The sequence below is a fragment of the Mameliella sp. AT18 genome, from assembly GCF_028807275.1.
In the GTDB taxonomy this organism is placed as follows: Bacteria; Pseudomonadota; Alphaproteobacteria; order Rhodobacterales; family Rhodobacteraceae; genus Antarctobacter; species Antarctobacter albus.
In genome coordinates this window covers 1-55,132 of sequence record NZ_JARAMO010000316.1, presented here as the reverse complement: position 1 = coordinate 55,132, position 55,132 = coordinate 1, and the positions used below count along the sequence as shown (strand labels likewise).

Below are 55,132 nucleotides of genomic sequence, written 5' to 3'. Positions count from 1 at the left end.
AAGCTGGATGATCGCCGGATAGCCCTTCTTTACGAGGCATGGCGCCACGGCTCCATGCGCGCGGCGGCCGACGTGCTGGACCTGGCCCCGTCTTCCATCGGTCGCCAGATCGCGCGCCTGGAAGAGGAAACCGGTGCCAGCCTGATCGAACATGGCCGCCGCGAGATCCGTCTGACGGAGTCGGTCACGCGGTGATCGACTATTTTCGGGCGCGGCGGGCCGGTGTCGAAGAGCTCGAAGGCCGCCTTCAGGACCTGTCTTCCGGCCGGTCAGGCCATGTCCATCTGGCGCTAGGCGAAGGGTTCCTGGGACCGGCTCTCTACGACACGCTTGACAGTTTCATGGACGGGTTTCCCGGCATGACACTCTCTGTCAGTGTGACCGACACCACGCAGATGGTGCGCCTGCTTCTCGAAGGCGAGGTGCATTTCGGACTTGGCTTTCATTCCCTGTCCCATCCGCAGATCGTGTCGCGCTATCGCGCGCCGGTTCCGTTGATGGCGATCATGCGGGCGGATCACCCCTTGGCCCGCTGCGAGAGTATCGGTTTTGACGCGCTGTGCCGCGAACCGTTGGCCTTGATGGGGCAGTCATTCCGGATCCGCCAGATGCTTGACGCCGCTGCCCTGGACAGCGGGCACAGCATCGCGCCCGGGTTCACCAGCAATTCCATCGCACTGCTGACCCGGACGGCCGTCGCGGGCCGCGCGCTGACGGTGCTGCCGGCTTTCAGCGTCAGCGCGGAAATCGCAGCCGGCACTTTGGCAAGCGTGGCCATCGAAGCGCCGCAACTCCAGGCTGTCTACGTTCACCTGCTGGCCCGGCGAAACCGGGTGTTTCCCCCGCATCTCGGCAGCCTGATCGAGCAGATCCGGACCCGGTTGCTGCCATCGGCCCTCAAGGCGTAGGCAGCCAGGGCTGGCGGGCAAAATGCCCGCATCGGTTTGGCAACATGCTGTTTGCCCTATGGTGCTTGATACCTTCGCGGACCCGTCCATGTCGCGTTGTGGGGCACGCAGTGGCCTGACGACGGCGTAATACCCGCCACCAGGATCGGATCGCCAAGTGCTCTTGCCGCCCTTTGTGACGACCGCGCAGCGTGTCATCCGGTCGGTCGGCGGCTTGCCGGCCCTGAAACCTTGTCGGAGACATACTGCCACCAAAATTCTCCTGTCGAAGTCCCGGGACAGGAGGTTTCGGATGTGTTCGATAGGACGGGCCAGCCTGCCGCGGGCGTGGATTCCGGCAAGAACGGCGAAACGCGTGCCGTGCTGGATCCGGAGGGATTGCGGTTCTATCGCAAGATGCCCGAAACCGTCAGGCGCAGGGCGGATGGTTTGCCGATGGGTGAACGTGCGGCCTTCGTCGGTTTGTGGGGCCGGGCCGAAGCGCGGCACTGTCCACACGGGTCTGAACGGCTCATGGAACCGGGCCGGCACTACGGGTTCCGGGTCCGCACCACGAAAGACTGGAAAGCCCTGCGCAACTGGGCTTTGGAGGCCGTCCTCGACCAGTGAAGGGGCCCTCGCTGCCCCGCCCTGCACGAAATCTGCACAACTTGCGCGCAAGCCCTGCACGCAGCCAGGTCCATCCTGATCCCATTCCAAAACACGGGAGAGTGGGACATGGACAGGCAATTGAGTATTCCCGGGCTGCCACACGCATTGGCAAGAGACGGCTGGTGGCTTGACGAGGGCGCAGCCCCGCCAGCGCAGGGCGACGGTGGGTCCGGCCCTGCCGGGGTGCGGTTTCCCCGACGCCTCGCGGCGGTCTTGACGCTGGTGGCGCTGGCGGACTTTCTGTTCTGGGGCAGGGCGCCGGGCCTTTCGGTGGTGATCTTTGCCGCGGCGATCCTGGCATGGGGTCTGCAGGGGGCCGGGGCATGGCGGCGCCCGGCGGGGCTGTTCCTGGTCGCGGCCCTGCCGGCGGTCGATCATCTGCAGCCGCTCTCGCTGGCCTTCCTGCTGGTCGGGCTGGGAGGCGCGCTGACCTGGGCGCATCACCCGGCGGCGCCGATTGCGGCGCTGTCGTCCGCCACGGGCGCCTTTCTGGGGCGGTTGCCTGTGGCCTGGCTGGCACAGCTTGACCCGCGCCGCCTGTTTGCCTTGCCCGCAGCCCTGGCGGAGGCGCCGGTTCCGTTGGTGCGCAAGGTCTTGCGCGACTGGGCCTTGCCGCTGGGCGGCGCATTGGTGCTCGTGGCGCTCTTGATGCAGGCGAACCCTGTGCTGGCGCAGCTTGTGCAGATCGACCTGGATCTCTGGCAATTGGCACAGCGCCTTGTCTTCTGGGGCGGGATCGCGGTGCTGGTCGGTCCGTTCCTGGCGCCGGTGCCGCCATGCGACCGGGTAACCCGCGGCCTTGTGATACCGTCGATTGCGCCGGGATGGCTCAACCCCGGATCCGTCCTGCGCGGCCTGGCGGTCTTCAACCTGCTGATCGCGGTACAAAGCCTCACCGATGTCTCGATCCTGCTCGGGGGCGCCGATCTGCCCGAGGGCATGACCCTGGCCGAATACGCGCATCGCGGCGCCTATCCGCTGTTGGCTGCGGCGGTGCTGGCCGGCGCATTCGCCCTGGCGGCGCGGCCTTTCCTGGGCGAACACCGCCTGATCAGACCGCTGCTGCTGCTTTGGCTGATGCAGAACATGGTGTTGTGCGGGGCGGCGGCGCTGCGTCTGGACCTCTACATCGAGACCTTCGGGCTGACCTACCTGCGGCTGCACGCGCTGATCTGGATGGCGCTGGTGGCGGCGGGGATGGGACTGGCGCTGTGGCAGGTGCTGCGGGCGCGGTCGAATCGCTGGTTGCTGGTGCGGGGCGGTGTTCTGGGGCTGGCGACGCTGTACCTCTGCGCGATGGTGAATTTCGCCCAGGTGATCGCGGCACAGAACGTGACCCGGGCAGAGCCGGACCTGCGGTATCTCTGCGGTCTGGGTCCGATGGCCGCAGGGCCGATCGTCGAAAGCGGCCTGGGCCGGGTCATCGGGCGTTCGGTCCAGCTGGGGCCGTGCTGGATCACTCGTCCCGAGGTCGAGGACTGGCGGGGTTGGGGCTTTCGCAGCTGGCGCGCAAGCCGCTATGTTCAAGGCGTGATGGTGGAGCGGCCTGATGAAGATCCTGATCGTGGACGACGATCCCCGCCTACGTGACCTGGTGCGGCTGGCGCTGGAACGGGCGGGCCATGCGGTCATCACTGCCGGCGACGGGCAGCAGGCGCTGACCCATGCCGCGCGCGAGGCGCCGGACCTCGTGGTGCTGGACGTGGGTCTGCCCGAGATGGACGGGTTCGAGACCTGCCGCCGCATCCGCGCGCGATCCGAGGTCCCGATCCTCTTTCTGACCGCGCGGGATGACGAGATCGACCGCATTCTTGGCCTGGAACTGGGGGCCGACGACTATGTGACAAAACCCTTCAGCCCGCGCGAACTGGTCGCGCGGGTGGGCGCGATCCTGAAGCGCACCGCGCGCGGGACCGTTCCGGCACGGCTGGAACGGGGGCGCTTGTCGCTCGATTGCCATGCGCGGCTCTGCCGCTTTGGTCCCGCCGAGATCGCTCTGACCGCAACCGAATTCGGCCTCCTCGCGCGGCTGATGCAGGAGCCCGCGCGCCTGACGCCGCGCGCCGACCTTGTCGCCGCGCTTTGGGGGGCGCAAAGCGCGGTGTCGGACCGGACGCTGGACAGCCACCTGCGCAACCTGCGCCGCAAGCTGGCCGAGGCCGGCTGCGCCGAGGCGGTCGAGACGGTGCACGGGCAGGGGATGCGGATGGGGCCGTGTCGATGACCGGGCATTGGCGGCCCTCGCTCGGCTTTGTCCTTGGCGGGGCGCTGGGCGGGACGCTGGTGGTGTCTTTCGCCGGGCTGGTGGCGCTGCGTTACCTGGGGCCGGTGATCGGGTTCCGCAACGCGGCGATCCTGCTGGCCCTGTCGATCACACTGGTGACGGCGGTGCTGGGCTGGCTGCTGGTGCGCCTGCTGCTGCGTCCCATTCACGCGCTAGAGGCCTATGCCGAGGCGCAGGAAAGGGGCGACACCCCGGCGCCGCCGCGCCATTTCGGCACCCATGAACTGCATGCCACCGCCCGCCGGGTGATCGCGATGGCCGAGACGCTGCGCGACCGAGAGGCGACGATCCGCGCCTTTACCGACCAGGTCACGCATGAGTTGCGTACCCCCGTCACCGCGATCCGCGCCGCCAGTGAACTGTTGGAGGATGGCGGGGCGCTGGGCCGTGACGACGCGGCGCTGGTGGCGCAGGTCGACGGCGCCTGCACCCAGATCGAGCGCCAGCTTGCCGCGCTGCGCGAGGTCGCCCGCGCGCGGGAGACGCGCTACCTCGGAACGTCCAGGCTGGACGATCTGCTGCCGGGCCTGCGCGAGGACCACGCGAAGCTGGTCTTGCAGGTCGAGGGCGGCAGCGTGCCCTTGCCGATCGCCGGGGCGGGCATGAAGATCGTCCTAGGCCAGCTGTTGCGCAATGCGGGCGAACATGGCGCAGGCCGCGTTCTGTTGCACGCAGGGACAGGGAACGGCGCGGCCTTCCTGGAGGTGCAGGATGACGGGGCAGGGATTTCGCCGGGCAATGCCGGGCGCGTCTTCGACCCGTTTTTCACCACGCGACGCGGCGCAGGGGGCACCGGCATGGGACTGGCCATCGTCCGCAGCCTGCTGAGCGCCCATGGCGCCGCCATCCGGCTGCTGCCGGCGGAACGGGGCACGCGGCTGCGGATCGTATTCGCACCCAGCGTGCGTTAGCCGTCCGGGCCTAGGCAGGGGCGGGCAGGGGCGTGACCTGCGACAACCGCTGTTCATAGGCGGCATCGTTGCGGTCGAGGACCGGACGGTAGGACGGGGCATAAGGCGCGCCTTCGGCAATCGCCTCTGTCGGGTCGTAGTCCTCGAACATCCGCAGGTCGCCCTGACCCGGTTTGGGCAGCAGGCCCAGGCGGGTCTTGATGCGTTTCTTGGCGACCTCCAGGAACTGCCCGAGGCGAGTCAGCATGATACGGAAAAAGGCCAGGGGCGTCTCGATCATCGCCTTGCCCAGGATCGCACCAGCATCACGCAGGTGCAGGCCGCGCGACAGCCGGATCACCGCGTTGCTGTAGGTCGTGGCCAGGGCCAGCTTGCGGATTTCCCGGCTGATCCTGGGATCTGCCATGAACTTCTCGACCACGGCATTGCCGCCAAGCGACATCGCGTAACGGTTCGAGGACATGTTGCCCGCGTAGATGCGATAGCCGACAAGATACTCGCGCACGACTTCCATCTTGTAGCGCCGCAACAGCCGCAACTGGAAATCCCGGTCCTCGCAGCCGCCGATGCCGTTCTGGGCGTAGGAGGGATCGAAACCGCCGACCTCCAGCGCTGCCTCGCGCCGGACAAGCAGGCTGCTGCCGTTGCCGACGTGGTTGACGACCAGGTGACTGGGAAAGATCGCGCCGCGCGCGTCATGCACCAGCCCGTCCCCGCGCACCTCACCGTGGGTGTTGATGGTGCGGAAGAGGGCGTAGCAGGCGGCCCAGTCGGGATCGCCTTTGTGCCGTTCCAGCGCGGCGACCTGCCGGGCGATCTTGGTGGGGTGCCACAGGTCGTCCGCGTCGAGATAGGCGACATAGTCGGCGGCAGAGGCGCGGGTGCCGACATTCCGGGCATTGGCGACACCACCGTTGGGAATCGTAATCACGCGCAGGTTGTTCATCCTGGAAGTCAACTCGCGCAGGATGTCGGGCGTGGCATCCGTCGATCCATCATCAACTACAATTATTTCAAGGTTTTCATGCGTTTGCCGTGAGGCCGACAAGATGGTAAGTTCAACGAAAGCAGCGCCGTTGTAGACCGGGATGATCACGCTGACCGAAGGGGTATCCGCTTGCGACATTTCCGTGTCCGTGCTTTCTTGACAAGCTACCATTGATGGCAGAATTCACTGTGGTTTACGCCGGTATGGCGGCTTGGGTCCGGGGCGACAAGCCCATGCGCAGGATTTGGTTTCTCGGTTGATTGAAGTGAGATTTGACAGATGAAAAGACACTCTTCCCCTTCCCGGGGCGCCAGAGTGCTTGTTTCCGGGGGGTGTGGTTTCATCGGCTCCCATTTGTGCGATGCATTGCTGGCGCGGGATGATCTGTCCGCCCTTGTCTGCGTCGACAACCTGTGGACCGGGACGGTCGACAACATCGCGCATGTTCGCGACAGCCGCTTTTCATTTGTCGAATGCGATGTGGAAAAGTTCACCTCGGACAGCCTGTTCGACGAGGTGTATCACCTGGCGTCGCCCGCCTCGCCGCAATGGTACATGAGCGATCCGCAACGCACGATTTCGGCCAATATCGTCGGGGCGATCAACCTGCTGCGCTACCTGAAGGAGGACGGGCGGTTCTGCTATACCTCCACCTCCGAGGTCTACGGCGATCCGGTGGTGACGCCGCAGCCCGAAACCTATCTTGGCGCGGTCAGCTGTACCGGCCCGCGATCCTCCTACGACGAAAGCAAGCGCGTGACCGAGTCCCTGCTGTTCGAGATGCGCCGGACGCGGGGTCTGGATATCCGGGTCGCGCGGCTGTTCAACGTCTATGGCCCGCGCACCCGCGTCGACGATGGGCGGGCGGTGTCCAATTTCATCAGCCAGGCGCTGTCCGGGGCGCCGATGACCATTTACGGCGATGGCACACAGACCCGCAGCTGGGGCTACATCGACGATATCGTCGAGGGGCTGGCGCGGTTCTTTTGGCGGGATGCGATCGACTATCCCGGCCCGCTGAACATCGGCAACAACCGCGAGATCTCGGTGGGCGGCGTCGCGCGCTATATCGGCGACCTGACAGGCCAACCCGAGATCGTGCACATGCCCAGCCCGCCGGACGATCCGACCAACCGTTGCCCGGACCTGACGCTGGCCAACAGGATCCTGCCCGGCTGGAAATGCGAAGTCCCCTACGAAGACGGCGTGCGGCGCACGATGCAGTGGTTCCGGGACGTGATGAAACCCTCGCCGGACGTGCGGCGCGCGAAATAGGGCGGCTTCGCGGATGAAGGCTCTGTTGCGCGACAGGATGCAAACCGCAGAATGGCGGCGGTTCGGGCGCGTGCTCGGTCTGCTCAGGGCCAGCCGGGGGTCGGTTTTCGTGGTTGTCGCACTGGGCCTTGTCTCGTCGCTCTTCGAGGGGATCAGCCTTTATCTCTTTCTGCCGATCCTTGCGCATCTGCCGGGCCAGTCGGGGGCAGAGGGCACGCTGCCGGCGCTGCTGGGCTGGGTCGACGACTGGTTTCCGCCGGACTGGGTCTTTACCGGGCTGCTGACAATGGCGGTGCTTGGCATCGTGCTCAAGAACGCGGTCAACTACCTGAACGTGGCGGTCTTTGCCTTTGTGAACTGCCGTGCGGGCCACCTTTTGCGCAGCAAGCTGAACGGCCAGATCCTCATGGCCAGCAGCAGCCATATCAACCAGACCCAGACCGGTGAGATCGCCAATGCCATGATCTCGGAAACCTGGCGCTCGGTCGAGGTTCTGGGCGACCTGTTCCGCATCCTGGTCAATGCCTGCGCGCTGGTGGTGCTGCTGGGAGTGCTGGCCATCGTGTCCTGGCAGGCGACACTGCTGGCGATGGGGGTCGGCGGGCTGTTCATGCTGGTGTCGCGGGTGATGACCGATGCCACCAACCGCGCCAGCGCCGAGGCGGTGGCCTCGAACACGGATTTCATCGGCCGGTTCTGGGAAACGATGGAAGGTCTGCCGGCCATCCGCCAATACGACCAGGCCGCCGCCGAGGGCGCGCGCTTTGATGCATTGTCGCGCCGGGTGGAAAAGGTCTACCTGCGAATGCAGCTGATCCAGAACGTGATCGGCCCCAGTTTCGAGGTGCTGGTCGCGATCTTCGTCGCGGTATTGCTGTCGCTGATGTTCCATTTCGGCATCGGCGGCCCCAGCGTGGCGGTGTTCCTGCTGATCCTGTTCCGCGCTGCACGGTCGTTGCGCGGGGTCATGGTGGGGGTCAACAAGATGCGCCAGCTGTCCTATGCCGTCGAAGAAGTGGGCCGCGTGGGCGAGGCCTGCGCCGCCTCGGCACTGCCCAACGGAGACCGTCCCTTTTCCGGCCTGGCGCAGGGCATCCGCCTGCGCGACGTCAGCTATCGCTATCCCGGTCGCTCAGAGCTCAGCCTTGACGGCATCGACATCGAGATCCCCGCCGGAGGGTCCGTGGCCTTCGTGGGTCATTCCGGGTCCGGCAAGACGACGGTTGCCCGGCTGCTGGGGCGGGAATTCGATCCGACGCAGGGACATGTGGAGGTCGACGGCATGGACCTGCGCGAGATCGAACTGGGGACCTGGCGGCGGCGGGTGGCGATCGTGCCGCAGGTGACGCATATCTTTGACGGCACCGTCGCCGAGAACATCGCCTACGGCGCCCAGGATGCCAGCGAGGCGCAGATCCGCCAGGTTGCCCACCAGGCCCAGTGCGATACATTCGTCCAGGCCCTGCCCAAAGGGTTCGACACGCGCATCGGGGCCAAGGGGGTGTTGCTCTCCGGCGGCCAGCGCCAGCGGATCGCCTTTGCCCGCGCCCTGTTGACGCGGCCGGATGTGCTGATCCTGGATGAGGCCACCAACGAGCTGGACACCCGCACAGAGACCGCGATCATGGAGAACCTGCGCCGGTCCCAGGCGGGCAAAACGCTGGTCATCATCGCGCACAGGCTGTCGACCGTGACCTGGTGCGACAGTATCGTGGTTCTTTCCGAAGGCAGGCTGGTTGAAACCGGTGCCCCGGCAGAGCTGATGGGCCGGGCCGGTGGCGCCTTTGCCGGGCTGATCCGCAACCAGCACTAGCCGCGGGCTTCCCGTTTGGCCGCATCCGCGCTAGGAATGAGAGAAGGTTGATATAGCAACAACCTTGCCGGAGGTGGTAATCATGGCCAAGCCCAGGAACATCCTGTTCATCATGTTCGACCAGCTGCGCTGGGACTACCTGGGCTGCTACGGTCACAGGACGCTGAAAACCCCCAATATCGACCGTCTGGCCGCGCGCGGGGTGCGCTTCGACCGGGCCTATATCCAGTCACCGATCTGCGGGTCTTCCCGGATGTCCACCTATACCGGGCGCTACGTCCACAGCCACGGGGCCAGCTGGAACGGCATTCCGCTCAAGGTTGGCGAGATGACCCTGGGCGATCACCTGCGCAAGCTGGGCATGTCCTGCAACCTTGTGGGCAAGACCCACATGCGCGCCGATGCCGAGGGCATGGCCCGGCTGGGTCTTGAACCCGACAGCCTGATCGGGGCGCGGGTGGCAGAATGCGGTTTCGACGTCTTCGAACGGGATGACGGCATGCTGCCGGAGGGGCCGGATGGGTCCTATGATCCGGACGGGGCCAGGGAGTACAACAAGTACCTGCGCGCCAGGGGCTACGAGAGCGACAACCCCTGGCATGACTTTGCCAATTCGGGGCTGGATGACGCCGGCAACGTCCTGTCGGGCTGGTTCCTGAAGAACGCCCGCGAGGCTGCCAACATCGCCGAGGAGGACAGCGAAACCCCCTACCTGACCGGGCGTGGCATGGCCTTCATGGAGCAGGCGACGGCGCCGTGGTGCTGTCACCTCAGCTTTATCAAGACGCACTGGCCCTACATCGTGCCCGAACCCTATGCCAGCATGTACGGCCCCGACGACGTGCAGGAGGTCATCCGGTCTGACGGGGAACGGCAGGACACGCACCCGGTGCTGCGCGCCTTCATGGACACCCGCGTGGGCGAGGCGTTCTCGCGCGCAGAGGTGCGAGAGGCGGTCATTCCGGCCTACATGGGGCTTATCAAGCAGGCCGACGACCAGATGGGGCGGCTGTTCGACTGGATGGAGCGCACCGGGCGGATGGAGGACACGCTGATCGTGCTGACCTCGGACCACGGTGATTTCCTGGGCGACCACTGGATGGGGGAAAAGACCTTCTTCCACGACACCTCGACCCGGGTGCCGCTGATCGTCTACGACCCTTCGCCAGAGGCCGACGCCACGCGCGGCACGGTCTGCGACGCGCTGGTGGAAAGCATCGACCTTGCGCCCACCTTCGTCGAGGTCGCGGGCGGTGAGCCGCCCGCGCATATCCTGGAGGGCGAAAGCCTTGTGCCGATCCTGCATGGCGAATGGACCGGCACGCTGCGCGACTACGCGATCTGCGAATACGACTATTCCGGTTCGCCCGTGGCGGCGAAGATGCGGGCGCCGGTGCGCGATGCGGTCATGTTCTGCGTGATCGACAGGCGGTACAAGCTGATCCATTGCGAAGGCGGCTATCGGCCCTTGCTCTTCGACCTGCAGGAGGACCCGCAGGAACTGGTCGACCTGGGCGCCAGTGCCGAGCACGCCGGGGTGATCGAGGACATGTACGACAAGCTGTTCGCCTGGACGCGGCGTCCCTCGCAGCGCACCACGCGGTCAGAGGCGCAGTTGATGGAGATGCGGCAGAAATCCGGGCGGCGCGGCGTCGTCCTGGGGGTCTACGACGAGAACGACGTCCCGCTGGAACTGACGGTGCGCTACCGGGGCCGCAAGGCACCGGACATGAAGCGCGGGCCGAAAGGGGGGTAAGGCCGGGCTACCCGGCCATACCTGTCCCGCGGCGACCGGAGATGTCGTTGCCGCGATACAATGCCGTGACCTGGCGGGCGGACGGGTGTCGTGACCGAGACCGCTGGGGAAGTTTGGCCGGTGAACCATTGCGTGCAAGAGGAGGGAAAGCCGTCAGGGAAGGGGGCCGTCATCCGCGCCGGCGACCGCGCCGAGGCTCTGCCCGGGGCAAGGACATGAGGCTGGCCCTCGCCCAGGCACCGGGAGAGCTTTCCACGGTCGTGGCGCGGCTGGACTGGCTGCGCGCGGCGCTGCCCGGAATCGCCGCTGACGGGGCCGATCTTGTGCTGCTGCCTGAACTCTTCGCCTGCGGATACAATATCGGGGATGCAGTGCACGAGCGTGCGGAACCGGCCAATGGCAGGATCTTTGGCGCAATGCGGGACCTTTCCCGCGAGGCCGGCGTGGCGATCCACTACGGCTTTGCCGAGGCGGCAGACGGGGGGGCCACAACTCGGCGCTTTGTGTCTCTCCGCAAGGAGCGGTGCTGACCCGCCAACGCAAACTGGCGATCCCGCCGGGGTTCGAGAGGCGCTACTACACGCCGGGACAGGGATGCCAGTTTTCCGCTGGAGGGGTGTCACCTGCGCGACGCTGATCTGCTACGACGCCGAGTTTCCCGAAACCCTGCGTCATGTCGCGGCAGAGGGAGCGCAACTGGTGCTTGTGCCCACGGCGCTGGGTGCGCAATGGCTTGTGGTGGCCCAGAACCTGATCCCCACACGCGCTTTTGAAAACGGGGTCTACGTGGCCTATGCCAACAGCGCGGGGATAGGGAACGGCCTGGCGTTCCTCGGGGCAAGCTGCATCGTCGCTCCGGATGGCACCGCCGCCGCACGGGCCGGCGCGGCGGCAGAGATCCTGATGGCCGATCTCGACATCGGCCGGGTGCATGCCGCGCAATCGCGGCTGCCCGACCTGGACGACCGGCGGTCATTGCGGGTGGGCGGGGATCAGTCGGACTCGATCCGGGGGCGGACGACAAGGGATTGCAACGTGTAGACGAGGATCGCCAGCCCGATCGCCCCGGCCACGGCGATCCCCAGCAACAGGATCACGTCCACCGGCCCGCCGATGTTGGACAGGTGCGAATGGGTCATGCGCAGCACGAACCAGACGGCTGCCACCGCGCCCAGGGGCATCGACAACTGCGCCAGCAGGAATTTGCGCCAGCTGATGCTACGGTCGCGGATCAGGACGTAGAGATAGGCCAGCGTCACCAGCACGGCCACCACGACCATGCCCCAGAACAGCCCCTTGCCAAAGATCTCTTCGAAGACGGCGAGGATGGTGCCGAATGTCAGGTCTTTCATGGGCCTCTCTCCTCAGGCCCGGCCACGCAGCATGGCGTTGTAGGTGGCCTTGAGGGCGACCTCCTTCATCAGCCAGCTGATCCAGAGCTCTTCCAGCGGCGCGATCACGCCGGGGAAGGAGGGCATCAGGTTGTTGTTGTAGTCGAACTCGACCAGCATGGCGCGGCCGACGCGGGTGATCATCGGGCAGGAGGTGTAACCGTTGTAAGCCTCAACCGTCTCGCGGCCCTCGATGGCGGCGATCAGCCCGTCCTCGACCACTGGCACCTGCCATTTGACGCTGGCGGCCGTCTTGCCCTTGGGCACGCCGGCGACGTCGCCAAGTGCCCAGATGTTGTCGAAGCGCAGGTGCCGCAGGCTGGCCATGTCGCACTCGACCCAGCCCTGATCCGTCCACTTGTCGGCCCATGACAGGCCCGACTGGCGGATCACCTCCGGCGCGCGCTGCGGCGGGATGACGTGGATATAGTCGTATTCCATCTGCACATCGGCGCCCGTGGCATCGGCAAAGGTGGCCCGCTTTGCGCCGGGATCAATGGATTTCAATGTGTGCTGCATCGCCGTGTCGATGCCCCGGTCGCCGAACAGCATCCGCACCTTTTCCGCCACGATGGGCACGCCGAACAGCGATCCCTGCGGTGCGGCATAGAGGAACTGTGCCTTGCCGCGCGTGCCACTAGTGCGGGCGATGTCATCGATCAGGAAAGTGTGTTTGAGCGGTGCCCCGGCGCATTTCATCTCTGTTGCCGGGCGGGTGAAGATCCCCAGGCCGCCGGTTTCGGTGAACCGTTGCGCGGCCTTCCAGGTGGCGGCGGCATATTGCGGCCCGGCATATAGCGCGCCGATGCCGTTTTCGCCCACCATGTCCAGCGAGAACCCCTCGATGGCGCCATGATCCAGGACCAACCCGGGCGCCACGACCAGATAGTCATAGGACAGCGAGGTGCCGCCCGTCGTGGTCACGGTGCGGGTCTCGGGATCGATTCCGGCGGCGGCCTCGGGAACCAGCGTCACGCCGCGCGGCAGCCAGTCGACCGTCTTCGAGACGACGTAGCCCGAGGGTTTGAGACCGGCGGCCACAAGCGACAGGCCGGGCTGGTACAGGTGGTCGGCGCGCGGGTCGACAAGGGTGATCCGGGCACCGTCCAGCCGCCGCACCAGGCGGTTGGCCAAGGCCGTGCCGCCGGCGCCCGCGCCGATGATGACGATCTTTGCTTTGGTGGCGGACTGGGCCTGCGCCCGCTCGGCGGTGCCCGCCGCGGCCAAGGCACCCGCCCCGGCGGCCAGGGTGAGGAACCCCCGGCGCGAGGGCTTGAAAGGTGATTCTGTCATGTAGCTCCTCCGAGACATGTGCGGGATTTTGAATACAACGGCATGCCGTGACATTGACCCAGGTCAAGAAAGTTGAATGTGTGAGGCTGGTTTTCGCGGGCAATCCGGTCATGAAAACGGGTCCGAACGGCAGGGTCCGGACCCGACCAGTGCAGGGCGCGGGCTCAGTAGCTGGCCACGCGGGCATTGGGCGCCATGATCGCGGCGGCCATCGTGCCGGGGTCGGCCACGGTCACGCCGTCCAGCAGAACCTCGGCGGTTGCGCCCTTGCCGGGCAGGTAGATGGCGCAGACTTCGACCTTGGTGTTCGGCTTGGACATGATCATCTGCATCAGCCCCTGGGGCGACATGCCCTTGGGCGGCTGTGCTGCGGTGGCGCTGTCGGGTGCGTCCTTCAGCGCGATGTCCGCGGCCGGACCGCAGAGCAGGACATGGGCGGATTTGCCCTGGCCCAGGGCCTGCATGGTCAGCACCATCGCCATCAGCTGGGTCTGGGGTTCCGGCGCGGTCAGCACGGTGACCAGCGTATCGGGCGCCTCCTGGGCGGCAGCAGGCAAGCCGAGGGTGGCAACGGCCAGCATGGCCGCAGTGAAAAGGGTCTTCATGAGACCTCCTGTCGGGTTTGGTAGAGTGGGGACCGGGGCAGGCCGGGTTGACCCGCCCCGGTGGGGAAATCCGCCGCCGGGACGATTGACGGCGGATGTCTGGATCAGTGGTCGTGGTCACCCACGGGACAGTCGCCCTCTTCGGTGAAACAGGCGTCGGTACGCAATTCCAGCCACATCGCGTTCAACACGGCAAAGGCGGCGGCCAAAGGCAGGCCGAGAAGCCAGGCGAAATACCACATGTGTTTTCTCCTTCAGTAGACGGTGTCGGAATTGCCGGTGACGTCATCCTCGGTGACCTTGCCCCAGAGCACCCTGTAGACCCAGGCGGTGTACATGAGGATCAGCGGCATGAAGATCGCGGTGACCACCAGCATGATGAACAGCGTCTGGTGCGAGCTGGAGGCATCCCAGACCGTCAGCGAACTGTTCGGGTCCACGGTCGAGGGCAGGATGAAGGGGAACATGGTCAGCCCGACAGAGGCGATGATCCCGGTGATCCCCAGCTTGGACCAGAGCAGAGTCGTGACCTCGCGGCCCGACACCAGCCCGCGCAGGGTCAGGGCGATGCCGAGAAAGCCCATGAGTGGGGCAACCGCGATCCAGGGGCGTTCGGCATAGGCGGACAACCAACTGCCGCCATGCGTGACCTCTGAATAGAGCGGGTTGGACGGACCGTTGGGCGTGACCTCGTTCACAAAGGAAAACCCGTCGATCCCCAGGGCCAGCCAGAGCCCCGCCAGCGCATAGCCCCCGGCGGCCACCATTCCGGCGATCACGCCGAACCGGCGCGCGCGGGCGGCCACCAGCCCCTCGGTCTTGAGGTTCAGCCAGGCCGCGCCATGCATGAGCAGCATCGAGATCGAGACCACACCCGCCAGCAGTGCGAAGGGGCGCAAGAGGCCCAGGAACTTGACCGCGAAATTGCCGTCATACATCGGCATCAGGTCCTCGGTCAGGTGAAAGGGCACACCCAAGAGCACGTTGCCCACAGCCACGCCGAACAGCAGGGCCGGGACCGCTCCGCCCGCGAAGAGCGCCCAGTCCCAGCGCGCGCGCCAGGCCGCACCGTCGCGCTTGGAGCGGTACTTGAAGGCCACGGGCCGGACGATCAGCGCCGCCAGCACGACGAACATCGCCAGGTAGAAGCCCGAGAAGGAGACCGCGTAGAGCGGCGGCCAGGCGGCAAAGATCGCGCCGCCGCCCAGGATGAACCAGACCTGGTTGCCTTCCCAGACCGGACCCACGGTGTTGATAACGACGCGCCGCTCCACATCGGTTTTCGCCACGAAGGGCAAGAGCGCGCCCACCCCCATGTCGAAGCCGTCGGTCAGGGCAAAGCCGATCAGCAATATGCCCAGCAGCGCCCACCAGATCACGCGCAGCGTGTCGAAGTCGATCATCTCGAACAGGATCATGTCTTTCACTCCGCCGGATTTGCAAAGGGACCCTGGCCGTCATGCGTGCGCAGACGGTGGATATGACGTTCCTGCCAGGCCTCGGTTTCGGCCACGTCCTGGAACGGACCCTTGCGGATGTATTTCACCATCAGGCTCATCTCGATCACGAAGAGCACCGTGTAGAAGATCACGAAGCCCGCGAGCGAGATCAGCAGGTCGGCCACGCTCAGGTGACTGACCGAGAGCGCCGTCGGCAGCACCCCGTCCACGGTCCAGGGCTGACGGCCGAACTCGGCCACGAACCAGCCCAGCTCTGCCGCGATCCAGGGTGTCGGGATGATGGCGACCGCGGCATAAAGCGACCAGCGCGGGAACTGCATCCGCCGGAAAGAGGCCCGGTAGAAGAAATACAGCATCACCGCGATAAAGCTGAAGCCAAGCGCCACCATGATCCGGAAGGCCCAGAACAGGGGGCCAACGCCCGGGACCGTGTCATTTGCGGCCTGCTTGATCTGCGCCTCCGTCGCCTCGCGGGGATCGTCGACATAGCGTTTCAGGAGCAGGGCAAAGCCCAGGTTCTCGGAATGCGCCTCGAAGGTCTCGCGCAGCTCTGGCGAGGTCGCGTCGCGTTCCGCGCGGATGGTCATCAGCGCGTCATAGGCGATCAGGCCGTCGCGGATGCGGTCTTCGGCCTCGTCCACCAGGTCGTTGATGCCGGGGATCTCCTGCGTCAGGCTGCGGGTGCCGATCAGGCCCATGACCCAGGGGATTTCCACCGCGTAATGGGTCTCGCGCGCCTCCTTGTCGGGCAATCCGATGGCGGTGAAGGGGGCGGGCGCCTCATGCGTCTCCCACATCGCCTCGATGGCGGCGAGCTTCATCTTTTGCGTGTGACTGGCCGAGTAGCCGGATTCGTCCCCCAGCACGACGACAGACAGCGCCGAGGCAAGGCCAAAGGCCGAGGCCACGGCGATCGACCGGCGGGCGAGGTCCTTGTGCCTCTCCTGCAGCAGGTAGAGCGCCGAGACGCCCAGCACGAAGACGCTGGCCGTGACATAGCCCGCGCTGACGGTGTGGACGAACTTGGCCTGTGCCACCTCGTTGAAGACCACGTCGAAGAAGGAGGTCATCTCCATCCGCATGGTCTCGGGGTTGAAGGCGGCACCGACCGGGTTCTGCATCCAACCGTTGGCGATCAGGATCCAGAGCGCGGAGAAATTCGAACCGATGGCCACCAGCCAGGCGACAACCATGTGCTGCACCTTGCTGAGCTTGTCCCAGCCGAAGAAGAACAGCCCGACGAATGTCGCCTCCAGGAAGAAGGCCATGAGCCCCTCGATCGCCAGCGGCGCGCCGAAGATGTCGCCGACGTAGTGGCTGTAGTAGCTCCAGTTCATGCCGAACTGGAATTCCATCGTGATGCCGGTTGCGACGCCGAGGGCAAAGTTGATCCCGAACAGCATGCCCCAGAATTTCGTCATCTGCCGCCAGATGGGGCGGTTCGTCATGACGTAGACGGTCTCCATGATCGCGACGAGGATCGACAGGCCCAGCGTCAGCGGTACGAAGAGAAAGTGATACATGGCCGTCATCGCAAATTGCAGGCGCGACAGCTCGACCAGTCCGATCTCCATGATTGGGCTCCCTTGAGCTTTGCAGGTAATTCCGCATCCATGACGCGGATTATCGGCAGTTATATTCCTGATGTGCTATGTGTTGTTGATCTGGATCAAAAGTCGTATCACAAAAGCGGAATAAATTCGAGGGAGCGCCGAGTACAAGAAACTGCCTCAGGTTGTTGCGGTCAGCGGCACAAGGCGGTCTGCCTGATCGGTTTCTTCCGGGCGGTGTGCGGCCATCAGGATCGCCGTCCGGGGCAGGGCCCTGCGCAGGCCGGTCAGGACGGCGTGTGCCGTGGCACTGTCCAGCCCCTCGGTCGGTTCATCCAGCAGCAAAAGGGCGGGGCGCCGCAACGGCGCGCGGGCCAGGACCAGCCGTCGGGCCTCGCCCCCGGACATGCCGGCGCCACGAAAGCCCAGCCTTGTTTCCAGCCCGGCCCGGTCGGCCAGGGTCCGGTCCAGGTGGACCGCCTTCAGGGCCTGCCAAAGCGCATCCTCCGTTGCCTCTGGTGCGGCAAGACGCAGGTTCTCTGCCACCGTGCCCGCGATCAGCGCATGGCGCTGTGGCACCATCGCGATATGTTGGTGCAGGATCTCGTCGGGCAGGTCGATGACGGGATGCCCGCCAAATGTCACGCGGCCCATGTCGGGGGTCAGTTGCCCGGCGGCCATCAGCAGAAGGGTGCTCTTGCCACCGCCGCTGGGGCCGGTCAGGGCCAGTGTCTCTCCGGGGCCAAGCAGCAGGTCGAGGGGGGCAAACAGCGGGGCGCCGTCGCCGCGCCGATAGGTAACCTGTTCCAGGCGCAGGATCGGGGTGTCGGGCGTGGCGCGGCGCCTGTCCGCTGGCGGCGCGGCCAGCGCCGGGGCGACGCGGCGGGCGGCGGGGATCATGCGCCCGATCTCTGTCAGGGCGCGGCGCACCGGGGCGACGGTTTCCCCAAGCGCCAGCGCGACGAAGATGCCGATGGCGGCCTCGGCGGGGGTGATGGTTCCGGCCTGAGCCAGCGAGGCGCCCATCCCCAGTGCCAGCGCAGTGATGCCCGCGCCGGTCAGGTCCAGCCCCAGACCCATGCGCCGTTCCAGCCCGTCCAGCCTGTCCTGTGCCGTGGCATGGCGGGAGATGGCCTCGGCCACATGAGCGCGCGCGGTCTGAAGCTGGCCAAAGACGGTTAGGTCCTCGCGCGCGGTGACAAGGTCGATCATCCGGCTGCGCGTGGCCTGCATCGCGGCCTCGGCCCGGCGTGAGGACCTGCGCGCAAGCCTTTGCCCCAAAAGGAAAACCAGGTTGGGCAGGATAGCATAACCCAACCCGACCACCAGCGCGACCGCAGGATGCACCAGGACCCACAGTGCCAGCGCGGCCAGCGCGATGACCGCCATGCCTGCCAGCCCCGGCAGCAGCAGGCGCAGCGCCACGCCGTCCAGCGCGTCGATATCCGCCGTCACCCGGTTGAGAAAGGCATTGGCGCGCAACCGTTCCAGCGCGCGATAGGGGCTGGTCAGCAATCCCTGCAACAGACGGACCCGCAGGCGGGACAGCGCGCGCAGGGTGGCATCATGGGTCGCCAGCCGCTCGCCATAGCGCGCCGCCGTCCGCCCCAGCGCCAGGAAACGCACCATCGCCGAGGGGCCGAAGACGTTGAACACCGCACCGATCCCGGCAAGACCTGCCGCCGCCGCGGCGGTGATGAACCAGCCCGAGAGGCCCAGAAGGGCCACCCCCATCAAGAGCACCGTCACCGCCAGCGCAAAGCCGCGCAGGAAAGCGCGGCGCTCGCCTTGCAGCAGCAGGCGGGTGATGCGGAAGAGTGCCGTCATGTCCCGGCCTCCAGCACCAGGTTGCGCGCCATGCGCGAGGAGAGGCGCGGGTCATGGGTGGCCACGATCAGCGTGCCGCCCCGCGCGACAAAACCCATCAACCCCTCGATCACGTCCCCGGCGGTTTCTGCGTCGAGATCGGCGGTGGGTTCGTCGGCCAGCAGCACGTCCGGCGCCCCGTGCAGCGCCCGGGCCAGCATGACGCGCCGCGCCTCTCCGCCCGAAAGGCCCGCGCCGCGTTCGCCCAGGGGCGTCAGCGTGCCTCGGGGCAGGGTAGCGAGGACGGTGCCCAGCCGGGCACGGTCCAGCGCGTCCGGGTCCAGCGGGGCGCCGAAGGCGATGTTGTGGCGCAGTGAGCGGTTGAGGAAATGCGGGGCCTGCGGCATCCAGCCGATGCGCGACCGCCAAGCATCGGCGGTATAGTCCGTCAGCGCGCTCTCGCCAAGGTGGATCGCCCCTGTGTCCGGAACCTCCAACCCGGCGAGCAGACGCAAAAGCGTGGTCTTGCCCACGCCGCTGGGGCCGGTGATGGCGACGCTCTCGCCCGGACCTATGGCCATGTCGGGCCAGGACAACACGCGGCCTTCGCGGGTCAGGGACAGGCCTTGCCAGCGCAGCCCGGCGAACCGGGGGGCCGTGTCATGCGCCCCGCGCCCCAGCCTCTGCGGGCGGGTTTCCTCGCGCCAGTGGACCAGCTCATCCTTGACGGCATCGGCGGCGGCCTTGTCGTGCCATGCGGCGGCAAGATCCCGCAAGGGTTGGAAAAACTCGGGCGCCAGCAGCAGCAGGTAGATCCCCGCGAAAGGCGCCAGAGGGGCGCCCCAGGTGCCCCAGGACAGCTCTCCCAGCAGGGAAAATCCGACCCAGACCGCGATCATTGCGACGCCGAGGGCCGAAAACAGTTCCAGCACGGTAGAGGACAGGAAGGCGATCCGCAGCACCGCCATCGTCCGATGGCGCAGCTCCTCCGAGGCCTCGGCGAACCCATCTACCACGGCGTCGCCCGCTCCGATCAGGCGCAGGTCGGAGAGGGCGGCCAGCCGGTCGGCCAGAAGGTCGCTCAGGGCGCCGATCTCTCCCATCTGGCGGGCGCTGGCCTCTTTCGCGGCCCAGCCGACCAGTGCCATGAAAAGGGGGATCAGCGGACCCGCCATCAGCAACACAAGTGCCACGGCCCAACTGTGCCAGGCGGCGATGCCCAGGATCAGCAGCGGCACGACGGTCGCGCGCAGGCGGGCAGGGCGATAGCGCAAGGCATAGGGGCGCAGTGCCTCCAGCTTTTCGGTGAGCAGGGCGGCAATGGCCCCGGCGCCGCCGCTGCGCGACGGCGCGGCAGCAGCGGTTTCGACCGTCAGGATCTCTGTCCTCAGGGCGTCAATCTGGGCCGAAGCCGCGCCTGACAACATGCCCTGCGCTGCCATGTCCAGTAACCCGCGCAGGCCCGCCAGGGCCAGGAATGCCAGTGCGGCCCAGAGCGGCGACAGCCCATCCGACCCGGTCAGCAGGTCGGCGAGCACGCGGGCGATCAGCACGGCCTGAACCGGCCAGACCAGCGCCGCGCCCAGCGAAAGCGCTGCGCCGATGCGGCTGGACCGCTCGGCCCTTGTCCTGGAATCCTGAGTCATGCGCACGCATTTCGTACCGTTTCAGCCCGCCCTAGCGCATCAAAGAGGTGGAAGACCTGATCTGGATCAAGGAAATCCACATCACGGGTACGGAATAATGGGAAGGTAAGGACGAGAGACAAGATGCGCCTGACCATACGAACCAATCTTGCCGCGCGCGTGCTGATGTATTGCGCCGTCAACGCCAGCGAGCTGGTGCGGACCTCGGATATTGCGCGTGACTGCAACGCCTCTCTCAACCACGTGGCGCGGGTGGTGCAGCAATTGCAGGCCGAGGGCTTCATCGAGACGCTGCGCGGGCGCGCGGGCGGGCTGCGACTGGCGAAACCGGCGGACCGGATTTCGATCGGGGCGGTGTTCCGCCTGTTTGAGACCGACATCCCCTTTGCCGAGTGTTTCGATCCGGACAACAACACCTGTCCGCTGACCGGCGTCTGCCGGTTGCGCAACTATGTCATCCGCGCGCTCGAGGCGTTCTACCATGAACTGGACATGGTGACGCTGGATGACCTGGTGCGTGGAAACTGTGGGCTTGTCGACCTGCTGTCGGCGGGGCCGCAGCTGCCGGACAATTGTTCCCGGGCCGGCAGGGCCTGAGGGGGACCGGATCAGGGCCGGGCGTGTAATCGGCCCTCAGTGATCCAGCGTGCGCTTGAGCTCTCCGGTGTCGAGAACGGGCGAGGCGTCGAGATCCTCGGCGTCCAGCATTGCGGCAACCCGTTCCAGGCTGGAAACCAGCATGGATTGCTCCCAGTCCTCCATTGCGTCGAACTTGCGTACGAAGCGCTGTTGCAGTGGGTCGGGCGCCTCGTCGAGTGTCTGGCGGCCCTTGGGGGTGATGTGAATGTTGGTCTGGCGTCGATCCTGTTCGGATTTCTCACGGACGACCATGCCCTGGCGCACCAGCTTGTCCACCAGCGAGGTCACGGTGGCCTGCGACACGCGCATCCGGACAGAGATTTCCTTGGCGGTCGCGTGGCTGCGTTCAGAGATGATCTGAAGGACCCGGAACTGCACCGCCGTGATGCCGGATGTCTGTTTCAACTCGCGCCCGTAAAGCTCGGTCGCGCGCAGGATTCGGCGGATTGCGATCAGGCAGGTATCGACGCGGTCCATCAGTGTTCCATTGATTAGCATGACTAACGATATAGGTCTCTTACGGGGTATTCAAGGCAATAGTGCTTTGCCATCCTAAGCTAAATAAGGCCAGATCGGGCGGGCATGAGGCCATATTTGGCGGAAATTGGATAAAAATTGCTTTGCCAGTTGAAATGTCAGTGGCGGCACGCTATTTCGACATCCAAAGCAAACGAGGAGACTTCATCCTATGCAACATCCGCGCGATATCGCCCGTTCGTCCCTGCCCAGCCTGCGTGTACCCACCGCAGAAGACGGGGCGGCGATCTGGGAGCTGGTACGCTCGTGCAAGCCGCTCGACGAAAATTCGATGTACTGCAACCTGTTGCAGTGCGATCACTTCGCCGACACCTGCGTCGTTGCCGAACTGGATGGGGAGATCGTGGGCTGGGTTTCGGCCTACGTCCTGCCCAACGAGCCGGACACGCTGTTCGTCTGGCAGGTCGCCGTGTCCGACAAGGCGCGCGGCATGGGTCTTGGCGGGCTGATGCTTCAGACGATCCTGAACCGCGACGTCTGCGAGGACGTGACCCGCATGCAGACCACGATCACGGGTGACAATGACGCCTCCTGGGCGCTGTTCCGCAAGTTCGCGCGCCGCATGGGCCGCGGCCTGGACGTACAGCCCTACTACACGCAGTCGCTGCACTTCAACAAACGGCACAAGACCGAGAACCTCGTGACCATCAAGGTGGCCGAAGAGATGGCGCAGGCGGCCTGAGCCCCGCGCCCTTCGCCCACATTCCTCACACAGAACGAGAGCACATAATGTCTTCCCAGACCTTTCACCCGACGATCTTCAAACGACGGGAGTCGGAGGCGCGCAGCTATTGCCGCAGCTTCGACACCGTCTTCACCACTGCGCTCGGCTCGGAAATGACCGACGCCGCTGGCCGGACCTACATCGACTTCCTGGCCGGCTGTTCCTCGCTGAACTACGGTCACAACGATCCCGACATGAAATGCGCGCTGATGAACCATCTGTCGCAGAATGGGATTGCGCATGGCCTGGACATGCACACCGGCGAGAAGGCGCGTTTCCTTGAGACCTTCGAGGAACTGATCCTCAAGCCGCGCGGCATGGACCACAAGGTCATGATGACCGGCCCGACCGGCACGAACGCGGTCGAGGCCGCGATCAAGCTGGCGCGCAAGGTGACCGGCCGGACCAACGTCATCGCCTTTACCAACGGGTTCCACGGCATGACGATGGGCGCTCTGGCCGCGACCGGCAATGCCGGCAAGCGGAACGGCGGCGGCACGCCGCTGTCGGGCACCACGCATATGCCGTTCGAAGGCGCCTTTGGCGATGATGTCGACAGCCTCGACATCATCGAGCAGATGCTGGGCAACCCGTCTTCGGGCGTCGATGCACCGGCGGCCTTCATCATCGAACCCGTGCAGGGCGAGGGCGGCCTGAACGCCGCGTCGAAGGAGTTCATGCAGGGCATTGCACGCCTGGCCAAGGAACACGGCGCGCTGCTGATCGCCGATGACATCCAGGCGGGCTGTGGCCGGACCGGCACCTTCTTCTCCTTCGAGGAGATGGGCATCGAGCCGGACCTGATCCCGCTGGCCAAGTCGCTGAGCGGGATGGGCCTGCCCTTTGCCGCTCTGCTGATCAAGCCCGAGCTGGACATCTGGAAGCCCGCCGAACACAACGGCACCTTCCGCGGCAACACCCATGCCTTCGTGACTGCCCGCGTGGCTCTTGAAAAATTCTGGAGCGACGATGAATTCCAGAAGGACATCAAGCGCCGTGCCCAGACCGTGGAACACGGGCTGGAAACCATCGCCTCGATGATCCCGGACGCCAAGCTGAAGGGCCGCGGCATGATGCGCGGCGTGGACGTGGGGTCGGGTGACCTGGCGGCGGCGATCTGTGCCGAAGCCTTTGAAAACGGGCTGATCATCGAAACCTCGGGTGCCGAGGACGAGGTGGTCAAGGTCTTGGCCCCGCTGACCACACCGGACGAAACCCTCAAGGATGGTTTGAACATCCTGATCGACGCGGCGCGTTCCGTGCTGTCGACCCAGAAGATTGCAGCGGAGTAACAGTCATGATCGTCAGAGATTTCGAAGAGATCAGCAAGAACGAACCCGGGCGCGTCGTCTCCGATGCACAATGGACCAGCGTGCGCATGCTGCTGGCCGATGACGGCATGGGCTTTTCGTTCCATGTCACCATCCTCGAAGCCGGTTCGGAGCATACGTTCCACTACAAGAACCACTTCGAGAGCGTGTATTGCATGCAGGGCAAGGGGTCGATCACCGACCTCAAGACCGGCGAGACCCACCAGATCAAGCCGGGCACCATGTATGCGCTGAACGAGCACGACAAGCACACGCTGCGGGCCGAGGAAGAACTCTGGATGGCCTGCTGCTTCAATCCGCCGGTGACCGGCAAGGAAGTGCACCGCGAAGATGGATCCTATGCCGCCCCCGAGGAGGTGGAGGCCTAAACACATGACCCACACTGTTGAAAAGATCGGCGGGACAAGCATGTCCCGCCTCGCTGACCTGCGCGACACGCTGTTCCTCAAGGACGGTGAAGCGCGCTATGGTCGTGTCTTTGTTGTTTCGGCCTTTGGTGGCATCACCAACCTGCTGCTGGAACACAAGAAAACCGGCGAGGACGGCGTCTATGCGCGGTTCGCGAACGCCGAGGACGATCATGGCTGGCACGAGGCGCTGAGCCGCGTGAGCGACGCCATGATCGAGGCGCACGAGGCGGTGCTTGACCACCCCGGCGACATCGAGCAGGCGACCAACTTTGTTCAGGAACGGATTGAGGGGGCACGCAACTGCCTGATCGACCTGCAGCGCCTATGTTCCTACGGCCATTTCCGCCTGAACGCGCATCTGTTGCACATCCGCGAGCTGCTGTCCGGCCTCGGTGAGGCGCATTCGGCACATGTGGCGGTTCTGCTCCTGCAACGTGCCGGCGTGAACGCACGGCTGGTCGACCTGACCGGCTGGCGCGACGATGGCGAGGTGACGCTGCAGGAACGGCTGGACCGTGGCATGGAAGGGATCGACCCCGAGACCGAGATGCCCATCGTGACCGGCTACGCACAGTGCCGCGAAGGCCTGATGCGAGAGTTCGACCGCGGCTATTCCGAGGTGACCTTTTCCGAGCTTGCTGCCCAGACCGGCGCGCGCGAGGCGATCATCCACAAGGAATTTCACCTGTCGTCCGCCGATCCCAAGATCGTCGGCGAGGACAAGGTGCGCAAGCTGGGTCGGACCAACTACGACGTGGCTGACCAGATGGCGAACCTCGGGATGGAGGCGATCCACCCCTCGGCGGCCAAGACGCTGCGCCAGGCGAATGTGCCGCTGCGCGTCACCAATGCCTTCGATCCGGGCGATCCGGGCACGCTGATCGACGACCAGCCGGCAGAGACGCCGGGGGTCGAGATCGTGACCGGCCTCGACGTGATCGCGCTGGAGGTGTTCGAACAGGACATGGTGGGGGTGAAGGGCTATGACGCCTCGATCCTCGACGCGCTGACCCGCCACAATGTTCGCATCGTGTCGAAGGTTTCGAACGCCAACACGGTGACGCACTATGTCGACACCTCGTTGAAGTCGCTGCGCCGGGTCGAAGCCGACCTGGCCGAGCGGTATCCGCATGCCGAGATCAAAACGCGCAAGCTGTCGCTGGTCTCGGTCGTGGGCCGCGACCTCAGCGGTCTGTCGGTGCTGCAGCGCGGGCTGGAAAGCTTTGCCCAGGCGGGCATCTACTCGGTCGGTGCAAGCCAGGGGCCGCGCAACGTGGACACCCAGTACATCCTGGAACGGGACGATATGGCCAAGGCCATCAAGAGCCTGCACGACGCTTTTTTCGATGAGGAGAAAGCGGCGGGTGATAAGGCGAAGGTCGCGCTGGTCGCCTGAGGCACCAGACCGACCGACAATAGCGGCTGCGGACACGCGGCCCGACTGAAACAAAGGCCCGCCCTGCAAGGGGCGGGCTTTTTTGCTGGCCGTCGCCGAGGGCGGGTTACTCGCCCTGCCAGCCGGGGCGGGTCATGCCGATGAACGCCAGCGTCTCCGGCGCCTCGACGTTGCGCGCGATGATGTCGCGCAGCGATCCGCAGGCTCCGATCTGTTCCCAGCCGTAGCGGGTGAATGTGGGGTGTTCCATCTCCGGGTCACCGTCGAACCCGGGCGGCGGTGGAAAGACATGTTCCGACAACAACGGGTTGGGCAGGGCCTGCGAAAAGGCATCCAGCGCGACGAAGGACAGGATGGTGCGGGGCAGCGGCGATCCGGGCACCCGGTCTTCGCAGAAGATCCCGGTGAAGAAATCGACCTCGTCGACCGAGCGGTAGGCGCGCGCCAACTGGGCGGCGACCGCGGGATCGCTGCTGATCTCGTCGAACGTCTTTGCCGGGGCCTGCCCGAGGTAGCCGCGGTAACGGTTGTACGAGGCCAGTTCGCAGATCCGTCCCTGTCGGATCGAATCCCACTCGATGTTCAACAGGTTGTCGTTGGTATTGCGCGGGCCAAGGCGGGCGGCGGGCTGGGCGCTCACGTCCTCGAACCCGCGTTTCAGCCCGGTCTGGATCAGCGGCAGGTTGTTCATGAAATAGCTGCGGCCCACCGGATGTTCCGTCCCGCCCCAAGTGATCGCATCGGGGATCAGCGCGTGCCAGCGATAGAGCAGGCTGAACTCCGTCGTGATCCAGTTGGCCTTGTTCCAAGGCGCGTGCCAGCAGACCGAGGGATCCGCCATGAGGTGCAGCGCGAAGGGCGCGATATGGTTGATGTAATCCTCGACCACGATCTTGATGAACTGCACGACGACCACGTTGCGCGCCGTCTCGAACACGCGGGTGTCGTCCCAGTCCGGGTGCCGGGCGCCGATCTCGTGCGCCAGGCGGTTGTGTTCGCGCAGGAAAAGCGTGTTCATCATCGACACCTGCGGCACGGAATTGACCCGGTCGCCGCCCACGGCAAACAGCGCGTCGCGAAAGGCGCGGGCGCCCGCGGCGGTGGCCGGATCGTCCGAGGCGCAGGATTTCAGCAGGTCGGTCAGGCCCAGTGGTGGGTCCAGCCCTTCGAATTCCGGCCGGATCTCTCCGTCGGCAAAGAGGAACTCGGGGAACTCCTCCCCTCCGATCCTCTGAGACCGCAGCATCCCCCGATGGGCATGGTCCGGGTCGGGAACCCGCAGAAGGCGGGTCTGTTCCGGGGTGCGGCCATAGAGAGGGCAAAGGTCGATTTCATGGTTCGAGGTGTTGCGCTTGCGTCGGTCCGGGTCCGGGGTGTCGCCGCCGATGCTTTCGGGCACCGTGCGCAGGAAACCGTCGGTCAGGTACTGCGCGAAACTGGGAAAGAGGCAGGTGGATTTCGGGCACAGCACCTGTGTCCCGTCCGGGCGTTCGAAGAGCGGTTTCAGACCTGCTTCGCCCTTCCATCCCGGCAGGCTGTCCTGGTCGATTTCGCTGACGCCCAGGTGTCGGCCCGCCCAGGTCCTGTCCGTCAGGCTGGACCAGGAGGTATAGGGCGCCATCGTCGAAAAGGGATGTGGACGCGGGCGCGCCTGCATCACGATCCGGTTGATTAGCAGGGCGTTCAGCTTGCGGTGCAGGAACGGCACCGCCTCGACCAGCCGCGCGACCCAGGGGCGTGTCAGCTGCGACAGGGCCAGTTCCGCGATGCGCGCCAGCAGGCCGTTGATCCGCGCCGCCAGCCATTCGGACCGTTTCATGCCGGGGTAGAAGGGCAGGAAGACGGCGGAAAAGACGATATGCGGCAGGACGTGGTGCTGCCAGATGTCCTCGAGAATGAAGATGAACCAGTAGCCGACCAGGAAATTCAGCGCCGTGAAGATCCACCAGCCGATGCGCAATTCGCGCCACATCAGCACGATGCCGAACACGCCGCCCATGAAGATCGGCCCCAGCGTCCAGCGTTCCCAGTACTCCGGCACCCGGCAGAGCGCGCCAAGGATCGGGGTGCCCGGAAACAGCGAGACCCAGGGAGAGGGATAGCCAAAGAGGTTCAGAAGCCCGCGATAGAACATCATCGCCCCCACCAGCAGGCAGGTCAGCTGCAGGAAGGTGCGGCGCCAGACCGCCCAGTCGATGCGAAATCCCTTGTGCGGTGCCCCCGCCGAGGCCGTGCCCATAGCCGCGCCCCTTTCAATAAGACCTTCATTAATGACGCCAAGTGTGGCAGCTTTAAGGAGTTATGTCCAAATTTTTTCGCGCCAAAGATGTATCATGAAAAAGCTGCTGCTCATCGTCTTCTTCGCCCTTCTGGGATCCGCGCTGTTCCTGGAATACAAGCGCCTGACCATAAAACCCTGGCCCGCCACGCATTTCGAGGACGTGGTGGAGCATTTCAAGTACGGATCCATAGGGGCCGAGGTCGACGGCTTTCCCTATGCCATTTGGCGCGAACTGCCCACGATCTTTGCCGGGGAACTCCCGCAGGGGTACGCCGGGTTCGGCTTTCTCGGCGAAGAGGGCAGGGATCTTCCCATCGGTGTCTCCGTGCGTCGCATCGGGGTTGACCGGGTCGGGTTCAACTGTGCCACCTGCCATGTCTCGACCTACGAAATCGACGGCGCGCGGCACCTGGTTCTGGGCGCGCCCAACAACGCGCTGGATATCCAGGCCTATATCCGGTTCCTGACCGGCGCCGCGCAGGACCCCCGGCTGACCCCCGATGCGGTGATCGAGGCGGCAGAGGCGAACGGGCGGCCGTTGGGCTGGTTTGACAGGCTTGTGCTGCGTCGCGTGGTCTTTCCCCGGCTGGCCGAGGAGGTCGCGACGCTGGAGGCCCGGCTGGCCTGGATGGACGGCCGTCCGCCGCACGGGCCGGGCCGCACGGATGCGGGCAATTTCTGGCGCGAACGCTGGGGGTTGAACCCGTCGGGCGACAGCCGTGTCGGGGTGGTCGATTTCCCCTCGGTCTGGAACCAGCGCTTGCGCACCGACGGCTGGTTTCACTGGGATGGCAATAACCGGTCCCTGGACGAGCGCAACATCTCGGCGGCGCTGGCCGGGGGCGCGGCGGACTGGCTGCTGGAACGTCGGTCGATCGAGCGGGTCTCGGACTGGTTGATGGCGTTTCCCTCGCCGGACTGGCCCTTGCCCCTGGACGCGGACCGGGTGGCGCAGGGCCGCGCGATCTACGAGCGTGAGGGCTGCGACACCTGCCACGATCCGGGCAGCCCCAGCCTTGGGCAGGTGACCTCCCTTGCGATTCTGGGCACGGATCCTCAGCGCACCGACCTGTTCGATGCGGAAATGGTGAGCTATTTCAGCGACGTGGGCGAGAAGTACTCTTGGCGGTTCCACAACTACCGGACCACTGACGGCTACGCCAACATGCCGCTGGACGGGATCTGGATGCGGGCGCCTTACCTGCACAACGGTTCTGTCCCGACGCTGGCAGACCTGTTGTCGCCGCCAGACACGCGGCCCGTCACCTTCTTTCGCGGATGTACGGTGCTGGACACGGACCGGGTCGGCTTTACCTGTGAGACGGGGTTCGAACTGGACACGACACTGACCGGCAACGGCAATGGCGGGCACCTCTGGGGCACGGATTTGCCCGACGCGGAAAAGGCGCTGCTGCTCGATTATCTCAAGTCGCTCTGATGGGGGATGAGCGCATTCCGGCGGGCGAGGCGGCAGAGATCCTGCACCTGACACGCGCCAATCTGCAGACACTCTGGCGGCGGGATGGCGTGGTGAAACGCGGACAGCATGCCAAGCATCACGCATTGTTGCAGGGCCGGTTCCGGGTGCGGCCGGACCTGCCGCCGTCGCTGGCGCAGGGCGTGTTTCAGCCGGGGGCGGACCACGCCTGCCTGGTGCGCTTTTCCAATGGCGGCCAACAGGACGACCGGGCGCGTGATGTGCGCGGCATGGCGATCAAGCTGCTGGATATACCGGGCCTGAAACTGCAGCCGGGGCAGGGACATATGCGCGAACAGGACTTCGTTCTGGTCGATCACCCGGTCTACTTCTGCAAGGACATGGGGGACTACATGCCCTTCAACCGGCATTTCCTGCCTGTGCAGGCGCTGCGCAGCAAGGGGGGCAGCCCGCTGCGGTTGTGGCGTGCCTTGCGCGGGCTGACGATGCTGGGGCTCTTTCACCGGCCCGTTCTGCGGGCGGCGCGTGGCTTTGCCGGACGGCGCGTGGGCTCGTTGCTGGCGCTGACATATCACAGCACCACGCCCTACCGGCTGGGCGACCTGGCAGTAAAATACAAGGTCCAGGGGCAGGGGGCGCCTGCCGATCCGGTGCAGACCCCGGACGGGTTGGGCAGGCGGCTCTGGCAGGCGCTGGACGCCGAGGAGGCGCGCATGACTTTCGGCGTGGTGATGCAGGACGATCCCACCCGCCACCCGGTCGAGGATGCGCGTGTCGACTGGGAAGCTGCCGGTGCGGCCTTCGTGCCCGTGGCCGAGATCGTGTTGCCCCGGCAAGAAGACAGCGCCGACCGGAGCGCCCGGGCAGAGACCTTGCGGTTTTCACCTTGGATGAGCCTGCCCGCCCACCGTCCGCTGGGTGCGATCAACCGTGCGAGGCGCGAGGTCTACCGCGTCATGGCAGAGGCGCGCGGGCCACGCGCCTAGAACACGCCCGCCTCGCGCGCGGCCAGCGCCGCCTGCGTACGATTGCTCACCTCCAGCTTGCGGTAGAGCGTTTTCATGTGCAGCTTGATCGTCGGTTCCGTCAGGCCCAGGTCGCGGGCGATCTCCTTGTTGGAAAACCCCTGTCCCAACCCCTTGAGCACGTCGAGCTCGCGCGGTGTGAGCTTTTGCGCCAAGGCTGGACTGTCGCTGTTGTCGGCCTGCGTCATGAAGTCGATCGGGGCGTATTTCTCCCCCATCGCCATGAAGCGCACGGCGTTGACCAGTGATTTCGCGGGCAGCGTCTTGGGCACAAATCCTGCCGCGCCCAGTTCCAGCGCCTGTTCCGCGATCTCGCGTGTGGCCTGGCCCGAGATCAGGGCGACACGCTGGCCGCCCGCCATGTCCATCGCCTCGCGCAGGCTGTCCAGTCCCTGCATTCCGGGCATCTTGTAGTCCAGCAACACGAGGTCATAGGCCTCGTCCTCCCGGATGCGCGTGCAGGCCTCGGGAAAGCTGGCGGCGGTGCCGATCTCGAACCCGTCGCTGGCCCCCAGGAAGGCAACCAGCGTGTCGCGCAGCAGGTCGTGATCGTCGGCAATCAGTATTCGCATGGGCTGAGTCCTCGCAGCGTGGAGCGCCAAGATAGGGTATGCCCGTAAGTGCGAAGTTAAGCGTCGCGTCGCCGGGGCGTGGACCGAAAAGACACGGTCCGGCGCTATGGGGAAAGGGGCGGCTCAGTGGCGCGAGGGCGGGCCAAATGCCTATCCCGACGGATAGGGCGCACATCCCAAATCGCACATGCTCTGTTAAAGGGTCTGTGCCAAGATCCATTTCAAAGCCCGAGGGACCCGATTCATGATGACGTTTCCGAATTTGCATGTCGCCAGCGCCGCCCTTGCCCTGACCATCGCCCTGGCAGGCGCCGCGTCGGCCGAACATCTGCCCGAACCCCACGGCCCCGTCATCCTGACGGTCGAGGGCGCGATTGCCCGCACCAATGGCGAAGGCAGGGCCCGGCTGGATCTGCAGATGCTGCGCGACATCGGCGAAACCACCATCACGACCGACACGATCTGGACGGCCGGCACATCGGAATTCACCGGTGTCGCACTGGATGACCTGCTGGAGTACCTTGGCGCCGAAGGGGAGGAAATCGACGCCCGGGCGATCAACGATTACGCGGTCACCGTACCCGTTGCGGACGCGGTCGAGGGCGGTCCGATCCTGGCCTATGCGATGGACGGCAAGACCATGTCGCGCCGGGACAAGGGGCCGCTCTGGCTGATTTATCCCTATGCCTCGTCCAGCACCTACCGGACAGAGGTCATCTATGCCCGCAGCATCTGGCAGCTTGACCGGATGACCGTCCGGGACTGATCGGGACGGGGATGGACGCGCTGTCGGACAGGGCATGAGCAGGCGCAACCGGTTCCGGCAGGGCGGGCGCGCGATCTTTTTCGGGGTCGCGCTGGTCTGCATGGTCGCCATCGGCTTTCTGGCGGTCGAGATCGTGCGCGAATTGCGGCTGCTGAACTCCGCCAATTCCGACAACGTGCAATGGACCCTGTCGCAGGCAGAGGTCGAATTCCTGGAAATGCGCCACGCGCTGGACACCGCCCGGCGCCAGTCAGAGCCCGACCTCGACCGGCTGATCGAGGAATTCGACATCTTCTACAGCCGGATTTCGACGCTGGACTCCGGCGCCTTGTACGAATCGCTGCGGGATATTCCGGAATTCGCAGAGCCGATGCAGCGCATCCGGCAGACACTGGACGACCTGGTGCCGCTGATCGACGGACCCCGGGCCGACCTGGCCGCAGGTCTGCCGCGCATCGAATCCGCCCTTGCCGAAAGCCGCGCCGACCTGCGCGATCTCGCGACCTCCGGCCTGTACCATTTCGCGCGTCAGTCCGATTCACAGCGGATCTCGGTCGCCGTCACGTTGTCGCGGCTGGGCCTGCTGACGGCGGTCTTGGTCATGGTGCTGGTCTTTCTGCTGCGCCACGCACAGAACGCCTCGCGCCAGACCGAACGGCGCGGGCATGAGCTGGCCGCCGCCTATACCCGGCTGAACACCATTCTCGACACATCGCTGGACGCGGTGCTGGTGGCCGACCTGAGGGGCGACATCCAGCAGTTCAACCCCGCAGCCGAGCGGATTTTCAAGTACGACGCGCAGCAGGTCATCGGGCGCAACATCGGTGGGCTGATCGTGCCCGACCACCTGCGCGACGCGCATGAGGCTGGCATGGCGCGGATGCGTGCCGGAGGAGAGCGGCGGGTGATCGGCCGGGGTCGCGTGCGGCTGGACGCGATGCGCAGCACCGGAGAGGTGTTCCCGGCGGAACTGGCGCTGGAGACCGCCCATACCGGCAGCGAAGAGATCATCATCGGTTTCCTGCGCGACATCTCGCACCGGGTCACGTCCGAGAACGAGCTGGTCGAGGCCCGCGACAAGGCGCTGGCCGGGGAAAAGGCCAAGGCGGATTTCCTGGCCATGATGACGCATGAGATCCGCACGCCTTTGAACGGCGTGCTGGGCAACCTGTCGCTGCTGGAGGAAACCACACTGACCCCGGTCCAGTCGCGCTATGTCCACAACATGGCCGTTTCGGGCAAGTTGTTGATGTCGCATGTGGATGCGGTCCTGGACATCGCGCGGTTCGAATCCGGCGCCACCGGCCTGCGGGCCGAGGTCGTCGATCCCGGCCGCCTGGTCCAGGACATCCTCGACAGCCAGACCAGCGCGGCCGAGGCCAATGGCAACCGCCTGCACTGGGCCTGGACGGGGCCGGTCGCGGACTGGATCCGCGTCGATGCCTCACGCCTGCAGCAGGTGCTGGTGAACCTGGTCGGCAATGCGATCAAGTTCACCCGAAACGGGGATGTCCAGGTCGAGCTCGAACAGGGTGAGCCTGTCGATCCGGCCGGGGGCGAGCCGGGGTTCTGGCTGGACATCCGCATCATCGACACCGGGGTCGGCATTGCCGAGGCGGATCTCGACAGGGTCTTCGAGGACTTCCAGACCAGCGGCTGCACGCAGGACCAGGGCCTGCCGGGCACCGGTCTGGGGCTGGGGATCGCGCGGCGCTTCGTTCAGGCGATGGGGGGTGAAATCGGGGCCGAAAGCACCCCGGGCGAGGGCAGTGTCTTCTGGCTGCGCCTGCCTGTACGGGCCGCGCAACCGCCGCGCAGCAAGGGTCGGGTCGGAACGGGGGCCAGCCCCGCGGGACCACGCAGCATCCTTCTGGTCGAGGACAACGAGATCAACCTGCAACTGGCGCGCGACATGCTGCACCTGATGGGCCACGGGGTCAGCGTTGCCCGAAACGGCCAGGAGGGGGTCGCCGCCGCCGAGGTTCACCGCTTTGACCTGATCCTGATGGACATCCGGATGCCGGTGATGGACGGGCTGGCCGCGACCCGGGCGATCCGTGAAGGGCAGGGCCCAAACCGTGACGCACCCATCGTGGCGCTGTCTGCCAATGTCCTGCCCGAGGCCAAGGACCGTTTCATCGCGGGCGGCATGTCGGATTTCCTGGGCAAGCCGCTGATGAAAGAGGAACTGTCGCAGGTCATTGCGCGCTTCTGTTCCGACGCGGCGCGGGAAGAGGTTCCACCGCCCGCCCTGACGCTGGACGACCCGCTGGCGGCCCTCAAGGCGCGCTACCTCGAGGAAACCCACGCGCTCTTTGACTGGCTTGCCACGAAGCCCGAGGCCTGGACCGAGATCGCGGATCGCGCACACCGCATCGCGGGCAGCGCGGCGGCCTTCGGGCATCCCGACCTGCGCATGGCGCTGCTGTCGGTCGAAGCCGCGGCAGAGGCCGAGGATGCCCAAGCCCTTGCGCTGGCGGTGGATGAGGCCCGCCAAGCCTGGGAGGCCGCGCCGGCCCCCTGCGTCGCCTGATCCGCAACGCTCGACGCGGGCGCCGTTTCGGCGCAGAAAGGCGCGACGAGAAACAGCCAAGACGGGGACAAAAGCCCATGAACATCGCCTGCTGGTCCGGACCGCGCAACCTGTCGACCGCGATGATGTATGCCTTTGGGGCCCGGGACGACTGTGGCGTCTGGGATGAACCCTTTTACGCGGCTTATCTGTCCCGTACCGGGATCGCGCATCCAATGGGGGCAGAGATCATCGCCGCCGGCATCCCCGACCCGGCAGAGGTCGCCCGGCGGTGTGCCGCCCCCGCGCCGGGCGGGCAGGCGCATTTCTATCTCAAGCTGATGACCCATCACCACCTGCAGGGCGACAGCCTCGACTGGGCCAGCGAGGCGGCGCATGTCTTCCTGATCCGTCACCCGGCCCGCGTGTTGGCCAGCTATGCCGCCAAGCGCGAGAATCCGACCCTTGCGGACATCGGCTTTGCCCAGCAATGCGCGATCTTCGACGCGGTCCGCGCACGCGGCTGGCGCTATGCGGTGATCGACAGCCACGACATTCGGCGCGCGCCGGAGGCGGCCCTTGGCACGCTCTGCGCGGCCATCGGGCTGGACTTCGATCCGGCGATGCTGGCCTGGCCCGCGGGCGGCCACGCCGATGACGGCGTCTGGGCAAGCCATTGGTACGACGCGGTGCACCGGTCCACCGGCTTTGCCGGGGCCGAAGGGCCGCTGCCCGCCGTGGCCCCGGAGCTGGCGGCCGTGCATGACGCCGCCCTGCCGCATTATCAGCGAATGCAGGCCGAAACCCTGCGCACAAGCGCCTGAAAGCGGCTTGCGCGCGGGCGCCGCGGGCAATAGAAGGTGCCAAATTCGCCGACCAGACGCGCCCCGGTTTCCGGGGCGCTTGAATTCCGAGGGAAGAGACATGCAGGTCACCGAGACGCTGAACGAAGGCCTCAAGCGCGGCTACGCCATCACCGTGACGGCGTCCGAGCTGGACGAGAAAGTCACCGAAAAGCTGAAAGAAGCGCAGCCCGACATCGAGATGAAGGGTTTCCGCAAGGGCAAGGTCCCCATGCCGCTGCTGAAAAAGCAGTTCGGCCAGCGCGTGCTGGGCGAGACCATGCAGGAAGTCATCGACGGTGCGATGAACCAGCACTTCGAGGACTCGGGCGATCGCCCGGCGCTGCAGCCCGAGGTCAAGATGACCAACGAGGACTGGAAAGAAGGCGACGACATCCACGTCGAGATGACCTACGAAGCCCTGCCCGAGGTCCCCGAGTTCGACGCCTCCGGCATCGTGCTGGAGCGGCTGGTGGTCAAGGCCGACGACGCCGCCGTTGACGAGGCGCTGGAATCGCTGGCCTCCTCGGCTCAGGACTTCGAGGACAAGGACGGCGCGGCCGAGGACGGCGACCAGGTGGTCATCGATTTCGTCGGCAAGGTCGACGGCGAGGCCTTCGAAGGCGGCGCCGCCGAGGACTACCCGCTGGCGCTGGGCTCCGGCTCGTTCATTCCCGGCTTCGAAGAGCAGCTGGTCGGTGTCTCCGCCGGTGACGAGAAGGCCGTCGAGGTGAAATTCCCCGAGGAATACGGCGCAGAACACCTGGCCGGCAAGGACGCGGTCTTTGACGTGACCGTCAAGGCCGTCAAGGCGCCCAAGGCCGCCGAGATCAACGACGAGATGGCCCAGAAGTTCGGTGCCGAGGATCTCGACAGCCTGAAGAACCAGATCCGTGAGCGGCTCGAGGCCGAATACGCCGGCGCCGCGCGCCAGGTGATGAAGCGCGCCCTGCTGGACAAGCTGGACGAGCTGGTCTCCTTCGAGCTGCCGCCGACCCTGGTCGAGGCCGAGGCCGGCCAGATCGCGCACCAGCTGTGGCACGAGGAAAACCCCGACGTCCACGACCACAACCACGACAAGATCGAGCCGACCGAAGAGCACACCAAGCTGGCCGAGCGCCGCGTGCGCCTTGGCCTGCTGCTGGCCGAGCTGGGCCAGAAAGCCGAGGTCGAGGTTTCCGAAGCCGAGATGACCCAGGCGATCATGAACCAGGCCCGCCAGTACCCGGGCCAGGAGCGTGAGTTCTTCGAATACGTCCGCCAGAACCCGCAGATGCAACAGCAGCTGCGCGCGCCGATCTTCGAGGACAAGGTTGTCGACCACATCGTCGAACAGGCCCAGGTGTCCGAGAAGGAAATCACCAAGGACGAGCTGCAGAAAGCCGTCGAGGCGCTGGACGACGAGTGATCGTCAGGCCTATGTGAAATATGGAAAAGCCGCCTCTCGGGGCGGCTTTTTTCTTGGTCGGGCCAAATTTGGCGCGGCGGTGAGCGCAGACCACCGTTTCCCTGACCGCGTGTTGAAGCGCGGTCAGGGGAGGTCCGTAGGCGATCTCTACCTTCGGAGACTACTGCTGCTCCTGGATCGACTGGAGGTAGTAGACGAGCGAAAGGATGCGACCGCGCGCGACCATTTCCTCGGTCTCTCCGCGCTGGCTGGTTGCAGAGGCCCGGAAACGTTCCCCCCAGATGGGCATTGCGCCGCCATGCGCCCGGACGTCGCGGCCATCGATCAGCCTCAGCGTGTTGTAGAACGGAAAATCCCCGCCGCCCGTTCGCTCGGTGATCGTGGTCAGGCTGGGCGTATGGATTTCGAGAATGCCGGCAAGGGGGCCGTCGCCCTTGCCTGACTCCCCGTGGCAGCCTGCACAAGCCACCATGTACTCCCGCTCTCCGGCTGCGATATCAGGATCCTGCGCATGCACGGGGGCGGCGACGAGAAAAGCACAAACAGTCGCGTAAAGAACCTTCATTTTGGAACTCCTCTCCCTAGGTGAGGACTCTCCCTCGTTGACCCTCCAACTGGTCCTCACGATCCCGATCATAGCCGGAACGGTCCAAGATCCTGATTGACCTAGGTCAACCCCGCTGAACCACGGGAAAAGGGGGCCCGGAGGCGCTGGATGCCTCCGAACCCCCCCCGAGTCCTGCCCTGCGGCAAGCCCACAAGATGTGTGTGGCGTCGCCCGGCAGCAGGGCTGCCGGGGTCGGATCAACTGGCGAGGACGTTCCGGAACAGCCAGGGATCGCTTTCGTCGATGTCCTCGGGGAAATGCTCCCAGCGGTCCTGCAGCGGGGTCCAGTCTGTGTAATGCGCCTCGACCGGGCCGAGGTAGGGGCGTTGGACCTCCAGGCACCGCGCGTGGTCGATCTCGTCGGTTTCGACGATGCCCGCGTTCGGGTTCTCCAGCGCCCAGACCATGCCCGCCAGCACGGCAGAAGTCACCTGCAGGCCGGTGGCGTTCTGGTAGGGGGCAAGGTCGCGTGCCTCGTCGTTGGAGAGGCGCGAGCCGAACCAGAGCGCGTTCTTCTCGTGCCCGAAGAGCAGCACGCCCAACTCGTCGATGCCCTCGACGATCTCGTCCTCGGTCAGGATGTGGTGTTTTACCTGCTGCTGACCGGATCCGAACATCTCGTGCAGCGACAGCACCGCGTCGTCGCAGGGGTGATACGCATAGTGGCAGGTCGGACGGAACTCCGGGTGGGCGCCTTCGCCCACGGTGTAGTAGTCCGAGATCGAGATCGCCTCGTTATGGGTCACCAGGAACCCGAACTGCGGCCCCGGCGTGGGGCACCAGGTGTGGACGCGGGTGATGGCGCCGGGCCGTTCCAGCCAGATCCCGGCCTGGCAGCCGCTGTCCTGGCGGTGGCCGTTTTCCGGGAACCAGGTCTCATGCGTGCCCCAGCCCAGTTCCGCGGGCTGGAACCCCTCTGCGATGAAGCCCTCGACCGACCAGGTGTTGACGAAGACATTGCGCGGGCGGGGCAGGCGGCGGGCCTGGGTGTCGCGCTCGGCGATGTGGACGCCCTTGACGCCCAGAGACATCATCAGCCTTGCCCATCCTTCACGGTCCGTCGGCGGGGTCGCGTCGCGGCCCGTGTCCCTGGCCAGCGTCAAAAGCGCCTCCTTGACGAACCAGCTGACCATGCCGGGGTTGGCGCCACAGCAGCTGACCGCCGTGGTGCCGCCGGGGTTGCGGGCCTTTTCGTCCCGCACGGCCTGGCGCAGGGCATAGTTGGTGCGCGCGGCATTGTCCGTAGTGCCAAAATAGTAGCCCGCCCAAGGTTCGACCACGGTGTCGATGTAGGGCACCCCGATCTCGCGGCAGAATTTCATCAGGTCCAGCGAAGATGTGTCGACCGAGAGGTTGACGCAAAAGCCCTTGCCGTCCGGGAACAGCCCGCCCAGCACCTCGCGGTAGTTGTCGGGTGTCAGCGCCACCTGAAGGTGGTTCAGCTTGTGCTGGCGCAGGAAATTGGCCTGGCCGGCATCCGGTTCGATCACGGTCAGCTTGTCGGCGTCATAGTCGAAATGGCGTTCGATCAGGGGCCAGACGCCCTTGCCGATCGAGCCGAAGCCGATGATGACGATGGGGCCGTCGATGCGGCCGTAGACGGGGTGTTCCTGGGTCACGGGGATCTCCTTGGTCGTTGCCCCATGTTTAGGCGCCCCCCGGTCCCAAGGCAAACCCGGCGGGGAGGCTTGGCACGAAAGTCTCCCCGGCCCGGGGGCAACTTACCGCGCCAGCCGCGGTGGCCTCAGCCGATGACCCGATGGCCCCGGCCCTGCAGGCAGCGGATCACGACATTGCGCCGCTCTGCGCTCAACTCCTCTTCGGCGGCCGCGACCCCGGCCAGCGCGCCAAAGGCGGCACCCCCGACCGCGCCGCCCAGGCGGTCGTCCTCTTCGTCCAGCGCCCCGATGAGGGCGCCAGCCGCGGCACCTGTCAGGGCGCCGTCCTTGTGTGCGCCGTTGCGGTAGGCATGGGCGGCATCCTTGCACTGCGCCAGGTCGGTGTCGAACATGGTGTTGCGCGGCCCGTCCAGCGTGTAGGCGCGGTCCATCGGGGCAGTGCAGGCGGCCAGGGCCATCAGCGGCAGAATGAGCAGGGTGCGATCAATTTTCATCTTCAATGTCCTCGTGTGGGCGCGACATGGCGCGCGCGGCTCCGAGGAGATAGCCGTAGAGTGATCGCCGGAATATTGCCGGGAACGGCATGGAGATCATGCCTTTTCGCATGTTTCGGAAACGAAAAACCGCGCGGGCCTGGCCCGCGCGGTTTCCTGTCACTCAGGGGAGGGCGTTCAGCCGATGGTCGCGCCGTCTTCGCGCCAGACGGCGATGACCGAAGAGCGCGGCTTGCCGGCGCCGTCGGGCCAGGACCCGCCCGGGTGCTGGATGCCGACAAAGGCGACCTTGCGGTCCTCGGACCAGCACAGGCCGGTCACTTCGGCGCCGTAGGGGGCGGTCAGGAAGCGGGCGATTACACCCGTGTCCGTGTTGCCGACCAGCATCTGGTTGTTGCCCATGCCGGCAAAGTCGCCCTCGTTGCTGTAGTCGCCGTCGGTCTGGATCCAGAGCAGGCCCTTGGTGTCAAAGGCCATGCCGTCGGGCGAGTTGAACATGTTGCCCGGGGTGACATTGGCGGAGCCGCCGTAGGCGTTGTCATAGACCTCGGGGTTGCCCGCCATGACATAGAGATCCCAGGCAAAGGCCTCTGCGCCGTGGTCGTCGCCTTCAGGCGTCCAGCGCACGATCTGACCGTAGTTGTTGGTCTCACGCGGGTTCGGGCCGCCGACCGGGGTTTCGTCGCCACCGGCGTTCGGCTTGATGCCGCGGTTCTTGTTGTTGGTCAGGGCGCAATAGGCCTCGGCCTTCAGCGGGTGGGCGGCGATCCATTCCGGGCGGTCCATCGTGGTGGCGCCGACCTTGGAGCCGGCGATGCGCGCGTGGACAAGGATTTCCTCGATCGGCATGCCGGTGGTTTCCGGGGTCAGGGCCAGCCATTCGCCGGTCTGGTCGTCGTTGAACTTGGCGACGTACAGCGTGCCGTCCGACAGCAGGCCATCGGTGGGCTCACCCTCGGCCCAGGTGCCGTTCGAGACGTATTTGTACATGAACTCGCCGCGCTCGTCGTCGCCCATGTAGACGACGATCCGGCCGTCGGCGGCCTGCACCATCGCGGCGTTCTCGTGCTTGAACCGGCCCAGGGCGGTGTGCTTGACCGGCGCGCTGGTCGGGTCGGCGGGGTCGATTTCCGTCACCCAGCCGTGGCGGTGGGGTTCGTTCGGCTCTTTCGACAGGTCGTAACGCGGGTCGAACTTTTCGTAGGCATAGCGGCCTTCGCCACCGATGCCGTAGCGCTTGAAACCCTCGGTCGCGTCGTATTCGCCGGTCGCACCGAAGTAGCCGTTGAAGTTTTCTTCGCAGGTCAGGTAGGTGTTCCACAGCGTGCGGCCCGAACCACAGTTGTTCATCGTGCCGAGCGGAGTCATGCCCTCGGGGTCGGCGTTGGTCTTGACCAGGTCGGATCCGGCGGCGGGACCATCCATGACCATCTGGGTGTCATGGTGAATGCGGCGGTTGAAGGGGCTGTCCTTGACCACGGCAAAACCGTCGCCGCTGTCGGCCACTTCCATCACGGTCACACCCTGCATGTGCTTGAGAAGCTGCACTTCCTCGGCGCTTTTCGGCATGCCTTCGCTGGCGGCGGGCAGGTTGATCTTGGGGTTCACGTATTCCGAGTTCACCGCGATGACCTGCTTGCCGTCGATGGAGAAAAGCTCCATCCCGTCGGTGTTCTCGCCAAAGACCTTGTCGGCCATGTCGGCGGGCACGCCGGTTTCCGGCGAATAGGCGCCATCGGCCTCGGACCACAGGGCATCGCCCCAGCGCACCAGCGGCTTCCACTGGTAGCCGGCGGGCACGTGGATGTCGAAATCGGTGGCGATGTCGATCGGCTCGAAATCGAAGGCGGCGGCCTGTGCGCGGGCCGAGGTGGCCGAGCTCAGGACCCCGGCGCCGAAGACGGCAGCGCCCGAACCGAAGGCCAGCGCACCGCCCAGGAAACCGCGGCGCGAGATGGCGCGCTCGACAACGGCATCAAAATCGGTCTGGGCAGGGCGCGGGTCGCGCATCTCGTCGAAATCGTCCCAGGACAGATCGACAATGTCAGATTTCTTCATGGCTGGCCTCATATCAGCTTGCATACTTGGCAAAGCCGCCCGCGTGTTGCGGCGGCTTCCAACAGGCGCAGATGTGATCCGGCAACGTGAAATGGGCGTTACGGTTTTATGAAGATTATATGTATCGGTGCGACAAGGCGCTGATAAAAATGAAAAAACCGCGCCGGATAGATCCGGCGCGGTTGAATTTTCGTCCTGCGAAAGGTCGCTGGATCAGTCGTCGTCGCCTTCGGCGGCCTCGTCCGAACGGGCGGGGGCTGCATCGCCCTCGTCGTCGTCGGATGCGGCGCTGCCGATGTCGTCGAACAGCTGGCTGACCTCGAATTCGGCCTGTGCCTCTTCCTCGGCGGCCAGGTCCTGGATCGACTTGCCCGATTCCTGCAGTTCGGCCTCTTCGGGCGAACGTGCGACGTTCAGGGTGATGACGACCATGACTTCGGGGTGCAGGTGCACCTCGACTTCGTGCAGGCCCAGTTCCTTGATCGGCTGGCGGATGATCACCTGCTTGCGGTCGATCGAGAAGCCGTTTTCGGTGGCCACGTTCGACGCGTCACGGGTGGTGACCGAGCCGTAGAGGTTGCCGCCGTCCGATGCCGAGCGAATCACGACGAACTTCTGTCCGTCCAGACGCTCGCCCAGGGCTTCGGCCTCTTTGCGGGTCTCGAGGTTGCGTGCCTCGAGTTGGGCTTTCTGCTCTTCGAACTGGGCGATGTTCTCTTTCGAGGCGGTCAGCGCCTTGCCCTGAAGCAGCAGGTAGTTGCGTGCGAAACCGGGCTTGACGTCGACGACGTCGCCCATCTGGCCCAGCTTGGCCACACGTTCGAGAAGGATGACTTGCATGATGCGGACTCCTTACTTCACGGCGTAGGGCAGCAGGGCGAGGAAGCGGGCGCGCTTGATGGCGCGGGCCAGTTCACGCTGCTTCTTGGCCGAGACGGCGGTGATGCGCGAGGGCACGATCTTGCCGCGTTCGCTGATGTAGCGCTGCAGCAGACGGGTGTCTTTGTAGTCGATCTTGGGTGCGTTGTCGCCCGAGAAGGGGCAGACCTTGCGGCGGCGGAAAAACGGTTTTGCAGCCATGAGTTATCTCCTCTTCTTCAGGTTCAGTCGCGGTTCCGGCGCTCACGGCGGCCGTCGCGCTCGTCACGTTTCTGCATCTGGATCGAGGGGCCTTCGTCGTGGCCGTCGACCTTGATGGTGAGAACGCGCATGACGTCGTCGTGCAGGCGCATCAGGCGTTCCATTTCCTGAACGGCCGTCGCGGGTGCGTCGGTCTTGAGGAAGGCGTAGTGGCCCTTGCGGTTCTTGTTGATCTTGTAGGCCATCGTCTTGACGCCCCAGTACTCGCTTTCGACGACCTTGCCGCCGTTGTCCGCGAGGACGGTGCTGAAATGTTCGACAAGGCCTTCGGCCTGCGCGTTGGACAGATCCTGACGCGAGATGAATACATGCTCGTAAAGCGGCATGTGCACTCCATTTCTATCATGGCGCATTTCATAGGGCAGGGGCCTGGTCCCTTCGCGCCCTGCCCACGAGAGGCTGCGCGGGTAAACGTCGTTGCGAAGAGAGCGCTCCGTATACACGGATCGGCGCGTGGCGCAAGAGGGCGCGCGGTCCCCGGAATTCCCCCTCGGTGCCGCATTCCGGGCACAATCTCACGGTTAACCTGCCATTAACCAACAACCGGAGCGATATTCATGGCCCTGACAGACTTCAACGCCTCCCATGCGCTTGGGTCCACCTTTTCCCTGCCACGCCTGCCCGAGGGCCTGCTGCGCCGGATAGGGGGCTGCGTACTGGCGCTGATGGCCTACCTGATGTGGATCGCGCCGATGGGTCTGGGTGCGCCGATCCTGGTGCCGTTCAAGCTGGGCCTGTCCTGCCTCATGTTGAGCGCGGCCCTTGGCATGTCGCTGCGCCTGCGCGGCGAGGACGGCTGATCCCCGCGGCTCAGTCCCGCCCCCTCAGGTGATTGCGCAACCCTCCGCGGGCTAGTAAGGCAGGCGGACGCAATTTCACGGTGAGGAGAGGGGCATGAGCCGCGCATTCATCTTTCCCGGGCAGGGGGCACAGACCATCGGCATGGGCCGCGACCTGGCCGAGGCCTATCCGGCGGCCCGTGCCGTCTTTGACGAGGTCGACGAGGCGCTGGGGGAAAAGCTCTCGGCGCTGATCTGGGACGGCGAGATCGAGACCCTGACCCTCACCCAGAACGCCCAGCCGGCGCTGATGGCCACCTCGATGGCGGCCATGCGCGCGCTCGAGGCCGAGGGCGTGGGCATCGACAAGGCGGCCTTTGTCGCCGGTCACTCGCTGGGGGAGTATTCCGCGCTGACCGCCGCCGGTGCGCTGACCGTCGCCGATGCGGCCCGCCTGCTACGCAAGCGCGGGCAGGCCATGCAGGCCGCCGTTCCGGTGGGCGAGGGCGCGATGGCGGCTTTGCTGGGGCTGGACCTGGATGCCGTGCGCAAGGTGGCCGAAGAGGCCGCGCAGGGAGATGTCGTCGCCGCCGCCAATGACAACGATCCCGGGCAGGTGGTGATTTCCGGCCAGAAGGCCGCCGTCGAACGCGCCGTCGAGATCGCCAAGGCGGCGGGCGCCAAGCGCGCCGTCATGCTGCCCGTCTCCGCCCCGTTCCACTGCGCGCTGATGCAACCCGCCGCCGAGGAGATGGCAGCGGCACTGGCCGAGGTCACGATCCAGGCGCCCGCCGTTCCGGTGGTTTCGAACGTCGAGGCGGCGCCGGTGAACGATCCCGACCGCATCCGTGCGCTGCTGGAGGCGCAGATCTGTGGCGCGGTCCGCTGGCGCGAATCCGTCGCCCGCATGGTCGAGGACGGGGTCGAGGAGTTCTGGGAAATCGGCGCGGGCAAGGCCTTGTCAGGCATGGTGCGCCGCATCCACCGCCCCGCGACGGTGCGCAACATCGGCACGCCGGCGGATGTGACCGCCGCCGTCGAGGCCGCGCAGGGCTGAGGCCCTGACAAAGGAATGACAGAGAGGAAGCAAGCATGTTCGATCTGACGGGAAAATCCGCGCTGATCACCGGGGCCTCAGGCGGCATCGGCGGGGCCATTGCCAAGGCGCTGCACGGCGCTGGCGCCAACGTGGGCCTGTCTGGCACCCGTGTAGAGCCGCTGGAGGCGCTGGCCGCCGAACTGGGTGAGCGCGCCTTCGTGCTGCCCTGCAAGCTGGACGATGCCGAGGCCGTCGCCGCGCTGCCGAAACAGGCCGCCGAGGCGATGGGCAGCGTCGACATCCTGGTGAACAACGCCGGGATCACCCGTGACAACCTGTTCATGCGCATGTCGGATGACGAATGGCAAAGCGTGCTGGACGTGAACCTGACGGCGACCTTCAAGCTCTGCAAAGGTGTGCTGCGCGGCATGATGAAGTCGCGCTGGGGCCGGATCGTGAACATTTCCTCCGTCGTGGGGGCCACCGGCAACCCCGGGCAGGGCAACTATGCCGCCGCCAAGGCGGGCATGGTGGGCATGTCCAAGTCGCTGGCCTACGAGGTCGCCAGCCGCGGCATCACCGTGAACGCCGTCGCCCCCGGTTTCATCGAGACCGCGATGACCGACAAGCTGACCGATGACCAGAAAAGCGCCATCCTGACCCAGATTCCCACCGGCCGCATGGGCACGCCCGAAGAGATCGCCGCCGGCGTGCTCTACCTGGCCAGCCCCGAGGCGGCTTACGTCACGGGAACCACGTTGCACGTCAACGGCGGCATGGCCATGTTGTAGGCGCCAGAGCCTGTTGCACTGCGGCGTGGGAAAGCGTTTGCCATCCCCGTCGCCTGTGCTATAGGCCGCGCAGATTTCCGGACGGTTGCGTGCCATCGTACGCAGCCGGCCCACCCGGGGTGCCGGGGGATCGAGCCGCCCGTCAGGGCAAAAAGACGCCACGCCACGGGCAGGGCAGAATGGGCAACATGCCCGACAGACTTGTGAGGAAGAGACATGAGCGACATCGCAGATCGCGTGAAGAAGATTGTGGTCGAGCACCTGAGCGTCGAAGAAGAGAAAGTGACGGAATCGGCTTCCTTCATCGACGATCTGGGCGCCGACAGCCTGGACACCGTGGAACTGGTGATGGCCTTCGAAGAAGAGTTCGGCATCGAGATCCCCGACGACGCGGCCGAAACCATCCAGACCTTCGGCGACGCGGTCAAGTTCATCTCGGACGCGCAGTAAGCCGCTCTTTTCACCTGTTCGGGTGAGGATGGAACGGCGTGCCTTCGGGGCGCGCCGTTTTTTCTGTTCCCGGTTTCCGTTCCCGTCACGACAGGGGCCGCCCCGTGCTCTTCATCACGATCTGGCCGCTCTTTGCCCTGATCTGCCTGGGCTATGTCCTGGCCCGCAAGGGGTTCCCGGACGTGGGTTTCTGGCCCGCGGCGGAACGGATCAACTATTTCCTGCTGTTCCCGGCGCTGCTGGTCTCCAGCCTTGTCGATGCGCCGCTGGGCGATCCGCAGATCCTGCGGCTGGGAGCGGCGGCGCTGGTGGTGATCCTGCTGGCAGCGGTTGGGCTTGCGCTGGCCCGGCGGCTCTTTCCGGCGCCGGCGGCCCGGTTCGGTCCCGCGTTGCAGGGGACGGTCCGGTTCAATACCTATCTCGGGCTGGCCGTCACGGCGAGCCTTGCCGGTGACGTCGGTATCGAGAGGGCGGCGGTCTACCTGGCGATCTGCGTGCCCGTGGTCAACGTGCTTTCGATCATGGCGCTGAGCGAACGCGAGGTGCTGAGCCGTCCCGGCGCCCTGGTCCGGACGATGCTGAAGAACCCGTTGATTCTGGCCTGTCTTGCCGGGATCACGCTGGCGCTGCTGGGCCTGGGTCTTCCCTATGGTCTCGGCACGTTCCTGGAGCTGCTGGCGCGGGGCAGCCTGCCGCTGGGCCTGCTCTGCGTCGGCGCCGCGCTGCAGCCCCGTGCCCTGGGGCGGGACGGGCTGGTGGTGGGCGGAAACGCCGCGCTGCGCCTTCTTGGGATGCCGATGCTGGCGGCTGGCGTGGCGCTGGTCTTTGGCCTGGACGGCGTCGAGGCGCTGGTCCTGGTGGTCTTTTCCGCCATCCCCACGGCGCCCACGGCCTATGTGCTGACGCGGCAATTGGGCGGGGACGGAACGCTGATGGCGGGTCTGGTCACGGCGCAGACGCTGGCCGCCATCGTCACGATTCCGCTGGTCCTGCTGGTGCTGGGCTACGGCTGAGCGCTCAGCCCTTCTGCGCCTTTTCCACCGCCTTTGCCGCGTCCCAGAGCGCATCCATTTCTTGCAGGTCGCTGTCCTCGGGCCGGCGCCCCTGTTCTGCCAGAGCGGCCTCGATGGCGCCGAACCGGCGGGTGAACTTGGCATTCGCGGCCCGCAAGGCCGCCTCGGGGTCGATCCCCATGTGCCGCCCGAGGTTGGTCATGACGAACAGCAGATCGCCGAATTCCTCGAAGCGATGCGCCGCGTCCTCGGCCTGCCGCAGCTCGTCCATCTCTTCGGCGACCTTGTCCATGACCTCGTCCGTGGTGGGCCAGTCGAACCCCACGCGCGCCGCCCGTTTCTGCAGTTTGACCGCGCGCAACAGCGCCGGCAGACCCAGCGCCACACCGTCCAGAACGCCGCTTTCGGCCTTGGCGGCGCGCTCGGCGGCCTTGATCGTCTCCCAGTCGCGGGTCTGCTGGTCGGCGCTCTTGTCCCGGCTCTCGTCACCAAAGACATGCGGATGCCGCGCCACCATCTTGTCCGACATGCCGTCGGCCACCTCGTCGAAGGTGAAGAGCCCGGCCTCATCGGCCATCTGCGCATGAAAGACCGACTGGAACAGCAGGTCTCCCAGCTCTCCCTTCAGCTCCTCCCAGGATTCGCGCTCGATCGCGTCCGAAACCTCGTAGGCCTCTTCGATCGTGTAGGGCGCGATTGTGGCGAAGGTCTGCTCCAGGTCCCAGGGACAGCCCGTTTCGGGATCGCGCAGCCGCCGCATGATTTCCAGCAGGCGGGGCATCCCGCCCTTCGGGTCATGGATCAGGTCGTCGCTCATTGCATCCGCTCCGGCTTTGGCCTCTATGTCCCCGACATGCGGGAACACGACAGGGGAGTCCAGTCATGGCGGTGGTAAACAGGATCGCAGGCTTTGCCGAGGAAATGACCGGGTGGCGCCGCCATCTGCACATGCACCCCGAGCTGTGCCTGCAATGCCACGAGACGGCGCGCTTTGTCGTCGCCCGACTGCGCGAAATGGGCATCACCGAGATCCACGAGGGCATTGCGACAAGCGGCGTGGTGGCGGTGATCGAAGGGCAGGGACCGGGACCCGTGACCGGCCTGCGCGCCGACATGGACGCCCTGCCCATGCAGGAAGAGACCGGCGCCCAATGGGCCAGCACCGTGCCGGGCCGGATGCATGCCTGCGGCCATGACGGTCATACGGCCATGTTGCTGGGCGCCGCGAAATACCTGTCTGAAACGCGCCGGTTCACTGGCCGCGTCGTGCTGATCTTTCAACCGGCCGAGGAAAGCGTTGGCGGCGGGCGGATCATGGTCGAGGAAGGGATCATGGACCGGTTCGGCGTCGAGGAGGTCTACGCCCTGCACACCGACCCCTTTGGTGAGCTGGGAGAATTCCGGACCTGTCCCGGGCCGATCATGGGATCGGTGGATGATTTCACCCTGCGCATTCGCGGGCAGGGCGGTCACGCGGCCTATCCCCAGACCTGCCGTGACCCGATGCCCGCCGCACTTGCCATCGGCCAGGCGCTGCAGACGGTGGTCTCGCGCAACACCGATCCGCTGGGGTCGTTGGTGGTCTCGCTCACCATGTTCCACGGCGGTACCGCCACCAACATCATCCCCGAGGAGGTCACGCTGGGCGGCACCGTCCGAAGCCTCACCCCGCAGGTGCGTGACATGGCCGAAGACCGCATTCGCCGGATCGCGATCCGCGTCGCCGAGGGCTACGATGTCGAGGCGCTGCTGGACTACCGGCGCAGCTACCCACCGACCATCAACCACGATGACCAGACGCGCTTTGCTGTGGATATCGCGCGCGAGGTCTCTTCGCGCGTCGTCGACGACCTGCCGCCGGAAATGGGGGCAGAGGATTTCTCCTACATGCTCGAGGCGCGGCCGGGCGCCTTTCTCTTCCTCGGACAGGGGATCGGCCCGTCTGCGCATCATCCGGCCTTCGACTTCAACGATGCGGTGGCCCCCATCGGCGCCAGTTTCTTTGCCCGGTTGATCGAGAAACGTCACGCCCTCGGGTAAGCGGCCCGCCATTTGGGTATTTTGACCAAGAAGAAGGGGCGCGCGCGCCAATGGTTTCTTCTTGGTCGAAATACCCCGAGGCAACCTCGGCAAGGCGCGTTTCCCTTCGGCCCCTTTTCAATACAGCGCCAAGCAGGCAGTCTGATGCCCAAAGGAGACCCGCCCATGCCCATCGTCAATTCCATCGCCGCGCTCGAACCCGAGATGACCGCCTGGCGGCGTCACCTGCATCAGCACCCGGAACTGGGACTGGACTGTTACAAGACCGCGGAATTCGTGGTGGACAAGCTCAAGGGCTTCGGCATCACCGAGATCCATACCGGTATCGCGCGCACCGGCGTTGTCGCCATCATCGAAGGGCAGGGGCCGGGGCGCACGATCGGGCTGCGCGCCGACATGGATGCCCTGCCGATGGAGGATCTCTCGGGGACGGACCATGCCTCGACGGTGCCGGGCATGGCCCATACCTGTGGCCATGACGGGCATACGACCATGTTGCTGGGCGCGGCGAAATACCTGGCCGAGACGCGCAATTTCTCGGGCAAGGTGGCGCTGATCTTCCAGCCCGCCGAGGAAAACGAGGGCGGCGGGCGCATCATGGTCGAAGAGGGCATGATGGACCGGTTCGGCATCGACGAGGTCTATGGCATCCACAACATGCCCGGAGGAGCGGTGGGGCATATGCACACCAACCGCGGCGCGCTGCTGGCGGGGGTGGACGAGTTCACGATCAAGATCACCGGGCAGGGCGGGCATGGTGCCATGCCCTTCCAGACCCGCGACCCCGTGGTCTGTGCCGCCTCGATGGTTCAGGCGTTGCAGACCATCGTCAGCCGGAACGTCGACGCGCTGGACCGGCTGGTGGTCAGCGTCACCCAGATCCACACCGGCAGCGCCATGAACATCGTGCCGGAAACCGCCCTGCTGAACGGTACCGTCCGCTATTTCGACAAGGATGTGCAGGCGGTGGTCAAGACCCGCATGGGTGAGATCGCCGAGTTCCAGGCCAGGAGCTTCGGCATGAGCGCCGAACTGGACTACGTCGAAGGCTATCCGCCGACGATCAACCACCCGGAGCAGGCGGAATTCGCGGCCGGGGTCGCGCGCGAGGTCGTCGGCGCCGAGGCCGTCGACCTGGACGCGCCGCCGATCATGCCGGGCGAGGATTTCTCCTACATGCTGGAGGCCCGGCCCGGGGCCTATCTCTTCCTGGGCCAGGGCGACACGCCGGTCTGCCACCACCCGCAGTACGATTTCAACGACCAGATAGCGCCGGTGGGGGCCAGCTTTTTCGCCCGCCTCGTGGAAAAGGCCTTGCCGCTGGGCTGACCCTGCGTGTTTCCTTGGGCGCAAAATACCTCCGGGGTGAGTGCGCGCCTGGCGCACAGAGGGGGCTGCGTCCCCTTTCCCCGCCATCAACAGGATCAATCGTATGAGCCTTGAAGACGCCAAGCGCCAGATCGACCACGCCTTTACCCGCGAGGACCTCAAGGGACCGTCCTTCGAGAACGTCTTTGCCGGTGCGCCCTCTTTCCTGCGACGCAAGTACACCAAGGACCTGGCGGGTGTGGACATCGCCGTGACGGGCCTGCCCTTCGACCAGGCGGTGACCAACCGGCCCGGTACGCGGCTGGGGCCGCGCGCGATCCGCGAAGCCTCGCTGCTGCAGCCCTGCGATGCGCCCTACGGCTGGGGCTATGACGTGTTGTCAGAGTTCGCCATCGCGGATTACGGGGATATGGCCTTCGACTATGCCATGCCCTCGGAGGTGCCGGCGAAGATCGCGCAACATGTGGGCGGCATCCTGGACGCGGGGGCGGCCTGTGTCGTGCTGGGCGGCGATCACTCGGTCACGCATGGCTGCCTGCGCGCCCATGCCGAGAAACACGGGCCGCTGAGCGTGATCCAGTTCGATGCCCATACGGACACCTGGGCCGACGACGATGCCACGCGGGTCGATCACGGGACCTTCATGTACAAGGCCGCGAAAGAGGGGATCGTGGTGCCGGAACGCTCGGTCCAGATCGGCATTCGGACGGACAATCCGGATACCCTGGGCTTCAACATCCTGGACGCGCGGCAGGTGCACCGGGACGGGCCCGAGCGGATCGCCGAGCGGGTACACGAGATCGTGGGCGCCCAGCCCTGTTACATCACCTTCGACATCGACGCCCTGGACCCGGCCTTTGCACCGGGCACCGGCACGCCGGTTTGGGGTGGGCTCAGCAGCCACCAGGCCGCGGTGATCCTGCGCCACCTGGCGGGCATCGACATAAAAGGCGGCGACGTGGTCGAGGTCTCTCCGCCCTTCGATACCACCGGGGCAACGGCGGTGGCGGCGGCGCATGTCGGCATGGAACTGCTGTGTCTCTGGGGTTGGACGCGGCGGGCACGGTGACGTGACGGGGTGTTGCGAAACCTTGGCTTTCAGAATCGGGTGGGGGCGTGGCATGCCCCCTGCCAGGGGGTAATCCGGAGATAGAGACAGCAGGTGCGCTTGGTATTCCTCATTCTTTTGCTTGTGATTCTGGGCGGGCTGGCCTGGATCCGCCTGGCACCTTCGGACCCGGCGGTCTGGCACGTCGATCCCAAGGTGACGGCCGACCAGGACCTGGCCGCCGGGGTGCGCCGGCGCATCGCTGCGGGCGACGACGGCTTTGCCCGTCTGCACGCGATCATCCTTGAAACCCCCCGGACAGAGGTCCTGGCGGGCAGTGTCGCGGAGGGGCAGGTCACCTACATCACGCGCTCCTTGTGGATGGGGTTCCCGGATTACACCACCGTGCGCCAGAACGGCGAGGTGCTCGAGCTTTGGGCGCGGGCGCGGTTCGGGCAGTCGGACCTGGGCGTGAACCGGGCGCGGGTGGATGACTGGCTGGGCCGGTTGTAGGCCCGAGTCTGCACGGTTTTCGGCGCAGGTCTGACGGCGCTTGTCCCGGCGGCGCCGGGACCACGCCCCGCCCGCCGTCCCGTCGACGGCGGGTGCCGTGTGGCATTCGCTTGCGGTGTCGCCGGTGAACAGGCCCGGCGCCTGTGCGCGGCGGCTTGACGGCCCGCGCGGGATGGGCAATGCATCCCGGATGATCCCGACAGAGCGACTCCAACAGATCAAGGAACGGCTGGAATACGTCGAGGCCCGCATGTCCGCGGGAGAGGGCGATATTGCCGCGCTGGGCCGTGAATATGCCGAACTGCGCCCCGTGGTCAGCCAGATCGCCGAATGGGAGCGGCTGGTGGCCGAGATCGCCGAGGCGGAGGCGCTGCTGGCCGATCCCGAGATGAAGGCCCTGGCCGAGGAAGAATTGCCGGACCTGCGCGCGCGCCTCCCCGAGGCCGAGCACGCGGTCCAGCTGGCGCTCTTGCCGCGCGATGCGGCCGATGCGCGGCCTGCCATGCTGGAGATCCGCCCCGGCACCGGCGGTGACGAGGCGGCGCTGTTCGCGGGTGACCTGGCGCGCATGTACCAGCGCTATGCCGAGGCCAAGGGCTGGCGCTGGGAAGTGGTCGAGGAGCAGCTCTCGGAACTGGGCGGCGTGCGCGAACTGGTGGTGCGGATCGCCGGCGAAGGCGTCTTTGCCCGGCTGAAATACGAAAGCGGCGTGCACCGGGTGCAACGCGTGCCCGAGACGGAATCGGGCGGGCGCATCCATACTTCTGCCGCCACCGTCGCCGTGTTGCCCGAGGCCGAAGAGGTGGATATCCGCATCGACCCAAATGACCTGCGCATCGACACGATGCGCTCGTCCGGGGCGGGCGGCCAGCACGTCAACACTACGGATTCGGCGGTGCGCATCACCCATATCCCCACCGGCATCGTGGTCACGAGCTCGGAGAAAAGCCAGCACCGCAACCGCGAGATCGCCATGCAGGTGCTGCGCGCGCGGCTGTTCGACCAGCAGCGCCAGCAGGCCGACGCGGAACGCTCTGCCGACCGCAAGGCGCAGGTGGGCTCTGGCGACCGGTCCGAACGCATCCGAACCTACAACTTCCCGCAGGGCCGGCTGACCGATCACCGTATCGGGCTGACGCTGTACCGGCTGGAGCAGGTCATGGCCGGCGACCTCGACGAGATCGTCGATGCCTTGACCGCCCATGCCCAGGCCGCGCAACTGGCCGAGATGGAGGGCTGAGGCCTTGGCACGCGGATCCGATCTGCTGGCACGTGCCAGGGCTCGGCTGGTCGCGGCCGAGGTGCCCGACCCGGGGCGCGACGCCCGGCGGCTGATGGCACATGTGCTCAAGGTGCCGCCCGGGCGGTTGACGCTGTTCCTGCCGGAGCCCGTCGACCCCGAGCTGGAGGTGGTCTTCCTGACCCTGGTCGAACGCCGCGCCGACCGCGTGCCGGTCAGCCACCTGGTCGGGCGCCGGGCCTTCTACGGGCGCGATTTCCTGGTCACACCCGAGGCGCTGGACCCGCGCCCCGAGACGGAAACCCTGATCGAGGTGGCCCTGACCGAACCTTTTGCCACGGTGCTGGATCTTGGCACCGGGTCCGGCTGCATCCTGCTGACGTTGCTGGCGGAACGCGAAGGCACGGTGGGCCTGGGCACGGATCTCAGCCCGCCGGCGCTGAACGTGGCCTATTGGAACCGCAACGCGCTGGGGCTGGAGGCGCGGGCGGACCTGCGCGAGGGCAGCTGGTACGAGGCGCTGACACCGGCGGACGGCGAGTTCGACCTCGTGGTGTCGAACCCGCCCTATATCGCGGTGAACGAGATGCCCTTTCTCGCCCCCGAGGTACGCGAACACGAACCGCGCCTGGCCCTCACCGACGAGGGCGACGGGCTGAGCGCCTATCGGGCCATCCTGGCGGGACTGAACGGCGTGCTGGCGCCCGGCGGGCGGCTGATCGTGGAAATCGGCGCGGCCCAGGGCATGGCGGTGTCGAAACTGTTCACGCAGGCCGGTCTGCGCGGCGTGCGGGTGATCCCGGACCTTGCGGGGCGCGACAGGGTGGTGTTGGGGACACGCAGCCCCGGATAACGACATTTTCCTGCCGAATATGACGGTTTTTCGGCATTTTGACTTGTCTCCGCGCGGGCCATATGCATATTCATGGACAGTTGATCAGTCGAATGGCCTTCGGCCAATCCCGATCAACGACAAGCCAACATGAAGGTGACCCTACCGGATTGGCGCAGGATGCGCCGTAACCTGTCACCAAGCCGTCGAAATAAGGCTGGAAACCAGACAACATGCGTTCTTCCAAATCCCGCTCGCGGAACAAGAACAACCGCAACCGCAACTCGCTGGGCAACGTCGTCAACCGTGTGTTCGACAGCAACGGCCCCGAGGGCAAGGTGCGCGGTACGCCGCAGCAGATCATAGACAAATACAATCAATTGGCCCGCGACTCCGCACTTGGCAATGACCGCGTGGCAACCGAAAACTTTCAGCAGCACGCAGAACACTATCTCCGGATGTTGGGAGAGGCGCAGCGCGAACAGGAACAGCGCCGCGAACAGCAGGAACGGGAAAACCGCGACCGCCAGGCACAGCGCGACCGCGACCGCCAGCAGCGCGACGGGGGCGAGGCCGACAAGAGCGACCGCCCCGAGAAATCCGACAGGCCCGAGCGTACGGACAAGCCTGAAAAGGTCGACAAGCCCGCCCGCAAGGAACGCGCGCCCCAGCAACAGCCTGAAACCGCCTCTATGGACTCCGACGTGGTCGATTTCGGTGCCGAGGACGACGGGCCCGGCCTGGTCGATACACCCGAGTCGCGTGCCGAGGCACAGCCCGAGGTAAAGACCCCGGCCAGGGAACCCGCCAAGGCGCCCGACCCCGAGAACGCAGCCGAACCTGTCAAGTCACCGGAAGAGGCCGCCCCCGCCGAGGAGGCGCCCGCCAAGGCCGAGGAAAAGCCCAAGAAGCCGCGCGCTCCGCGCAAACCCCGCAAAAAACCCGAGCCCAAAGCCGCGGAGGCCGATGAGGCCCCCGCCGCAAGCGCCCCGGCCGAGGGCGACAGCTCGACCCCGGACGCCGCCGAGTAAGACCGGCGCCGGGGCGCTCAGCCCGCGGCGAGACTGCGGGCCAGTGCGCAGAAGGCTTCCAGCGGAACGCGCTCGGCGCGTTCCGTCGGCGCGATCCCGGCTGCGGCCAGGTGATCCTCGATCTGCGGCGACAGGCCTTTCAGGGCCGCGCGCAGCATCTTGCGCCGCTGGTTGAAGGCCGCCGCGACCACCCGTTCCAGCACCTTCGCATCTGCCTCGAACCGCGGCGCGGGCAGGGCGGTCAGATGCACCACGGCAGAGCTGACCTTGGGCGGCGGGGTAAAGGCCCCCGGCGGAAGAGTCAGGGCGATGCGCGCGTCGCAGCGCCATTGCGCCAACAGGGCAAGGCGGCCATAGGCCTTTGAGCCCGGCTCTGCCACGATGCGTTCGGCGACTTCCTTCTGGAACATCAGCGTGAGCGATTTCCAGGCCGGTGGCCAATCGCGCGGCGTCAGCCAGCGCACCAGCAGTTCCGTGCCGACGTTGTAGGGCAGGTTGGCGCAGATCGCATAGGGCGCGACCAGATGCGCCGAGGGGTCGATCTCCAGCGCGTCGCCCTCGATCACCTCCAGGCGCCCGGGATAGGCGGCCGCGATCTCCCCCAGCGCGGGCAGGCAGCGTGCATCCTTTTCCACCGCCAGCACCTTGCGGGCGCCCTCGGCCAGCAGGCCACGGGTCAACCCGCCGGGACCGGGGCCAACCTCCAGCACGTCGGTTTCGCTCAGGTCGCCCGCCACCCGGGCGATCCGCGCCGTCAGGTTCAGGTCCAGCAGAAAGTTCTGCCCCAGCGACTTGCGCGCCGAAAGCTGGTGCTGCGCGATCACCTCGCGCAAGGGGGGAAGGTCGTCGATCCGGCTCATGTCTTCTTTGGTTTTCCAAATACCTCGGGGG

At 66.0% G+C, this 55,132-nt stretch carries 55 protein-coding genes (1 of these 55 cut by a window edge); 34 read left to right on the top strand and 21 right to left on the bottom strand.

All coding sequences use genetic code 11. The features are described 5' to 3' along the window. The 6 genes from PVW46_RS27040 to PVW46_RS27015 form a co-directional block, all read left to right on the top strand. On the top strand, positions 1-195 hold the 3' portion of the coding sequence (locus PVW46_RS27040; RefSeq protein WP_069208789.1) for a helix-turn-helix domain-containing protein. The gene continues 3 nt to the left of window position 1, outside the view; only the last 195 of its 198 coding nucleotides appear in the window; its start codon lies beyond the left edge, outside the window; it ends in the stop codon at positions 193-195. Continuing rightward, positions 192-908, top strand: a complete 717-nt coding sequence (locus PVW46_RS27035) for a LysR substrate-binding domain-containing protein (protein WP_069208790.1) — start codon at positions 192-194, stop codon at positions 906-908. The genes PVW46_RS27040 and PVW46_RS27035 overlap by 4 nt, the downstream gene beginning before the upstream one ends. A 294-nt stretch (positions 909-1,202) precedes the next feature. After that, a complete protein-coding gene (locus PVW46_RS27030; RefSeq protein ID WP_069208791.1) occupies positions 1,203-1,517 on the top strand; it encodes a hypothetical protein in 315 nt (104 codons plus the stop codon). 108 nt (positions 1,518-1,625) lie between these two features. Further along, positions 1,626-3,149 carry a DUF4153 domain-containing protein gene (locus PVW46_RS27025; RefSeq protein WP_083242229.1) on the top strand — a complete coding sequence of 508 codons (1,524 nt, stop codon included), beginning with the start codon at positions 1,626-1,628 and terminating at the stop codon, positions 3,147-3,149. Beyond that, positions 3,109-3,783: a response regulator transcription factor gene (locus PVW46_RS27020; protein WP_069208793.1), complete on the top strand. Its 675-nt coding sequence runs from the start codon at positions 3,109-3,111 to the stop codon at positions 3,781-3,783. Before PVW46_RS27025 ends, PVW46_RS27020 begins: the two co-directional genes overlap by 41 nt. Continuing rightward, positions 3,780-4,754: a sensor histidine kinase gene (locus PVW46_RS27015; RefSeq protein WP_069208794.1), complete on the top strand. Its 975-nt coding sequence runs from the start codon at positions 3,780-3,782 to the stop codon at positions 4,752-4,754. Before PVW46_RS27020 ends, PVW46_RS27015 begins: the two co-directional genes overlap by 4 nt. A gap of 10 nt (positions 4,755-4,764) precedes the next feature. Here PVW46_RS27015 and PVW46_RS27010 read toward each other — a convergent pair whose 3' ends face one another. After that, on the bottom strand, positions 4,765-5,880 hold the full coding sequence (locus tag PVW46_RS27010) for a glycosyltransferase family 2 protein (RefSeq protein WP_069208795.1): 1,116 nt from the start codon (positions 5,878-5,880) through the stop codon (positions 4,765-4,767). Between the two features lie 141 nt (positions 5,881-6,021). Between PVW46_RS27010 and PVW46_RS27005 the strand changes: the two genes are divergently transcribed. The 5 genes from PVW46_RS27005 (at position 6,022) to PVW46_RS26985 (ending at position 11,627) form a co-directional block, all read left to right on the top strand. Then, the gene (locus PVW46_RS27005) at positions 6,022-7,017 is read left to right on the top strand and encodes an NAD-dependent epimerase/dehydratase family protein (protein ID WP_069208796.1); all 996 of its coding nucleotides are present in this window, start codon (positions 6,022-6,024) and stop codon (positions 7,015-7,017) included. Between the two features lie 13 nt (positions 7,018-7,030). Beyond that, positions 7,031-8,830, top strand: a complete 1,800-nt coding sequence (locus PVW46_RS27000; RefSeq protein ID WP_069208797.1) for an ABC transporter ATP-binding protein — start codon at positions 7,031-7,033, stop codon at positions 8,828-8,830. Between the two features lie 82 nt (positions 8,831-8,912). After that, on the top strand, positions 8,913-10,586 hold the full coding sequence (locus PVW46_RS26995) for a sulfatase-like hydrolase/transferase (protein WP_069208798.1): 1,674 nt from the start codon (positions 8,913-8,915) through the stop codon (positions 10,584-10,586). Positions 10,587-10,801: 215 nt separating this feature from the next. Further along, a complete protein-coding gene (locus tag PVW46_RS26990; protein WP_069208799.1) occupies positions 10,802-11,116 on the top strand; it encodes a nitrilase-related carbon-nitrogen hydrolase in 315 nt (104 codons plus the stop codon). A 64-nt stretch (positions 11,117-11,180) separates the two neighbouring features. Beyond that, positions 11,181-11,627 carry a nitrilase-related carbon-nitrogen hydrolase gene (locus PVW46_RS26985; protein WP_069208800.1) on the top strand — a complete coding sequence of 149 codons (447 nt, stop codon included), beginning with the start codon at positions 11,181-11,183 and terminating at the stop codon, positions 11,625-11,627. Here PVW46_RS26985 and PVW46_RS26980 read toward each other — a convergent pair. From PVW46_RS26980 to cydD, 8 genes are all read right to left on the bottom strand, one after another. Beyond that, positions 11,579-11,938, bottom strand: coding sequence for a DUF5368 domain-containing protein (locus PVW46_RS26980; RefSeq protein WP_069208801.1), 360 nt, complete (start codon positions 11,936-11,938; stop codon positions 11,579-11,581). The two genes, PVW46_RS26985 and PVW46_RS26980, sit on opposite strands and share 49 nt — an antisense overlap. A gap of 12 nt (positions 11,939-11,950) precedes the next feature. Next, positions 11,951-13,270, bottom strand: a complete 1,320-nt coding sequence (locus PVW46_RS26975) for an NAD(P)/FAD-dependent oxidoreductase (RefSeq protein ID WP_069208802.1) — start codon at positions 13,268-13,270, stop codon at positions 11,951-11,953. 164 nt (positions 13,271-13,434) lie between these two features. Then, positions 13,435-13,875 carry a DsrE family protein gene (locus PVW46_RS26970; RefSeq protein WP_069208803.1) on the bottom strand — a complete coding sequence of 147 codons (441 nt, stop codon included), beginning with the start codon at positions 13,873-13,875 and terminating at the stop codon, positions 13,435-13,437. A 104-nt stretch (positions 13,876-13,979) separates the two neighbouring features. Then, positions 13,980-14,117 carry a cytochrome bd-I oxidase subunit CydX gene (gene cydX / locus PVW46_RS26965; protein WP_043143396.1) on the bottom strand — a complete coding sequence of 46 codons (138 nt, stop codon included), beginning with the start codon at positions 14,115-14,117 and terminating at the stop codon, positions 13,980-13,982. Positions 14,118-14,129: 12 nt separating this feature from the next. Next, complete coding sequence (gene cydB, locus PVW46_RS26960) at positions 14,130-15,293, bottom strand: cytochrome d ubiquinol oxidase subunit II (protein WP_069208804.1); 1,164 nt, start codon at positions 15,291-15,293, stop codon at positions 14,130-14,132. A 5-nt stretch (positions 15,294-15,298) separates the two neighbouring features. Next, positions 15,299-16,909: a cytochrome ubiquinol oxidase subunit I gene (locus PVW46_RS26955; RefSeq protein WP_069208805.1), complete on the bottom strand. Its 1,611-nt coding sequence runs from the start codon at positions 16,907-16,909 to the stop codon at positions 15,299-15,301. Positions 16,910-17,065: 156 nt separating this feature from the next. After that, complete coding sequence (gene cydC, locus PVW46_RS26950) at positions 17,066-18,712, bottom strand: thiol reductant ABC exporter subunit CydC (protein ID WP_069208806.1); 1,647 nt, start codon at positions 18,710-18,712, stop codon at positions 17,066-17,068. After that, positions 18,709-20,337, bottom strand: coding sequence for a thiol reductant ABC exporter subunit CydD (cydD, locus tag PVW46_RS26945; protein WP_069208807.1), 1,629 nt, complete (start codon positions 20,335-20,337; stop codon positions 18,709-18,711). Before cydD ends, cydC begins: the two co-directional genes overlap by 4 nt. 123 nt (positions 20,338-20,460) lie before the next feature. On the opposite strand from cydD, the gene PVW46_RS26940 reads away from it, so the two are divergent. Beyond that, positions 20,461-20,934 carry an RrF2 family transcriptional regulator gene (locus PVW46_RS26940; RefSeq protein ID WP_069208808.1) on the top strand — a complete coding sequence of 158 codons (474 nt, stop codon included), beginning with the start codon at positions 20,461-20,463 and terminating at the stop codon, positions 20,932-20,934. Between the two features lie 36 nt (positions 20,935-20,970). Here PVW46_RS26940 and PVW46_RS26935 read toward each other — a convergent pair whose 3' ends face one another. Continuing rightward, positions 20,971-21,453, bottom strand: a complete 483-nt coding sequence (locus PVW46_RS26935) for a MarR family winged helix-turn-helix transcriptional regulator (protein ID WP_043143744.1) — start codon at positions 21,451-21,453, stop codon at positions 20,971-20,973. Between the two features lie 211 nt (positions 21,454-21,664). Between PVW46_RS26935 and ectA the strand changes: the two genes are divergently transcribed. Genes ectA through PVW46_RS26915 form a run of 4 tightly spaced genes read left to right on the top strand, consistent with a single transcriptional unit; the run spans position 21,665 to position 25,374 of the window. Further along, the gene (gene ectA, locus PVW46_RS26930) at positions 21,665-22,195 is read left to right on the top strand and encodes a diaminobutyrate acetyltransferase (RefSeq protein WP_069208809.1); all 531 of its coding nucleotides are present in this window, start codon (positions 21,665-21,667) and stop codon (positions 22,193-22,195) included. A 47-nt stretch (positions 22,196-22,242) separates the two neighbouring features. Further along, complete coding sequence (gene ectB, locus PVW46_RS26925; RefSeq protein WP_069208810.1) at positions 22,243-23,529, top strand: diaminobutyrate--2-oxoglutarate transaminase; 1,287 nt, start codon at positions 22,243-22,245, stop codon at positions 23,527-23,529. 5 nt (positions 23,530-23,534) lie between these two features. Beyond that, positions 23,535-23,936: an ectoine synthase gene (locus PVW46_RS26920; RefSeq protein ID WP_043143407.1), complete on the top strand. Its 402-nt coding sequence runs from the start codon at positions 23,535-23,537 to the stop codon at positions 23,934-23,936. A 4-nt stretch (positions 23,937-23,940) separates the two neighbouring features. Then, on the top strand, positions 23,941-25,374 hold the full coding sequence (locus tag PVW46_RS26915; RefSeq protein ID WP_069208811.1) for an aspartate kinase: 1,434 nt from the start codon (positions 23,941-23,943) through the stop codon (positions 25,372-25,374). 106 nt (positions 25,375-25,480) lie between these two features. On the opposite strand, the gene PVW46_RS26910 is transcribed toward PVW46_RS26915, so the two are convergent. Further along, on the bottom strand, positions 25,481-27,613 hold the full coding sequence (locus tag PVW46_RS26910) for a peroxidase family protein (RefSeq protein ID WP_274578254.1): 2,133 nt from the start codon (positions 27,611-27,613) through the stop codon (positions 25,481-25,483). A gap of 94 nt (positions 27,614-27,707) precedes the next feature. Here PVW46_RS26910 and PVW46_RS26905 point away from each other — a divergent pair, with 94 nt between their 5' ends. Beyond that, positions 27,708-29,093: a c-type cytochrome gene (locus PVW46_RS26905; protein WP_069208812.1), complete on the top strand. Its 1,386-nt coding sequence runs from the start codon at positions 27,708-27,710 to the stop codon at positions 29,091-29,093. Continuing rightward, positions 29,093-30,079, top strand: a complete 987-nt coding sequence (locus tag PVW46_RS26900) for a catalase (protein WP_069208813.1) — start codon at positions 29,093-29,095, stop codon at positions 30,077-30,079. The genes PVW46_RS26905 and PVW46_RS26900 overlap by 1 nt, the downstream gene beginning before the upstream one ends. On the opposite strand, the gene PVW46_RS26895 is transcribed toward PVW46_RS26900, so the two are convergent. Further along, a complete protein-coding gene (locus PVW46_RS26895) occupies positions 30,076-30,690 on the bottom strand; it encodes a response regulator transcription factor (protein WP_069208814.1) in 615 nt (204 codons plus the stop codon). The genes PVW46_RS26900 and PVW46_RS26895 overlap by 4 nt on opposite strands. 244 nt (positions 30,691-30,934) lie before the next feature. Here PVW46_RS26895 and PVW46_RS26890 point away from each other — a divergent pair, with 244 nt between their 5' ends. The 4 genes from PVW46_RS26890 to tig all read left to right on the top strand — a co-directional run bounded on the left by PVW46_RS26890 (position 30,935) and on the right by tig (position 36,218). Then, complete coding sequence (locus tag PVW46_RS26890) at positions 30,935-31,456, top strand: putative pterin-binding protein (RefSeq protein WP_308421219.1); 522 nt, start codon at positions 30,935-30,937, stop codon at positions 31,454-31,456. A gap of 34 nt (positions 31,457-31,490) precedes the next feature. Further along, positions 31,491-33,989, top strand: coding sequence for an ATP-binding protein (locus tag PVW46_RS26885; protein ID WP_274578253.1), 2,499 nt, complete (start codon positions 31,491-31,493; stop codon positions 33,987-33,989). Between the two features lie 77 nt (positions 33,990-34,066). Further along, positions 34,067-34,792, top strand: coding sequence for a sulfotransferase-like domain-containing protein (locus PVW46_RS26880; RefSeq protein ID WP_069208815.1), 726 nt, complete (start codon positions 34,067-34,069; stop codon positions 34,790-34,792). 100 nt (positions 34,793-34,892) lie between these two features. After that, on the top strand, positions 34,893-36,218 hold the full coding sequence (gene tig / locus PVW46_RS26875) for a trigger factor (RefSeq protein WP_069208816.1): 1,326 nt from the start codon (positions 34,893-34,895) through the stop codon (positions 36,216-36,218). Positions 36,219-36,378: 160 nt separating this feature from the next. Here the strand turns inward: tig and PVW46_RS26870 are convergent, their stop codons facing one another. The 7 genes from PVW46_RS26870 to rpsF form a co-directional block, all read right to left on the bottom strand. Next, positions 36,379-36,783, bottom strand: a complete 405-nt coding sequence (locus tag PVW46_RS26870; protein ID WP_069208817.1) for a c-type cytochrome — start codon at positions 36,781-36,783, stop codon at positions 36,379-36,381. A 239-nt stretch (positions 36,784-37,022) separates the two neighbouring features. Continuing rightward, on the bottom strand, positions 37,023-38,444 hold the full coding sequence (locus PVW46_RS26865) for a homospermidine synthase (RefSeq protein WP_069208818.1): 1,422 nt from the start codon (positions 38,442-38,444) through the stop codon (positions 37,023-37,025). A gap of 125 nt (positions 38,445-38,569) precedes the next feature. Next, positions 38,570-38,938, bottom strand: a complete 369-nt coding sequence (locus tag PVW46_RS26860; RefSeq protein ID WP_069208819.1) for a glycine zipper domain-containing protein — start codon at positions 38,936-38,938, stop codon at positions 38,570-38,572. A 177-nt stretch (positions 38,939-39,115) separates the two neighbouring features. Next, a complete protein-coding gene (locus PVW46_RS26855; RefSeq protein ID WP_069208820.1) occupies positions 39,116-40,996 on the bottom strand; it encodes a PhoX family protein in 1,881 nt (626 codons plus the stop codon). Positions 40,997-41,209: 213 nt separating this feature from the next. Beyond that, a complete protein-coding gene (gene rplI, locus PVW46_RS26850; RefSeq protein ID WP_043143426.1) occupies positions 41,210-41,836 on the bottom strand; it encodes a 50S ribosomal protein L9 in 627 nt (208 codons plus the stop codon). Between the two features lie 12 nt (positions 41,837-41,848). Next, positions 41,849-42,076 carry a 30S ribosomal protein S18 gene (gene rpsR / locus PVW46_RS26845; protein ID WP_005982441.1) on the bottom strand — a complete coding sequence of 76 codons (228 nt, stop codon included), beginning with the start codon at positions 42,074-42,076 and terminating at the stop codon, positions 41,849-41,851. Positions 42,077-42,099: 23 nt separating this feature from the next. Next, positions 42,100-42,462, bottom strand: a complete 363-nt coding sequence (rpsF, locus tag PVW46_RS26840) for a 30S ribosomal protein S6 (protein WP_043143433.1) — start codon at positions 42,460-42,462, stop codon at positions 42,100-42,102. A gap of 231 nt (positions 42,463-42,693) precedes the next feature. Here rpsF and PVW46_RS26835 point away from each other — a divergent pair, with 231 nt between their 5' ends. The 5 genes from PVW46_RS26835 (at position 42,694) to PVW46_RS26815 (ending at position 46,208) form a co-directional block, all read left to right on the top strand. Beyond that, positions 42,694-42,936 (top strand): hypothetical protein, encoded by a 243-nt coding sequence (locus PVW46_RS26835; RefSeq protein WP_069208821.1) that lies wholly within the window; start codon positions 42,694-42,696, stop codon positions 42,934-42,936. Positions 42,937-43,030: 94 nt separating this feature from the next. Continuing rightward, entirely contained in the window at positions 43,031-43,972 is a 942-nt protein-coding gene (gene fabD / locus PVW46_RS26830; RefSeq protein ID WP_069208822.1) for an ACP S-malonyltransferase, read from the top strand. Positions 43,973-44,007: 35 nt separating this feature from the next. Beyond that, the gene (gene fabG, locus PVW46_RS26825; RefSeq protein WP_043143436.1) at positions 44,008-44,745 is read left to right on the top strand and encodes a 3-oxoacyl-[acyl-carrier-protein] reductase; all 738 of its coding nucleotides are present in this window, start codon (positions 44,008-44,010) and stop codon (positions 44,743-44,745) included. Between the two features lie 216 nt (positions 44,746-44,961). Continuing rightward, complete coding sequence (locus tag PVW46_RS26820) at positions 44,962-45,195, top strand: acyl carrier protein (RefSeq protein ID WP_043143437.1); 234 nt, start codon at positions 44,962-44,964, stop codon at positions 45,193-45,195. Between the two features lie 104 nt (positions 45,196-45,299). Continuing rightward, the gene (locus PVW46_RS26815; protein WP_069208823.1) at positions 45,300-46,208 is read left to right on the top strand and encodes an AEC family transporter; all 909 of its coding nucleotides are present in this window, start codon (positions 45,300-45,302) and stop codon (positions 46,206-46,208) included. A gap of 4 nt (positions 46,209-46,212) precedes the next feature. Here PVW46_RS26815 and mazG read toward each other — a convergent pair whose 3' ends face one another. Next, positions 46,213-47,025: a nucleoside triphosphate pyrophosphohydrolase gene (gene mazG, locus PVW46_RS26810; RefSeq protein ID WP_069208824.1), complete on the bottom strand. Its 813-nt coding sequence runs from the start codon at positions 47,023-47,025 to the stop codon at positions 46,213-46,215. Between the two features lie 65 nt (positions 47,026-47,090). On the opposite strand from mazG, the gene PVW46_RS26805 reads away from it, so the two are divergent. The 7 genes from PVW46_RS26805 (at position 47,091) to PVW46_RS26775 (ending at position 54,241) form a co-directional block, all read left to right on the top strand. Beyond that, entirely contained in the window at positions 47,091-48,248 is a 1,158-nt protein-coding gene (locus PVW46_RS26805; RefSeq protein WP_069208825.1) for a M20 aminoacylase family protein, read from the top strand. A 165-nt stretch (positions 48,249-48,413) separates the two neighbouring features. Further along, positions 48,414-49,577, top strand: coding sequence for a M20 aminoacylase family protein (locus PVW46_RS26800; protein ID WP_069208826.1), 1,164 nt, complete (start codon positions 48,414-48,416; stop codon positions 49,575-49,577). Positions 49,578-49,680: 103 nt separating this feature from the next. Beyond that, positions 49,681-50,646, top strand: coding sequence for an agmatinase (speB, locus tag PVW46_RS26795; protein WP_069208827.1), 966 nt, complete (start codon positions 49,681-49,683; stop codon positions 50,644-50,646). Positions 50,647-50,739: 93 nt separating this feature from the next. After that, positions 50,740-51,138: a DUF1499 domain-containing protein gene (locus PVW46_RS26790; protein ID WP_069208828.1), complete on the top strand. Its 399-nt coding sequence runs from the start codon at positions 50,740-50,742 to the stop codon at positions 51,136-51,138. A 190-nt stretch (positions 51,139-51,328) separates the two neighbouring features. Next, positions 51,329-52,378 carry a peptide chain release factor 1 gene (gene prfA, locus PVW46_RS26785; RefSeq protein ID WP_069208855.1) on the top strand — a complete coding sequence of 350 codons (1,050 nt, stop codon included), beginning with the start codon at positions 51,329-51,331 and terminating at the stop codon, positions 52,376-52,378. A gap of 4 nt (positions 52,379-52,382) precedes the next feature. After that, on the top strand, positions 52,383-53,231 hold the full coding sequence (gene prmC / locus PVW46_RS26780) for a peptide chain release factor N(5)-glutamine methyltransferase (protein ID WP_274578252.1): 849 nt from the start codon (positions 52,383-52,385) through the stop codon (positions 53,229-53,231). A gap of 212 nt (positions 53,232-53,443) precedes the next feature. Beyond that, complete coding sequence (locus tag PVW46_RS26775) at positions 53,444-54,241, top strand: DUF4167 domain-containing protein (protein WP_069208830.1); 798 nt, start codon at positions 53,444-53,446, stop codon at positions 54,239-54,241. A 17-nt stretch (positions 54,242-54,258) separates the two neighbouring features. Here PVW46_RS26775 and rsmA read toward each other — a convergent pair whose 3' ends face one another. Continuing rightward, complete coding sequence (rsmA, locus tag PVW46_RS26770; RefSeq protein WP_069208831.1) at positions 54,259-55,101, bottom strand: 16S rRNA (adenine(1518)-N(6)/adenine(1519)-N(6))-dimethyltransferase RsmA; 843 nt, start codon at positions 55,099-55,101, stop codon at positions 54,259-54,261. Positions 55,102-55,132 lie beyond the last annotated feature (31 nt).

What these genes read in the sequence shown, in the direction of transcription:
- PVW46_RS27025 (WP_083242229.1), top strand. Translation starts at nt 1,626, where the DNA reads ATGGACAGGCAATTGAGTATTCCCGGGCTGCCACACGCATTGGCAAGA.
- PVW46_RS27020 (WP_069208793.1), top strand. Translation starts at nt 3,109, where the DNA reads ATGAAGATCCTGATCGTGGACGACGATCCCCGCCTACGTGACCTGGTG.
- PVW46_RS27015 (WP_069208794.1), top strand. Translation starts at nt 3,780, where the DNA reads ATGACCGGGCATTGGCGGCCCTCGCTCGGCTTTGTCCTTGGCGGGGCG.
- PVW46_RS27010 (WP_069208795.1), bottom strand. Translation starts at nt 5,880, where the DNA reads ATGTCGCAAGCGGATACCCCTTCGGTCAGCGTGATCATCCCGGTCTAC.
- PVW46_RS27005 (WP_069208796.1), top strand. Translation starts at nt 6,022, where the DNA reads ATGAAAAGACACTCTTCCCCTTCCCGGGGCGCCAGAGTGCTTGTTTCC.
- PVW46_RS27000 (WP_069208797.1), top strand. Translation starts at nt 7,031, where the DNA reads ATGAAGGCTCTGTTGCGCGACAGGATGCAAACCGCAGAATGGCGGCGG.
- PVW46_RS26995 (WP_069208798.1), top strand. Translation starts at nt 8,913, where the DNA reads ATGGCCAAGCCCAGGAACATCCTGTTCATCATGTTCGACCAGCTGCGC.
- PVW46_RS26990 (WP_069208799.1), top strand. Translation starts at nt 10,802, where the DNA reads ATGAGGCTGGCCCTCGCCCAGGCACCGGGAGAGCTTTCCACGGTCGTG.
- PVW46_RS26985 (WP_069208800.1), top strand. Translation starts at nt 11,181, where the DNA reads ATGCCAGTTTTCCGCTGGAGGGGTGTCACCTGCGCGACGCTGATCTGC.
- PVW46_RS26980 (WP_069208801.1), bottom strand. Translation starts at nt 11,938, where the DNA reads ATGAAAGACCTGACATTCGGCACCATCCTCGCCGTCTTCGAAGAGATC.
- PVW46_RS26975 (WP_069208802.1), bottom strand. Translation starts at nt 13,270, where the DNA reads ATGACAGAATCACCTTTCAAGCCCTCGCGCCGGGGGTTCCTCACCCTG.
- PVW46_RS26970 (WP_069208803.1), bottom strand. Translation starts at nt 13,875, where the DNA reads ATGAAGACCCTTTTCACTGCGGCCATGCTGGCCGTTGCCACCCTCGGC.
- cydX (WP_043143396.1), bottom strand. Translation starts at nt 14,117, where the DNA reads ATGTGGTATTTCGCCTGGCTTCTCGGCCTGCCTTTGGCCGCCGCCTTT.
- cydB (WP_069208804.1), bottom strand. Translation starts at nt 15,293, where the DNA reads ATGATCCTGTTCGAGATGATCGACTTCGACACGCTGCGCGTGATCTGG.
- PVW46_RS26955 (WP_069208805.1), bottom strand. Translation starts at nt 16,909, where the DNA reads ATGGAGATCGGACTGGTCGAGCTGTCGCGCCTGCAATTTGCGATGACG.
- cydC (WP_069208806.1), bottom strand. Translation starts at nt 18,712, where the DNA reads ATGACGGCACTCTTCCGCATCACCCGCCTGCTGCTGCAAGGCGAGCGC.
- cydD (WP_069208807.1), bottom strand. Translation starts at nt 20,337, where the DNA reads ATGACTCAGGATTCCAGGACAAGGGCCGAGCGGTCCAGCCGCATCGGC.
- PVW46_RS26940 (WP_069208808.1), top strand. Translation starts at nt 20,461, where the DNA reads ATGCGCCTGACCATACGAACCAATCTTGCCGCGCGCGTGCTGATGTAT.
- PVW46_RS26935 (WP_043143744.1), bottom strand. Translation starts at nt 21,453, where the DNA reads ATGGACCGCGTCGATACCTGCCTGATCGCAATCCGCCGAATCCTGCGC.
- ectA (WP_069208809.1), top strand. Translation starts at nt 21,665, where the DNA reads ATGCAACATCCGCGCGATATCGCCCGTTCGTCCCTGCCCAGCCTGCGT.
- ectB (WP_069208810.1), top strand. Translation starts at nt 22,243, where the DNA reads ATGTCTTCCCAGACCTTTCACCCGACGATCTTCAAACGACGGGAGTCG.
- PVW46_RS26920 (WP_043143407.1), top strand. Translation starts at nt 23,535, where the DNA reads ATGATCGTCAGAGATTTCGAAGAGATCAGCAAGAACGAACCCGGGCGC.
- PVW46_RS26915 (WP_069208811.1), top strand. Translation starts at nt 23,941, where the DNA reads ATGACCCACACTGTTGAAAAGATCGGCGGGACAAGCATGTCCCGCCTC.
- PVW46_RS26910 (WP_274578254.1), bottom strand. Translation starts at nt 27,613, where the DNA reads ATGGGCACGGCCTCGGCGGGGGCACCGCACAAGGGATTTCGCATCGAC.
- PVW46_RS26905 (WP_069208812.1), top strand. Translation starts at nt 27,708, where the DNA reads ATGAAAAAGCTGCTGCTCATCGTCTTCTTCGCCCTTCTGGGATCCGCG.
- PVW46_RS26900 (WP_069208813.1), top strand. Translation starts at nt 29,093, where the DNA reads ATGGGGGATGAGCGCATTCCGGCGGGCGAGGCGGCAGAGATCCTGCAC.
- PVW46_RS26895 (WP_069208814.1), bottom strand. Translation starts at nt 30,690, where the DNA reads ATGCGAATACTGATTGCCGACGATCACGACCTGCTGCGCGACACGCTG.
- PVW46_RS26890 (WP_308421219.1), top strand. Translation starts at nt 30,935, where the DNA reads ATGATGACGTTTCCGAATTTGCATGTCGCCAGCGCCGCCCTTGCCCTG.
- PVW46_RS26885 (WP_274578253.1), top strand. Translation starts at nt 31,491, where the DNA reads ATGAGCAGGCGCAACCGGTTCCGGCAGGGCGGGCGCGCGATCTTTTTC.
- PVW46_RS26880 (WP_069208815.1), top strand. Translation starts at nt 34,067, where the DNA reads ATGAACATCGCCTGCTGGTCCGGACCGCGCAACCTGTCGACCGCGATG.
- tig (WP_069208816.1), top strand. Translation starts at nt 34,893, where the DNA reads ATGCAGGTCACCGAGACGCTGAACGAAGGCCTCAAGCGCGGCTACGCC.
- PVW46_RS26870 (WP_069208817.1), bottom strand. Translation starts at nt 36,783, where the DNA reads ATGAAGGTTCTTTACGCGACTGTTTGTGCTTTTCTCGTCGCCGCCCCC.
- PVW46_RS26860 (WP_069208819.1), bottom strand. Translation starts at nt 38,938, where the DNA reads ATGAAAATTGATCGCACCCTGCTCATTCTGCCGCTGATGGCCCTGGCC.
- PVW46_RS26855 (WP_069208820.1), bottom strand. Translation starts at nt 40,996, where the DNA reads ATGAAGAAATCTGACATTGTCGATCTGTCCTGGGACGATTTCGACGAG.
- rplI (WP_043143426.1), bottom strand. Translation starts at nt 41,836, where the DNA reads ATGCAAGTCATCCTTCTCGAACGTGTGGCCAAGCTGGGCCAGATGGGC.
- rpsR (WP_005982441.1), bottom strand. Translation starts at nt 42,076, where the DNA reads ATGGCTGCAAAACCGTTTTTCCGCCGCCGCAAGGTCTGCCCCTTCTCG.
- rpsF (WP_043143433.1), bottom strand. Translation starts at nt 42,462, where the DNA reads ATGCCGCTTTACGAGCATGTATTCATCTCGCGTCAGGATCTGTCCAAC.
- PVW46_RS26835 (WP_069208821.1), top strand. Translation starts at nt 42,694, where the DNA reads ATGGCCCTGACAGACTTCAACGCCTCCCATGCGCTTGGGTCCACCTTT.
- fabD (WP_069208822.1), top strand. Translation starts at nt 43,031, where the DNA reads ATGAGCCGCGCATTCATCTTTCCCGGGCAGGGGGCACAGACCATCGGC.
- fabG (WP_043143436.1), top strand. Translation starts at nt 44,008, where the DNA reads ATGTTCGATCTGACGGGAAAATCCGCGCTGATCACCGGGGCCTCAGGC.
- PVW46_RS26820 (WP_043143437.1), top strand. Translation starts at nt 44,962, where the DNA reads ATGAGCGACATCGCAGATCGCGTGAAGAAGATTGTGGTCGAGCACCTG.
- mazG (WP_069208824.1), bottom strand. Translation starts at nt 47,025, where the DNA reads ATGAGCGACGACCTGATCCATGACCCGAAGGGCGGGATGCCCCGCCTG.
- PVW46_RS26805 (WP_069208825.1), top strand. Translation starts at nt 47,091, where the DNA reads ATGGCGGTGGTAAACAGGATCGCAGGCTTTGCCGAGGAAATGACCGGG.
- PVW46_RS26800 (WP_069208826.1), top strand. Translation starts at nt 48,414, where the DNA reads ATGCCCATCGTCAATTCCATCGCCGCGCTCGAACCCGAGATGACCGCC.
- speB (WP_069208827.1), top strand. Translation starts at nt 49,681, where the DNA reads ATGAGCCTTGAAGACGCCAAGCGCCAGATCGACCACGCCTTTACCCGC.
- prfA (WP_069208855.1), top strand. Translation starts at nt 51,329, where the DNA reads ATGATCCCGACAGAGCGACTCCAACAGATCAAGGAACGGCTGGAATAC.
- PVW46_RS26775 (WP_069208830.1), top strand. Translation starts at nt 53,444, where the DNA reads ATGCGTTCTTCCAAATCCCGCTCGCGGAACAAGAACAACCGCAACCGC.
- rsmA (WP_069208831.1), bottom strand. Translation starts at nt 55,101, where the DNA reads ATGAGCCGGATCGACGACCTTCCCCCCTTGCGCGAGGTGATCGCGCAG.